General features: G+C 41.9%; 60 protein-coding genes (1 of these 60 running past the window's edge). 45 read left to right on the top strand and 15 right to left on the bottom strand.

Going from position 1 to position 57,671, the window contains the following annotated elements; genetic code table 11:
- Together cydD and JOD03_RS10470 are read right to left on the bottom strand one after the other, a co-directional pair.
- Positions 1-1,236, bottom strand: partial view of a thiol reductant ABC exporter subunit CydD gene (cydD, locus tag JOD03_RS10475; RefSeq protein ID WP_239584949.1) — the 5' portion only. It extends 471 nt beyond the left edge of the window; only the first 1,236 of its 1,707 coding nucleotides appear in the window; its start codon is at positions 1,234-1,236; its stop codon lies beyond the left edge, outside the window.
- A gap of 118 nt (positions 1,237-1,354) precedes the next feature.
- Positions 1,355-1,660: a nucleoside triphosphate pyrophosphohydrolase gene (locus tag JOD03_RS10470; RefSeq protein ID WP_204590886.1), complete on the bottom strand. Its 306-nt coding sequence runs from the start codon at positions 1,658-1,660 to the stop codon at positions 1,355-1,357.
- Between the two features lie 117 nt (positions 1,661-1,777).
- Between JOD03_RS10470 and JOD03_RS10465 the strand changes: the two genes are divergently transcribed.
- The 3 genes from JOD03_RS10465 to JOD03_RS10455 all read left to right on the top strand — a co-directional run bounded on the left by JOD03_RS10465 (position 1,778) and on the right by JOD03_RS10455 (position 4,007).
- Positions 1,778-2,161 carry an SET domain-containing protein gene (locus JOD03_RS10465; protein WP_204590884.1) on the top strand — a complete coding sequence of 128 codons (384 nt, stop codon included), beginning with the start codon at positions 1,778-1,780 and terminating at the stop codon, positions 2,159-2,161.
- Between the two features lie 117 nt (positions 2,162-2,278).
- Entirely contained in the window at positions 2,279-3,055 is a 777-nt protein-coding gene (locus JOD03_RS10460; RefSeq protein ID WP_204590882.1) for a sulfite exporter TauE/SafE family protein, read from the top strand.
- An 85-nt stretch (positions 3,056-3,140) separates the two neighbouring features.
- On the top strand, positions 3,141-4,007 hold the full coding sequence (locus tag JOD03_RS10455) for an aldo/keto reductase (RefSeq protein ID WP_204590909.1): 867 nt from the start codon (positions 3,141-3,143) through the stop codon (positions 4,005-4,007).
- A 40-nt stretch (positions 4,008-4,047) separates the two neighbouring features.
- On the opposite strand, the gene JOD03_RS10450 is transcribed toward JOD03_RS10455, so the two are convergent.
- Both JOD03_RS10450 and JOD03_RS10445 read right to left on the bottom strand, forming a co-directional pair.
- The gene (locus tag JOD03_RS10450) at positions 4,048-6,174 is read right to left on the bottom strand and encodes a sensor domain-containing diguanylate cyclase (RefSeq protein WP_204590880.1); all 2,127 of its coding nucleotides are present in this window, start codon (positions 6,172-6,174) and stop codon (positions 4,048-4,050) included.
- A 91-nt stretch (positions 6,175-6,265) separates the two neighbouring features.
- Entirely contained in the window at positions 6,266-6,811 is a 546-nt protein-coding gene (locus JOD03_RS10445; protein WP_204590878.1) for a hypothetical protein, read from the bottom strand.
- Between the two features lie 60 nt (positions 6,812-6,871).
- Here JOD03_RS10445 and JOD03_RS10440 point away from each other — a divergent pair, with 60 nt between their 5' ends.
- From JOD03_RS10440 to JOD03_RS10430, 3 genes are all read left to right on the top strand, one after another.
- Positions 6,872-7,825 (top strand): phosphatidate cytidylyltransferase, encoded by a 954-nt coding sequence (locus tag JOD03_RS10440; protein WP_204590876.1) that lies wholly within the window; start codon positions 6,872-6,874, stop codon positions 7,823-7,825.
- A gap of 78 nt (positions 7,826-7,903) precedes the next feature.
- A complete protein-coding gene (locus tag JOD03_RS10435) occupies positions 7,904-8,488 on the top strand; it encodes a hypothetical protein (RefSeq protein ID WP_204590874.1) in 585 nt (194 codons plus the stop codon).
- Positions 8,489-8,644: 156 nt separating this feature from the next.
- A complete protein-coding gene (locus JOD03_RS10430; protein WP_338032465.1) occupies positions 8,645-9,169 on the top strand; it encodes an NUDIX hydrolase in 525 nt (174 codons plus the stop codon).
- Between the two features lie 22 nt (positions 9,170-9,191).
- Here JOD03_RS10430 and JOD03_RS10425 read toward each other — a convergent pair whose 3' ends face one another.
- Complete coding sequence (locus JOD03_RS10425) at positions 9,192-9,428, bottom strand: hypothetical protein (RefSeq protein ID WP_204590872.1); 237 nt, start codon at positions 9,426-9,428, stop codon at positions 9,192-9,194.
- Positions 9,429-9,550: 122 nt separating this feature from the next.
- Between JOD03_RS10425 and JOD03_RS10420 the strand changes: the two genes are divergently transcribed.
- Together JOD03_RS10420 and rpmG are read left to right on the top strand one after the other, a co-directional pair.
- Positions 9,551-10,672 carry a GTP-binding protein gene (locus tag JOD03_RS10420; RefSeq protein ID WP_204590870.1) on the top strand — a complete coding sequence of 374 codons (1,122 nt, stop codon included), beginning with the start codon at positions 9,551-9,553 and terminating at the stop codon, positions 10,670-10,672.
- A 12-nt stretch (positions 10,673-10,684) separates the two neighbouring features.
- Positions 10,685-10,834 carry a 50S ribosomal protein L33 gene (rpmG, locus tag JOD03_RS10415; RefSeq protein ID WP_066461706.1) on the top strand — a complete coding sequence of 50 codons (150 nt, stop codon included), beginning with the start codon at positions 10,685-10,687 and terminating at the stop codon, positions 10,832-10,834.
- A 33-nt stretch (positions 10,835-10,867) separates the two neighbouring features.
- On the opposite strand, the gene JOD03_RS10410 is transcribed toward rpmG, so the two are convergent.
- Positions 10,868-11,674: an undecaprenyl-diphosphate phosphatase gene (locus JOD03_RS10410; protein ID WP_204590868.1), complete on the bottom strand. Its 807-nt coding sequence runs from the start codon at positions 11,672-11,674 to the stop codon at positions 10,868-10,870.
- Between the two features lie 17 nt (positions 11,675-11,691).
- Positions 11,692-12,276: a hypothetical protein gene (locus JOD03_RS10405; RefSeq protein WP_204590866.1), complete on the bottom strand. Its 585-nt coding sequence runs from the start codon at positions 12,274-12,276 to the stop codon at positions 11,692-11,694.
- Between the two features lie 261 nt (positions 12,277-12,537).
- On the opposite strand from JOD03_RS10405, the gene JOD03_RS10400 reads away from it, so the two are divergent.
- The 28 genes from JOD03_RS10400 (at position 12,538) to JOD03_RS10265 (ending at position 40,964) form a co-directional block, all read left to right on the top strand.
- On the top strand, positions 12,538-13,008 hold the full coding sequence (locus tag JOD03_RS10400; RefSeq protein WP_239584948.1) for a copper resistance CopC family protein: 471 nt from the start codon (positions 12,538-12,540) through the stop codon (positions 13,006-13,008).
- On the top strand, positions 13,008-14,093 hold the full coding sequence (locus tag JOD03_RS10395; protein WP_204590864.1) for a copper resistance D family protein: 1,086 nt from the start codon (positions 13,008-13,010) through the stop codon (positions 14,091-14,093). The genes JOD03_RS10400 and JOD03_RS10395 overlap by 1 nt, the downstream gene beginning before the upstream one ends.
- A 106-nt stretch (positions 14,094-14,199) precedes the next feature.
- Positions 14,200-15,138, top strand: a complete 939-nt coding sequence (mdh, locus tag JOD03_RS10390) for a malate dehydrogenase (protein ID WP_204590862.1) — start codon at positions 14,200-14,202, stop codon at positions 15,136-15,138.
- A 264-nt stretch (positions 15,139-15,402) separates the two neighbouring features.
- Positions 15,403-15,996, top strand: coding sequence for a TetR/AcrR family transcriptional regulator (locus tag JOD03_RS10385; protein WP_204590860.1), 594 nt, complete (start codon positions 15,403-15,405; stop codon positions 15,994-15,996).
- 24 nt (positions 15,997-16,020) lie between these two features.
- Entirely contained in the window at positions 16,021-17,550 is a 1,530-nt protein-coding gene (locus tag JOD03_RS10380) for a class I adenylate-forming enzyme family protein (RefSeq protein WP_204590858.1), read from the top strand.
- Positions 17,551-17,618: 68 nt separating this feature from the next.
- Positions 17,619-18,779, top strand: coding sequence for an acyl-CoA dehydrogenase family protein (locus JOD03_RS10375; RefSeq protein ID WP_239584947.1), 1,161 nt, complete (start codon positions 17,619-17,621; stop codon positions 18,777-18,779).
- A gap of 11 nt (positions 18,780-18,790) precedes the next feature.
- Positions 18,791-19,771, top strand: a complete 981-nt coding sequence (locus tag JOD03_RS10370) for an NADPH:quinone oxidoreductase family protein (protein ID WP_204590854.1) — start codon at positions 18,791-18,793, stop codon at positions 19,769-19,771.
- Positions 19,772-19,789: 18 nt separating this feature from the next.
- Entirely contained in the window at positions 19,790-20,914 is a 1,125-nt protein-coding gene (locus tag JOD03_RS10365; protein WP_204590852.1) for a type 2 periplasmic-binding domain-containing protein, read from the top strand.
- A 69-nt stretch (positions 20,915-20,983) separates the two neighbouring features.
- Positions 20,984-22,309: a TRAP transporter large permease gene (locus JOD03_RS10360; RefSeq protein WP_204590850.1), complete on the top strand. Its 1,326-nt coding sequence runs from the start codon at positions 20,984-20,986 to the stop codon at positions 22,307-22,309.
- A 16-nt stretch (positions 22,310-22,325) separates the two neighbouring features.
- Positions 22,326-22,889 (top strand): TRAP transporter small permease, encoded by a 564-nt coding sequence (locus JOD03_RS10355; RefSeq protein WP_204590848.1) that lies wholly within the window; start codon positions 22,326-22,328, stop codon positions 22,887-22,889.
- A 5-nt stretch (positions 22,890-22,894) separates the two neighbouring features.
- Entirely contained in the window at positions 22,895-23,632 is a 738-nt protein-coding gene (locus JOD03_RS10350; RefSeq protein ID WP_204590846.1) for a 2-phosphosulfolactate phosphatase, read from the top strand.
- 5 nt (positions 23,633-23,637) lie between these two features.
- A complete protein-coding gene (locus tag JOD03_RS10345) occupies positions 23,638-24,666 on the top strand; it encodes a phosphotransferase family protein (RefSeq protein WP_204590844.1) in 1,029 nt (342 codons plus the stop codon).
- Between the two features lie 390 nt (positions 24,667-25,056).
- Complete coding sequence (locus JOD03_RS10340; RefSeq protein ID WP_204590842.1) at positions 25,057-25,398, top strand: MaoC/PaaZ C-terminal domain-containing protein; 342 nt, start codon at positions 25,057-25,059, stop codon at positions 25,396-25,398.
- A gap of 12 nt (positions 25,399-25,410) precedes the next feature.
- On the top strand, positions 25,411-26,331 hold the full coding sequence (locus JOD03_RS10335) for an NAD(P)H-dependent flavin oxidoreductase (protein WP_204590841.1): 921 nt from the start codon (positions 25,411-25,413) through the stop codon (positions 26,329-26,331).
- A complete protein-coding gene (locus JOD03_RS10330; protein WP_204590839.1) occupies positions 26,303-27,133 on the top strand; it encodes an enoyl-CoA hydratase-related protein in 831 nt (276 codons plus the stop codon). The genes JOD03_RS10335 and JOD03_RS10330 overlap by 29 nt, the downstream gene beginning before the upstream one ends.
- A complete protein-coding gene (locus tag JOD03_RS10325) occupies positions 27,126-27,893 on the top strand; it encodes an enoyl-CoA hydratase/isomerase family protein (protein WP_204590837.1) in 768 nt (255 codons plus the stop codon). The genes JOD03_RS10330 and JOD03_RS10325 overlap by 8 nt, the downstream gene beginning before the upstream one ends.
- 5 nt (positions 27,894-27,898) lie before the next feature.
- The gene (locus tag JOD03_RS10320; protein WP_204590835.1) at positions 27,899-28,741 is read left to right on the top strand and encodes a 3-hydroxyacyl-CoA dehydrogenase family protein; all 843 of its coding nucleotides are present in this window, start codon (positions 27,899-27,901) and stop codon (positions 28,739-28,741) included.
- A gap of 95 nt (positions 28,742-28,836) precedes the next feature.
- Positions 28,837-30,018 (top strand): acetyl-CoA C-acetyltransferase, encoded by a 1,182-nt coding sequence (locus tag JOD03_RS10315; RefSeq protein ID WP_204590833.1) that lies wholly within the window; start codon positions 28,837-28,839, stop codon positions 30,016-30,018.
- 98 nt (positions 30,019-30,116) lie between these two features.
- Complete coding sequence (locus tag JOD03_RS10310; protein WP_204590831.1) at positions 30,117-30,554, top strand: MarR family winged helix-turn-helix transcriptional regulator; 438 nt, start codon at positions 30,117-30,119, stop codon at positions 30,552-30,554.
- A gap of 2 nt (positions 30,555-30,556) precedes the next feature.
- Positions 30,557-31,174 (top strand): dienelactone hydrolase family protein, encoded by a 618-nt coding sequence (locus JOD03_RS10305; RefSeq protein ID WP_204590829.1) that lies wholly within the window; start codon positions 30,557-30,559, stop codon positions 31,172-31,174.
- A 62-nt stretch (positions 31,175-31,236) separates the two neighbouring features.
- Complete coding sequence (locus JOD03_RS10300; RefSeq protein ID WP_204590827.1) at positions 31,237-31,872, top strand: nitroreductase family protein; 636 nt, start codon at positions 31,237-31,239, stop codon at positions 31,870-31,872.
- A 171-nt stretch (positions 31,873-32,043) separates the two neighbouring features.
- Positions 32,044-33,162, top strand: a complete 1,119-nt coding sequence (locus JOD03_RS10295) for a sugar ABC transporter substrate-binding protein (RefSeq protein WP_204590825.1) — start codon at positions 32,044-32,046, stop codon at positions 33,160-33,162.
- 73 nt (positions 33,163-33,235) lie between these two features.
- Positions 33,236-34,756: an ATP-binding cassette domain-containing protein gene (locus tag JOD03_RS10290; RefSeq protein WP_204590823.1), complete on the top strand. Its 1,521-nt coding sequence runs from the start codon at positions 33,236-33,238 to the stop codon at positions 34,754-34,756.
- 11 nt (positions 34,757-34,767) lie between these two features.
- The gene (locus JOD03_RS10285; protein ID WP_204590822.1) at positions 34,768-35,943 is read left to right on the top strand and encodes a sugar ABC transporter permease; all 1,176 of its coding nucleotides are present in this window, start codon (positions 34,768-34,770) and stop codon (positions 35,941-35,943) included.
- Positions 35,944-36,017: 74 nt separating this feature from the next.
- A complete protein-coding gene (locus JOD03_RS10280) occupies positions 36,018-36,989 on the top strand; it encodes a sugar ABC transporter substrate-binding protein (RefSeq protein WP_204590819.1) in 972 nt (323 codons plus the stop codon).
- Entirely contained in the window at positions 36,986-38,419 is a 1,434-nt protein-coding gene (locus tag JOD03_RS10275) for a sensor histidine kinase (protein ID WP_204590817.1), read from the top strand. The genes JOD03_RS10280 and JOD03_RS10275 overlap by 4 nt, the downstream gene beginning before the upstream one ends.
- Positions 38,416-39,918: a response regulator gene (locus JOD03_RS10270; protein ID WP_204590815.1), complete on the top strand. Its 1,503-nt coding sequence runs from the start codon at positions 38,416-38,418 to the stop codon at positions 39,916-39,918. Before JOD03_RS10275 ends, JOD03_RS10270 begins: the two co-directional genes overlap by 4 nt.
- An 11-nt stretch (positions 39,919-39,929) precedes the next feature.
- Positions 39,930-40,964, top strand: a complete 1,035-nt coding sequence (locus JOD03_RS10265) for a sugar ABC transporter substrate-binding protein (RefSeq protein ID WP_239584941.1) — start codon at positions 39,930-39,932, stop codon at positions 40,962-40,964.
- 28 nt (positions 40,965-40,992) lie between these two features.
- Here the strand turns inward: JOD03_RS10265 and JOD03_RS10260 are convergent, their stop codons facing one another.
- The 4 genes from JOD03_RS10260 to JOD03_RS10245 all read right to left on the bottom strand — a co-directional run bounded on the left by JOD03_RS10260 (position 40,993) and on the right by JOD03_RS10245 (position 44,446).
- Positions 40,993-42,132 carry a zinc-dependent alcohol dehydrogenase gene (locus tag JOD03_RS10260; protein WP_204590811.1) on the bottom strand — a complete coding sequence of 380 codons (1,140 nt, stop codon included), beginning with the start codon at positions 42,130-42,132 and terminating at the stop codon, positions 40,993-40,995.
- A gap of 230 nt (positions 42,133-42,362) precedes the next feature.
- On the bottom strand, positions 42,363-43,478 hold the full coding sequence (locus tag JOD03_RS10255; protein WP_204590809.1) for a hypothetical protein: 1,116 nt from the start codon (positions 43,476-43,478) through the stop codon (positions 42,363-42,365).
- Complete coding sequence (locus tag JOD03_RS10250; protein ID WP_204590807.1) at positions 43,453-43,986, bottom strand: sigma-70 family RNA polymerase sigma factor; 534 nt, start codon at positions 43,984-43,986, stop codon at positions 43,453-43,455. The genes JOD03_RS10255 and JOD03_RS10250 overlap by 26 nt, the downstream gene beginning before the upstream one ends.
- Before the next feature lie 88 nt (positions 43,987-44,074).
- On the bottom strand, positions 44,075-44,446 hold the full coding sequence (locus JOD03_RS10245) for a hypothetical protein (RefSeq protein WP_204590805.1): 372 nt from the start codon (positions 44,444-44,446) through the stop codon (positions 44,075-44,077).
- A 281-nt stretch (positions 44,447-44,727) separates the two neighbouring features.
- Here JOD03_RS10245 and JOD03_RS10240 point away from each other — a divergent pair, with 281 nt between their 5' ends.
- On the top strand, positions 44,728-45,732 hold the full coding sequence (locus tag JOD03_RS10240) for a sodium:calcium antiporter (protein ID WP_204590803.1): 1,005 nt from the start codon (positions 44,728-44,730) through the stop codon (positions 45,730-45,732).
- Between the two features lie 43 nt (positions 45,733-45,775).
- Here the strand turns inward: JOD03_RS10240 and JOD03_RS10235 are convergent, their stop codons facing one another.
- Positions 45,776-46,324, bottom strand: a complete 549-nt coding sequence (locus JOD03_RS10235; RefSeq protein ID WP_204590801.1) for an ECF transporter S component — start codon at positions 46,322-46,324, stop codon at positions 45,776-45,778.
- Between the two features lie 109 nt (positions 46,325-46,433).
- Here JOD03_RS10235 and JOD03_RS10230 point away from each other — a divergent pair, with 109 nt between their 5' ends.
- The gene (locus JOD03_RS10230) at positions 46,434-48,137 is read left to right on the top strand and encodes an ABC transporter ATP-binding protein (RefSeq protein WP_204590799.1); all 1,704 of its coding nucleotides are present in this window, start codon (positions 46,434-46,436) and stop codon (positions 48,135-48,137) included.
- Between the two features lie 12 nt (positions 48,138-48,149).
- Here the strand turns inward: JOD03_RS10230 and JOD03_RS10225 are convergent, their stop codons facing one another.
- Positions 48,150-48,992, bottom strand: coding sequence for a TetR family transcriptional regulator (locus JOD03_RS10225; protein WP_204590796.1), 843 nt, complete (start codon positions 48,990-48,992; stop codon positions 48,150-48,152).
- A 100-nt stretch (positions 48,993-49,092) separates the two neighbouring features.
- Between JOD03_RS10225 and JOD03_RS10220 the strand changes: the two genes are divergently transcribed.
- From JOD03_RS10220 to JOD03_RS10200, 5 genes are all read left to right on the top strand, one after another.
- Entirely contained in the window at positions 49,093-52,188 is a 3,096-nt protein-coding gene (locus JOD03_RS10220; protein ID WP_204590794.1) for an efflux RND transporter permease subunit, read from the top strand.
- A gap of 86 nt (positions 52,189-52,274) precedes the next feature.
- The gene (locus JOD03_RS10215) at positions 52,275-52,463 is read left to right on the top strand and encodes a hypothetical protein (protein ID WP_204590792.1); all 189 of its coding nucleotides are present in this window, start codon (positions 52,275-52,277) and stop codon (positions 52,461-52,463) included.
- 103 nt (positions 52,464-52,566) lie between these two features.
- Positions 52,567-53,415 carry a VOC family protein gene (locus tag JOD03_RS10210; protein ID WP_204590790.1) on the top strand — a complete coding sequence of 283 codons (849 nt, stop codon included), beginning with the start codon at positions 52,567-52,569 and terminating at the stop codon, positions 53,413-53,415.
- A gap of 96 nt (positions 53,416-53,511) precedes the next feature.
- On the top strand, positions 53,512-54,177 hold the full coding sequence (locus tag JOD03_RS10205) for an HAD family hydrolase (protein ID WP_204590788.1): 666 nt from the start codon (positions 53,512-53,514) through the stop codon (positions 54,175-54,177).
- A 52-nt stretch (positions 54,178-54,229) separates the two neighbouring features.
- On the top strand, positions 54,230-55,330 hold the full coding sequence (locus tag JOD03_RS10200; protein WP_204590786.1) for an MBL fold metallo-hydrolase: 1,101 nt from the start codon (positions 54,230-54,232) through the stop codon (positions 55,328-55,330).
- Between the two features lie 23 nt (positions 55,331-55,353).
- Here the strand turns inward: JOD03_RS10200 and JOD03_RS10195 are convergent, their stop codons facing one another.
- Positions 55,354-55,797: a GyrI-like domain-containing protein gene (locus JOD03_RS10195; RefSeq protein ID WP_204590784.1), complete on the bottom strand. Its 444-nt coding sequence runs from the start codon at positions 55,795-55,797 to the stop codon at positions 55,354-55,356.
- A 46-nt stretch (positions 55,798-55,843) separates the two neighbouring features.
- On the opposite strand from JOD03_RS10195, the gene JOD03_RS10190 reads away from it, so the two are divergent.
- The gene (locus JOD03_RS10190) at positions 55,844-56,035 is read left to right on the top strand and encodes a hypothetical protein (RefSeq protein WP_204590782.1); all 192 of its coding nucleotides are present in this window, start codon (positions 55,844-55,846) and stop codon (positions 56,033-56,035) included.
- Here JOD03_RS10190 and JOD03_RS10185 read toward each other — a convergent pair.
- Positions 56,030-56,641: a TetR/AcrR family transcriptional regulator gene (locus tag JOD03_RS10185; protein WP_204590780.1), complete on the bottom strand. Its 612-nt coding sequence runs from the start codon at positions 56,639-56,641 to the stop codon at positions 56,030-56,032. The two genes, JOD03_RS10190 and JOD03_RS10185, sit on opposite strands and share 6 nt — an antisense overlap.
- 171 nt (positions 56,642-56,812) lie before the next feature.
- Here JOD03_RS10185 and JOD03_RS10180 point away from each other — a divergent pair, with 171 nt between their 5' ends.
- On the top strand, positions 56,813-57,538 hold the full coding sequence (locus JOD03_RS10180; protein ID WP_204590778.1) for an SDR family NAD(P)-dependent oxidoreductase: 726 nt from the start codon (positions 56,813-56,815) through the stop codon (positions 57,536-57,538).
- Positions 57,539-57,671 lie beyond the last annotated feature (133 nt).

The raw sequence follows: 57,671 nt of genomic DNA, 5'->3' as shown, positions 1-57,671 counted from the left end.
TTGAGAGATATACGTTGTCTGATCCCACCAACTGGACTCATCGACTGTATTGCGTTCCTTTCCGTTTACCACTATTGTTCCAGTAAATGGATCATAAAGTCCGGCTAAAACGCCAAGGAGTGTCGTTTTCCCTTGTCCTGAAGGGCCTATAATAACGAGCCGTTCATTCGGTAGTGCTTCAAGTGCATCAATTTGTAAGGTAAATTCACCACCATATGAGTAAGTAGCCTTGTTTAAATCTAAACGAATTGGAGAGCGGAGAGGTGATGAGCCCCACTTCACAGATTTCTCTTTAGCATCCAATTCTTCTTTTAATTTTTCGGCAGCCGCTAAACTCCCACGACCTGTATGGAATGCGGCCCCAAGCTCTTTCAAGGAGTTGTAGTACTCAGGCGCAATTGCTAATACAAAAAATGCTGGAGCAAATGCGAGCGTTTCAAACACGAGCATCTGGAAGCCGATCTCTAGAGCTAGCAATCCAATTCCCAATGTGATGATCAGTTCAATAAAGAACGAGGAAGCAAAAGCGATTTTCAGAATCGACAACGTCGTTTTTTGAAAGCCCGCATTGGTTTCTTTTAGAACAGTAGCCTGTTCTTTGCCGCGTCCGAAAAGCTTTAAGGTTTGAAGTCCTTGCAAGATGTCTAAAAACTTCCCAGAAAAGAATGAGAGCTCTGCCAATTGGCGGTCGGATTTTTGTTGTGTCTTTAAACCAACTAAAATATACGAAATCGGTATAAATGGAGCGGTGATCAACATGATCCATCCGCTGTTAGGATTCACTATAAATACACTAATTAAAATTGCCAAAGGAACAATCGTTGTTTTAATCACTTGCGGAACATATTCTCTGAAGTAGGGATCAAGCTGATCCACGTAATCGATTAATGTCGTTAATTTTTCTCCAGTTTGATTGCGTCCTTTTTCAGATACTGGTTGTTTTGTCCATTTCGATAATAAGTCGTTACGTATCGATTTTCGGACAGTTAATGATAAGTGTAGGCCTAAACGAGCATTGCTGTAGTTTACTACTGAACGAATGAGCAATGCCCCAACTAGAATGACAAGAAAAAAACTAATTTCTTCAAAAGAGACGTCCTGTACAAATACACCATCGACTACTTGCACGATAGCATAGCTTTGTACGATAATAGCTGCGGCTAAAACGCCTGTAAGAAGAAATAGAATGATTAGTACCGTTCGATATTGGAAGGCCCACGCTTGGAGCGCTTTCATTGGCTTCACCTCTTACTCCTTATTATACGGATTCTTCGCTGTCTATACACTTCTCAGGGCTTAGAAATGGACTAGGATTTGAAGGAACTGTGACAACGAGAAAGCCCCGTTTCCAAAGTTAGGAATCGAGGCTTGTGTTAGGTATAGCTTGTCCTTGATCAAAAGCACCTTGTTCTGTTTTTTTACGTCTGCGTACCATTTCAAGTTCTTCAAATGTCATATTATGAGCGGGAAGTAGTGCGTGGACAAGCTCAACTAAATCAACAAGTTCTTGAACAGCCTTCCGGTCTGTCTCAGCTTTTTGGTAATTTTCTGCTGTAGCAAGAAGGCGTTGTTGCAAAGCAACTCGATAAGCTGTTCCTTTTAACCTTTCAGGCTTTTCCATCTTCAGTTCTGGACATTTGTCTCGTACTAATTTCATCATTGGCATTCGCTCCTCAAAAAGAAAGTACTTTTCTATACCCGATTTTTTAAGATTTAGACTCAATTGAACGAACGTGGTACAGTAGGGAAGACAAATCTAGGAAAAGCAGGTACTTGTATGATTGAAATTAAATGGTCTCCATTAGGCGAAGGTGAAATGAACAGAGGCGTGTTTGCAAAACAAACGATCACAAAGGGTACATTGTTCCATCAAGCCCCGGTCTTAGCCTATCCGAATGAAGAACATCAGTATATTGAAAAAACGCATCTTGCAGACTATGCATTTGAATATGGGATTGGCCGTTCTGCGATCTTGCTTGGATACGGGATGCTGTTTAATCATTCGTATACACCAAATGCGACGTATGAAATCAATTTTGACAACCAAACGTTTGATTTTTATGCGTATACGGATATTGCTGAAGGAGAAGAGATTCTCATCAATTACAATGGCGATGTCGATGATCAAGACGAACTTTGGTTTAATAAAGAAGAGAAGTAATACTCCTAGCTGTCCTTTCAAAAGGGCAGCTTTTTTTAGTAAAATGCATAGGTTGACATTTTGTCGCATACACTTTAATATACCTATAGGGGTATTTAAAGGGGAGAAGGAATAGAGATGAGTATCGAATTTGTCGTTGTCATCTTTTTAATCGGGTTCATCGGTTCATTTATTTCAGGAATGGTCGGCATCGGAGGCTCGATTATCAAGTATCCTATGCTTCTCTATATTCCACCGATGCTAGGATTCGCAGCGTTTTCAGCGCATGAAGTATCTGGAATCAGTGCCATCCAAGTATTTTTTGCAACAATTGCAGGTGTCTGGGCGTACCGTAAGAGTGGGTATCTCAATAAAACACTGATTACGTATATGGGTGGAGCTATTTTAATTGGTAGTTTTATTGGAGGATACGGTTCTACGTTAATTTCAGAAGGCGCAATCAACATCGTATATGCGGTACTTGCGACTTTGGCTGTCATCATGATGTTCTTACCGAAGAAAAACTTAGATGATCGTCCAGTCGAAGAAATTGTCTTTTCGAAATGGTTGGCTGCAGGGCTTGCTTTTATAGTAGGGATTGCAGCAGGAATTGTGGGAGCAGCTGGAGCATTTATTTTAGTTCCGATCATGCTTGTCGTCTTAAAAATTCCAACGCGAATGACAATTGCAACATCCTTAGCAATCACATTTATTTCATCCATTGGTTCTACCATCGGAAAAATTGCAACTGATCAGATCCTCTATGGACCTGCAGCGGTCATGATTGTGGCAAGTGTTCTCGCAGCACCACTCGGGGCGAAAATTGGTCAAAAAATGAATACGAAATACCTCCAATGGATTCTAGCAGGGCTAATTTTAGCGACAGCTATAAAAATTTGGTTGGATATTTTGTAAGAGTACGCTATTCTTTTCCTAATAAGAAAAGAGTAGCGTCTTTTCGTATGAAGGAGGAATTGCAGTGAAGGATAATCCATTTGTAATGGGCTGTATGCGCATCAACGAGTTGACGGATCAGGAACTGACAGAATGGGTACAACATGCACTTGAGTTAGGAATTCATACATTTGATCACGCCGATATTTATGCCCGCGGGGAATGTGAAACACGATTCGGAAACGTCATCAAAAACGAACCATCGTTGCGTGACAAGATGGTGCTACAAACAAAAGCTTCTATTCGAGCGGGATATTATGATAGTTCTAAAGAACACCTCTTATCATCAGTAGATGCAAGTCTTTCACGTCTTCAGACAGATTACATCGACGTCTTCATGCTACATAGACCTGATGCATTGATGGAGCTTGATGAGATTGCCGATGTATTTGATACGCTTGCAGGTTCTGGAAAAGTTCGTTCATTCGGTGTAAGTAATTTCAACCGCTATCAACTAGAATGGTTGCAAGCAGCGACACATCAGCCAATTGAAATCAATCAATTACAGTTTAGTCCTGTACACTCTTCATTGTTGACTACAGGAATTCAAGCCAACACGGAATTTTCAGGAGCCATAGATCGAGATGGGGGTGTATTAACCTATTGCCAACAACAATCCATTCGCATTCAGGCCTGGTCACCGTTCCAGTTTGGTTTCTTTGAAGGGGTATATCTGGATCACCCACGTTTCCCTGAACTCAATAAAGTGTTAGAAGAACTTGCTACACATTACGGTGTAACAAAATCAGCGATTATAGCAGCTTGGATTCTCCGCCATCCTGCCAATATGCAGGTCGTTGCAGGCTCAACAAAAGTGAACCGTATCAAAGAAATCGTTGCCGGAGCAGAAATCACACTGTCGCGAAAAGATTGGTATACAATCTACCAAGCAGCAGGGAACCGTCTGCCATAAACAAAAAGTGCTTTCCTAGAAAAACTAGGGAAGCACTTTTCTATTCACTGCCATAGGCCACGACTTGATTTCGTCCTGCTTCTTTCCCAATATAAAGTGCTTTGTCTGCACGTTCAATGAGTTCATCTACATGCCAATCTTTTGAAGAATACGTAGCAATACCAATCGTTGCTGTAATATGAATCGAAATCGTATTGAAACGTATCTCGAGTTCTTCAATGGATTGACGTAAACGCTCTCCAATCGTTCGTGCATCCTGCAAATCTGTGTTTGGCAAGAGCATTAAAAACTCTTCGCCACCCCAACGAGCTGTAACGTCCGATTGCCGGGTGAAGGACTGAAAGTGCCGACTGAGTGCTTGGAGAACGTAATCACCGCAGCTATGACCGTATGAATCGTTTACTTCTTTGAAGTGATCTAAATCAATGACTAAGATAGAGAACGACTTATTGGATTTATGGTACGTCTCCATGGACTGCGTAAGTAACTGTTTCATGTGGCGCATATTGTACAAGTTTGTTAAAGGATCTGTCTTTGCCAGATGTTCCAATTTACGAGTTTGAAGTTGCAATTCTTCTGACTTCAGCATATTACTCATTGCAATGGATAGATACAAAGCCAGTAAACGCAGCATTTCAATCTGACGTTCACTAAAGGCATCTTGCTCATAACTCTGCACTGTCATAGAGCCAATCGTCTCATCATTCATGCTGAGCGGTAAGAAATGGATAGAACGCGGATTTTTATCCGGAAATCCAGATTCTCGAGGTGTATAGTCTTCGTCTACGACAGCTTTTCTAATATGAATTTCTTGGTTTTCCCGAATGCAGCGCACTGACAGACTGGAGGTGTCTTGAATGCTTTTATTGCTAAGGGAAAGGAGTGTACCCTGTTCAACAAATGCACGGTACTCGACTTCTTGGGTTTCTTTATTGTATAGACATAAACCGAAGATATCTGCATCCATCAAGCGATTTAAATCAAGATAAACTGAATACATCGCTTCTGCGTCTTCTTGATTCGCGATGATACGGCGACCAATCTCACTGACAGTCTTCAAATCTTGGTAGGAGTCTTCTAGTACTTGCGCTCGAATTGAAGCTTCTTCCGACTCACGCTTCAATTGCAATCGCTCGATCTCCGCTTCCCGTTGCATGCGTTCTACTTGAGCTTCTGTCATATAACGAGAGAGTTGATCTTTTACTTCTTTTGTTTTAATTTGTTCAGTCACTTCGTTATAACGCAGTAGATATTGGTAAGCTCTTTTATACTCTTCTGATGCATAATAGACATCCGACATCTTTTGTAAGATTTCTTGAGTTAATAAGACTGCTTCTAAGGATTCGGCGATTTCTAATGCTTCTTTATAATTTTCTAATGCATGTGTGTAGTGACCTTGATCTGAATAGAGACCACCCATATCAATCAGAATTGTAGCTACTGCATACTTTGCATCTTGCTCTTGATACATTTTTAAAGCGAGTGCAAACGATTCATAAGCTTCTTCCCAATGCCTTTTATGTTTCGAGATCAATCCAAAGATACTATGACAATGTGCCAATGAATTGCGATCTTCTACTTTCGTTTGAAGTATTGTAAAGGCTTGTTTATTGAATTCTTCTGCTTCATCTATTTCCCCAAACTGTAGATGAAGATCTGCCACGTTCGATAGCAATAAAGGGACAATATCATGCTTTTGCTCTTGCGCCACAGCTAGTGCTTCTAAGAGCTGATTGTGTGCTTGTTTAAACTCCCCAAGTTCATAATAAATAAACCCAAGGTTGTTTAAATAGTGTGGGTCAATTGGCAAATCATATTTCTTGATTAGATATAAACCTTCTTCAAATGCATCCCCTGAACGCTTCAGGTCACCTAAGCTAGAGTATACATATCCAATTACTCGTTTTGCGTTGACGATCCATTCAATAGATTGATAGTGTTCAACGACTTGCAGGGTTTGATTGACGAGACTTAATGCCTCTGCGTTTTTCCCTTCATGGGCATGACAAAAAGCAAGCGTGATTTCAGCTTGTGCATATAGAAGTGCATTTTCTTTTTTAGTAGTAGTATTTAGAATATTTTGGCTGATGCGTGCAGCTTTTTTTGCGTCAGAGTGCACAGTGGACCAAGCGCTTTGAATCTGTGTATAGGAATCGATAGCTTCCATTGGGTCACATCCATATAAGTTCAATTATTTAGAATAGTATACCATTTCGGTAATTAGGAAACCATACATTGGAAATTAATTTGTTCGTCAACTAGCTCTTTTTTTGTGCTACATATTCTTGTAGTAATCCCTCATAGACTAAGTATGACGATAAAATTGTTCGAAAATCATTTGGTTCAACTAATGAAGGGAGCTTGGGCCAAAAGCGAATTCCAGCACGATGTAGAATTTCAGCAACAAATTGTGAACAAAAATAAGACCCTTTTGGTTCGAACGGAGCTTTTACTGCAACGCCAAAGACACCTAATAAATTATAAATCGTCTTTTTATTGTTTTTCTGAAATAATGCTATCATCCGCTCAATCTTTTGATATTGACGTGGGCTTACTTGGATTTCATAAAGCGCACATGTTGTATTAGGATACTTTTTATAGGTGCCGTTAAGGACATCTTCTTGGACAAAACCTGCTTGAAAAGGGTTGTTGGGTTTTTTGCGCCCAAAGCTATATAATTGAGTCAGTTCTTTATCGAGAGAGAGAGAAGAATGATTATAGGGAGCTTTCGTGTACGTTTTGATAGTCTTTGTAAAAACAGTACCTGTATCGGTTAATAAGATGTAGACAAATCGTTCATTCAAAGGGGATCCTCTCCTTCTGTTTGATACCAGGGGTGTGGGCAAATGTTGGTGGAGTATTTTATGAATTCGACATTTTATGTCGTCTATGTAGTATTTCTAGTGTTGATTGCAGTAAGTCTTCTTGTATCAGTTATAACATATTTTCAAAAGAGGAAAAATAAGGGCGCAAATAAATATGAAGAATTAGTGATCCGCACAAAGCTCTGGTGGGGGATGGCAACAATTTTTGGACTATCATTTTTAGTTCATCCGAATGTTTCATTGTTGTCACTAATGGTGCTATGCTTTTTAGCATTACGCGAATACTTTTCAATGCTCGAGACACGCAAGCATGACCGTAGACTTTTTATCTGGGCATACCTTGCAATCCCTATCAACTTTTACTGGATTTATATTGGATGGTACGGCATGTTTATTGTTTTTATTCCAATCTATGTATTCTTATTTCTGCCACTCGCTCGTCTATTTCAAAAAAGCAGTGCAGGATTTTTAAAATCTGTCAGTATGACACAGTGGGGGCTAATGCTTTTAGTATTTGGTTTAAGTCATTTAGCGTTGTTTGCAAAAATGCCAGAAATCACGCGTCATGATGTTGGAATTGCTACACAATACGGGGCTTTAATGGTTTTGTTCTTGATTCCGTTGACGCAGGCCAATGATGTGATTCAGTATATGGTTTCAAAAAAATGGGGCAAACGAAAAGTATTGCCAGTGGCTAATCCGGATTTGACGTGGGAGGGTGTTATGGCTGGGATACTCGGAACAACTTTGCTCGCGGTAGTGATAGCGCCATGGATTACTCCGATGTCTGTTCCATTTAGTGTTTTCGCTGGATTTTTGATTGGTGCGACAGGCTTCTTTGGAACGGCTGTCATGTCAGCGCTCAAACGAAACTTCTTTTTACGGGAGACAGTAGATGGACAAGTGATTGAAAGTAAGACGATTAATAAAGTGGATAGCTTAACATATACAGCACCCGTGTTTTTTCATTTGGTCTACTGGGCTATTTTTTAAAGCACCCTGCAGGGCGGATTTATTTATGGTAGACTGGTATTATCGAAATTGTCAGAAACTATATGGGAGTGTTCGAACATGTCAATGGAGTTACTAACGAAGCAGACAGCTGGCGTGATCAATGCGGTTACAAAGCAACCGAAATGGGAGAAAGAGACACTCCAACAAGGAATTCAAAAGATTCTTGTGGAGAAGCGCGCGAAAGTAGAGTCAGATGAAGTATATCTTGAGTCTTTGCTGCAAAACGTTGCGTTTTATATCAATCATACAAATGGGATGAACAACTTTTTCTTTCAAAGTATTGATAAAGAGACGTTTTATTCACCGGATAGCTTTAAAGTGTATTTAGGGAATCTCCGGACGATGGTGAAAGATCCGGAAGAGCTTCAAAAGATGATGGAGAAGCAGCGGGACTTCGTTTTAAAAGGTGAGACTGTAGAAGAACGGGCGCGTCACGCAGAGCTTGCGTATATGACGACGAAGATTGTGAATGACTTGCTGCTCGATTTCTTAACGACATTCTACCATCCAAACAATCGAGAACCTATGAAACCGTTCATGGAATATAGTGCGAAAGTGGTTGTCGAGACAGTCTTTAAATTCTGTAACACCTATGCATCTTTGCAAATCAATGAGTTGCCTGGTAAAGAGAAGTTAAACTAAATGAACAAAATCCTCTTCTGCATCGTCATAGCGGGAGAGGATTTTTTTTAGGGGGGGTTTAGAATGGGGGAGATGATCCGCACATTCACTAATGAGTATAGGTATATACAAGATAAAGAACGAGAGGAAGTGCACTGAGACGGCGATTGGCATGAAGTGTTTCATTGCTGGGTTCTCGAGAAGCGGCAAGGGGAGTGGTGGATTTATCTTCAACTTCGTAGTTTGCTGAAAAAAGATTATCCGGGCGATTTGGATATTACCGCAGCGGGACATATTGGAGCCCATGAAACTGCGGAAGAGGGTATCCGTGAGATGGATGAGGAGCTCGGTATACATGTGAACTATGGGGAGTTGATTTCGCTTGGAGTGATTCCTTATTGCATTCATACGAAAGATATTCATGATGCAGAGTTCGCGCATGTGTTTTTATATAAGCATTCCGGAACGATTGAAGATTTTGAGATTCAGCGTGAAGAGCTGGATGGATTGTATGCGACTCCACTCCATGATTTTTTAGAATTAATCGTTGGAAGTGTTGTTTCAATAACAGTTAAGGGATATAAGTTTGTCGGTGACACTCGAATAGATGAGGTCCGTTCAATTATGTTAAATGATTTAGGTACGTTGCCGAAAGATTACTTAAATCCGTTGAAGGAACTAATTGAAAAGCATATCAAGTAAGAGCCTCAAACCGGCTCTTTTTTTAGTCTCCCCATTTAAATGGCGTATAGCGCTTTTTGATTTTCTCGAGGTCGTGCATATTGTCTAGCCATTCTTCCATATAGCCACAACTCATGCAAAGATAGCGCCCAACTGGAGATGCTGTCAAAGCCCCTATTCCTGTATAAATATTATTCCCAATTTCATTGAGTTCAAGAATACCATGGACATGAAGAACTTCGTCATGGTTACATTTTGGACAAACTCCTGTATTTTTCATGATCAACACTCCTTTAAGTCATTTACGGAAAGCACATGTAAAAGTTTCGCTTGCACTAAGACAAGGAATAAAGTATTCTATAAAACGTAATGATTACGATTTGATAAGTGAGGGGCTTTACTATGAGAAAAATTCCTGTGACAGTATTAAGCGGTTATCTCGGAGCTGGAAAAACAACACTACTCAATCATATTCTCGCCAATCGAGCAGGACTGAAAGTAGCGGTTATTGTGAATGACATGAGCGAAGTCAATATAGATGCTGAACTTGTAAAACAAGGTGGCTTTCGTCATACAGAAGAGAAACTCGTAGAAATGCAAAATGGTTGTATTTGCTGTACACTGCGTGAAGATCTAATTCTAGAAGTACAAAAGCTCGTTGAAACAGGAGACATCGATTACCTGGTTATCGAATCTTCAGGAATCAGTGAGCCTATTCCAGTTGCACAAACATTTACTTATATCGATGAAACTGTTGGCATCGATTTAGGACAGATTAGCCGCTTAGATACAATGGTGACAGTTGTTGACGCAAATCGTTTCTGGCACGATTTCACTTCAGGCGAAACACTTCTTGACCGTAAAGAAGCCGTTGGAGAAGATGATGAGCGCGAAGTGGCGGATTTATTGATTGATCAGATTGAATTTGCGAACGTCATTTTAATTAATAAAGTCGATATGTTGAAAGAAGAAAATGTCGCGGAGTTAAAAGGTGTTATTCGTAAACTAAATCCTGGGGCAAAGATTTACGAGACAGATCATTCGAAAATTCCATTAGATTATGTACTAGACACAGGCTTATTTGATTTTGAAGAAGCAAGCCAAGGTGCTGGTTGGATCAAAGAGCTAAACGAAGAGCATATTCCAGAAACGGAAGAGTACGGGATTTCATCGTTTGTGTTTAGAGCTGAACGCCCTTTTCACCCCGAACGCTTAATGGATTGGTTGATGGAATGGCCAGTGGAAGTTGTTCGTGCAAAAGGATTTTTATGGATTGCGACTCGACCAAAAGATGCCATTTTACTTTCACAGGCTGGGCCAGCCATGACAATTGAAAAAATTGGACATTGGGAAGAAGACACAGATGCGTATTTAACAGAGCTTGTCTTAATCGGGATCAAGATGGAGCAAGAGACAATTCGTCAAGATCTTACTAGCTGTTTGTTGACCGAAGAAGAACTAAAACAAGACTGGTCGTCATTTAACGACACTCTGCCAGGTGCAGAAACGATTATTCAAAACTAGGAGGAAATAAAAATGCGAGTTAATATTACATTGGCATGTACTGAAACAGGAGACCGCAATTACATCACAACGAAAAATAAGCGTAACAATCCGGAGCGTATTGAATTGAAAAAATATTGCCCACGTTTGAAGCGTGTGACACTGCACCGTGAAACAAAATAAGAAGCGAGGACTTTTGTCCTCGCTTCTTTTTTGTTAACCAAAAATCAAGAATCCAAACCCTACAACTAAACAGTAGATGGTGAAATAAATCAGGTTTCCACGCGCCATGATATTCATGAACCACTTTAAAGCAAAGTAAGAGAAACCGAATGAGAATAGGAAAGCAAGTAAGTAAGGTAGCCACATATCACCAAGCGCAAGGTCCGGAATTTTTACTAGGATGAGACCTAAACTAATTGGGATAAACAATAAGAACGAGAAGCGAAGAGCGGTCTCTTGCTTCATCCCAAGACCCATTGCTGCAACGATGGTAGCACCAGAACGACTCACACCTGGGATTAAAGCGATCGCTTGTGCAAACCCTATAATAACTGCATCTTTCCAAGTCAAATCCCCATCATTTTTGCGCCCCTTCAAATTCCGAATAAAGAATAGAGCGATACCTGTAGCGATTAAAGCAACAGCTACAGTTTTTGACGATCTAAAAACGGAGGCGATGGTATCTTCGAACAACAGTCCAATCACTCCTGCAGGGATTGTGGCAATAATTAAGTAGAGCACAAACTGAAAATCTTTTTTTGTTTCTTCTGTTTTAACACGTACATAACTTAATGAGTTTGTAACTAAACGTATAAGATCTTTTCGGTAAATCGCGAGAACAGCAAGAAGTGATGCAAAGTTCATTAAAATCTCAAACGTAAAATCGTCTACACTCATGTTTAACCCAAATAATTCTTGAGCAATGACAAGGTGTCCACTAGACGAGACAGGGATGGGTTCAGTAAACCCCTGTAGGGAACCTAAAAATATGTACTTTAGTAAAATGATTAACTCTTCCATAGCCAACTCCTTAACTGTTAAAGCCCATCCTCTATCACAGGAATCGAATAATCACCAATGATTCTCTGTATAGCGCGAGAAGTCCGCCCATCTTCTGCACTGAATGGGATTGTAATTTCTTTATCTGGACTTACAAATGTAATAGATGTTACTCGGGTGGGATTTGGTTCATAATGACGCGTAATTTGAGAAACTTCAACCAACTCTATACGTTCAGAACTAAACTCCCCAAAATTTTGAGTTTCTATATAAGTTTCTTGAACAGATGAATAACTGAATAGCGAAAACAAGGCAATCGGTACACTGAGGAAGGCCAAAATCAAATGCACCCATTTTAGACGATAAGGCTTTCTCTTTTTATCTGCATAAACGATAGTCGCATACGCGCCTAGTGCAACAATTCCCAGCCAAGCAAAAGCAGCAGCCAACCCTTTAAAAGCTTCATCATGACGAATAACCGATAATGTATCATCCTTGAAAAATAGTAAATCTTGCATAAACAAAATAATAGGTATAGGTATAAACAAAGAGAAGATAAGCAACAAAATTCCGGAACTTAATAAAATAGGTTCACTATTCACCGGTTGTTTTTTTCGCTTCATTAGCTCTACACCCCTTTACAATGATGACAGAATTTCAAGTGCATGTCTAAAGGAAGTTGATCCATTTAAAAAGTTTTAGCGTTAGCCTCATAGAGTTCATTCATATTTCACAAACGTTTCGTATACTTAAACCGAATGTAAAGGAGGCCTTTCTATGAAAAAAATACTTCTATCAGTCACATTTTTAATTACTTTATTTTTTCAACAACTGCATTTGCACACACTGAACTTAGTACGACAAATCCAGAAGACGGGTCGGAACTGACAGAAACAATTGATACAGTTACACTGACTTACTCTGGCCAAATTGAAGAAGGTAGTGTGTTTGAGGTAATCACTGAATCAGGTGAAGAAATAAGCGTAACAGGATTTACGATTGAAGACGGCGTTCTAACTGGTCAATTGGAACAACCTCTTGAAAATGGCATGTACACAGTCAATTGGAATTCAATAAGTGAAGACGGACATCCTTTAAACGGGACATTTACCTTTAGTATTAATGCATCAGTAGAAGAGGTAGCTACTGAGGAAGAGGTAGCAACAGAAGAGGAAGAACCAGTTGCAGCGGAACAAGAAGAAACCGATGAGACATCCCAAGCGACAGAAGTGGCTTCTACAACAGCGACAGCTCAAGAAGAAAGCACTTCTCCATTCATCTGGATAATTGCCGCACTTGCGGTCGTGCTAGTAGCGGTTAGCATCCTCACTATTACTAGAACAAAGAGAGCGTAATGGAACTCCTCGTTATGGCAGGGCAGCTGGTACTGTCGCTTGGACTGGCTGTACTTGTTGGAAGCTTTTTATTGCTGGCGGTACCTGTAACGAAACGACCCGCTTTGCGAGTGTCTCCAATTGTCATATTGATCAGTACACTGGCTGTGGTGATTGGTGCGTTTATTCCGATACTTCAAATTACATTTGCACTGATGCCGCGGTTGTCATTTACGGAAGCATTTGAGATGGTCGTGCTATCGTATCGCACAGGTCTCGCATGGGATTTCACACTCTTAGGTGGCGTGCTGCTAATTGTTTTGTATGCGCTATTTCAGCACCGAAACGAGTGGTTCTTTCAAGCGGCGTATCTTGCACTCACCGTGTTTATGATTGGCACCATCGCCTGGGCAAGTCATGCCAGCTCCATTGCACCAGTGAGAGGCTTTGTGGGTGATTTTCTCCATCTGCTTGCCGCTGCTATCTGGGTCGGCGTGGTTCTCGTTATTGCCTGGTTCGCCACGACGACAACCAATTGGCTGAACTGGCTAAAATGGTTTTCCCCGGTAGCCTTCATTTGTTTTATCACGATGGGAGTCAGCGGGTTTTTATTGATGGACCTAACCGTACCCAATTATGTGACTGGACTAAGCACGTCGTACGGACAAGGTCTGTTCATCAAACAGTTGCTTATGATTCCTTTGATTGCGTATATTGTGATCAATAGTTTCTTTATGAAACGCTGGTTGATCACACGTAAACTGAATCCGATTCCGTGGGTTCGTGCAGAATCCGTCATTTTGTTTGCCATTTTCATGGTGACCGCCTTCTTCAGTCATCAGGCACCCCCAAGTTCAATGGTCACGGAGGGCAATCTTTCTGCGCTATCTCTGTTATTCCTTGAGGGTTCATTGATCACAGGAGAGGCGCTGAGCTTTGAACTAGGGCTTCCTGTATTGTTCTTCGGCGGCCTTGCGTTTATCTTCGGCGGGCTGGTCGTGACGGCGTTTATCAAACGAGCACCCATCGCAGCAGGCGGTTTGTTCGGAGTAGCCTCTGTGGCCTGTGCCTATATTGGCATGATGTCAGGTATCATCGTCAGCTAACGACTCACCCTTTGGGTGGGTCGTTTTGCGTTCGCGAAAACACAGCAAAAGGTCTACAATAAGTAGGAAGACGTAGTTTCTCATTACAAACAGAGGAGGCGTTACAATGGCTTTTCAACGTACCAAAATAGCCGTGATCGGAGCAGGATTTACTGGAGCAACCACCGCATTTATGCTGGCGCAGAAAGAACTAGGGGATGTCGTGTTGGTCGATATTCCAGAGCAAGAGAACCCGACAAAGGGCAAGGCGCTAGATATGTTGGAGACGGGTCCTGTACAAAAATTTAGCACGCATATTACGGGCGCGTCCGATTACGAATCGATTCGAGATGCAGATCTTGTCATCATCACTGCAGGCATTGCGCGAAAACCGGGCATGAGTCGAGATGACCTCGTGGCGACGAATGCATCCATCATGCGTTCAGTTTCTGAAAACATTAAGACGTATGCACCGAACAGTTATGTGTTGATCTTAAGTAATCCAGTGGATGCCATGACGTATGTTTGTTACCAAACCACAGGCTTCCCCAAAAATCGAGTGATTGGCCAATCAGGTGTATTAGATACTGCCCGGTTCTCAACGTTTGTCGCACAAGAACTAAACATTTCTGCCAAAGACATCACAGGATTTGTGTTAGGTGGCCATGGGGATGACATGGTTCCATTGACGCGTTATTCGAATGCCGGTGGAATTCCACTGAGTGACTTGATTGCACCTGATCGCATGGAAGCTATCGTCGAACGGACGAGAAAAGGTGGCGGTGAGATCGTCTCCTTGCTCGGTAACGGGAGTGCCTATTATGCACCAGCGGCTTCTTTAGTAGAAATGGCAGAGGCTATTTTGAAAGATGAGAAGAGAGTATTGCCAGCCATTGCTTATTTGGAAGGTGAATACGGCTATTCGGATATTTATCTCGGCGTTCCAACGATTTTAGGTGGCGACGGTATTGAGAAAATCATTGAGCTCGAGCTGACAGATGCAGAAAAAGAAGCCCTTGATCGTTCTGCTGAGTCAGTTAAGAACGTCCTTAATTTATGTAAATAACTTTTAACAGACTGGCTACTATAGCTAGTCTTTTTTATTTGTTCAATTATTAAACAAAAGTCAGTCATTGGTACTGCTCAGCTAATTGCTATTTGATATATAATTTATAATTCAGTTTAAAATTTGAACTTTGTTCAAAAAAATTCTTTACTTCGAAGTTAAGGCGATTTATACTTTACTTAATTATCAGAAAATTGAACGAAGTTAAAATTTTTAGTTTAATTTGAAAGCCCTTACATTTTAAAGCAAGGAAGTGGATGTACTTTGAAACTAGCTGAGAAAAAACAACAAAAGAAAAAAGAAGAAATCATCTTATCCGCTGTAAAAATTATGAACAGAAACGGCTCTAAGAAAACAACTATGGAGCAAATTGCTGCGGAATTACTAATGACCAAAGGCTCTCTTTATTATTACTTTAAAAATAAAGAAGATTTAATTTATCAGTGCCATGAGATGGTTTTAAGTAGAGCTATCGAAGATATTGCACAAATTTATCAAGATGAAAGGTCCTGTGAGGACCGGTTAAAGAGAATGATTCATAAACATATCGATTATGCCATTTACGAAAAAGAAACATTCAATATGATTGTTAGGCCTGATCAAACGTTTGCTTCTAAACAACTAAAACCGATCGTAGATAAACGTTCCATGTATTCCTCTTATTTTGATGCAGTGATTAAAGAAGGCATCGCCTCAAAAGAATTTGAATCCATCGATTATCGCATGGTTCGTATGATGATTTTAGGAGCAATGAACTGGATTCAACAGTGGTACAAAGCAAATGGAAGTAAATCTGTAGAGGAAATTCAAGAGATTTATTCTACGTATTTGTTAAAGCTTGTAAAATCAAACAATTAATCTTAAGGGTTCAGGGGTGAAACTATGATGCTAGAGTCCATAACATTGTTCGATCGAGAAAACATACAGGTATTTCAAAATCGTCCGCATTCCATTGGTGCATTTATTCACCAATCGGTTGAAGTAAATCCATCTAAACTAGCAGTAGTAAGTGAGGAGGAAAGCTTAACTTATAAGGAATTAGAGGATCGAGCACGTCGTATAGCCATAACGTTAACAACAAAATACGGTGTTCAAAAGGGAGATCGCTTGGCGATTCTGATGGGGAATGGTATAGATTTTCCTACTCTGGTATACGCCTCAGCACTAATGGGCAGCATCCTTGTCCCAGTCAATATAAAACTCGCTTCAGAAGAAATTGCCTATATTCTCTCGCATTCTGAAAGCAAGCTTCTGGTGTATCATGCTGACCTGACAAACATTGCTGAGGCGATGGACATGATTGAAAAAGTAGCATTCCAAAACATATCTTCAGAGGGAATCGAACATGAGAAGCTCTCTTTTCCTGAAATGGAAGAAACAGATCCTGCATACATTCTCTATACCTCTGGTACCACAGGAAGACCTAAAGGCGCTGTGTTATCGCATGTTAATGTAATTCATAGCGTGATGAATTATAAAACCATCTTTGGAACGAATAAAGATTACACAACGTTAATAGCTGTTCCGATGTTCCATGTTACAGGGCTTGTGGGACAACTACTACACCAATTGTATAACGGAGCAACAATCTACTCGATGAAAAAGTATCAAAACGAAACGTATATTCAACTCGTTCTTCAACATCAAATCAACTTCTTGTTTAATGTGCCAACCATTTTTGTCATGATGTCTACCACAGATATGTTCAAAGAAAATGATTTCTCCTTTGTGAAAAAGGTAGCGTATGGGGGATCGCCTATCTATCAACAAACGTTTCAGCTTTTGAAACGAGCTTTTCCAAACGCCGAACTTCATAATGCCTATGGGTCTACTGAAACCACATCTCCTGCGACTTTAATGCCACGACAGTATGGCATTGATAAAGTACGATCTGCTGGTCAACCTGTGCATGGAGCTGAAGTCAAAGTGATTGATGAAAATGGGACCACCTTAAAAGTCGGTCAAACTGGGGAGATTTGTATTAGGGGGGCCATGGTGATTAAAGGCTACTGGAAGAACGAGGAGGCCAACCTAGCTGGTTTTTCCGATGGATACTGGCTATCGGGAGATATCGGTATGCTAGACGAAGAAAATTTCATTTATATTCTGGACCGAAAAAAAGACATGATCAATCGTGGGGGTGAAAAGATATTTTCGATTGAAGTGGAAGATGTACTAAAAAGTCACCCCGACATTTTGGAGGCAGCTGTAGTTGGGGAACCGGACGAAATTTATGGAGAGATTGTTAAAGCCTATATTGTGTCAAATACCCTTTCATCCGAATCTACAGAAAGTATTCGAGCCTATTGTTTAACAAAGTTAGCCAAGTATAAAGTGCCAAGTAAAATCATGATCATTAAAGAATTGCCAAGAAATGCATCAGGTAAGATTTTAAAAAAATCATTGAAATAGGGGGAATACACGTGCTAAAAGAACTGTCACCGAAAGCACAAGAGTTACATACAAAATTAATTCGCTTTATGGATGAATATGTTTATAAAAATGAAAGCGTTTACGAAGAGCAATTAAATCAAGCGGAAACGCGCTGGTCTGTTCCACCTATTATGGAGAAGCTAAAAGAAAAGGCAAAAGAGCAAGGGTTGTGGAATTTATTCATTGATGATGAAATACATGGTCAAGGTTTATCCAATTATGAATACGCTCACCTTTGTGAGGTGATGGGGCGCTCATTGATTGCTCCAGAGATATTTAATTGCAACGCTCCGGACACGGGCAATATGGAAGTGTTCATTAAATATGGAACAGAAGAACAAAAAGAAAAGTGGTTAAAGCCACTCCTCTCCGGCGAAATACGTTCTTGTTTTTCCATGACAGAAGTGGATGTGGCTTCTTCAGACGCAACAAACATTCAAGCCTCCATTGTACGTGACGGAGACGACTATTTAATTAATGCGAAGAAGTGGTGGACGTCTGGAGCCTTAGATCCAAGATGCAAAATTGCCATCGTAATGGGAAAAACAAATCCGGATGAAGAGACCTATAAACAGCAATCGATGATTCTTGTCCCATTTGATACAGAGGGTGTAGAAGTCGTACGTCATTTACCTGTCTTTGGGTATGATCATGCGCCTCATGGACATGCAGAAGTGCACTATAATAACGTACGAGTTCCTGCCTCTAATCTACTCTTAGGAGAAGGAAGAGGGTTTGAAATTGCACAAGGTCGTTTGGGGCCAGGAAGAATTCACCACTGTATGCGGGCAATAGGAGCCGCAGAACGCGCGTTGGAACTAATGATTGAACGGGCGAACTCAAGAGAAGTGTTCGGTAGTAAAATCGTCGATAAAGACGTCATCCGTGAACTGATTGCTGAAAGTCGCATTGAAATTGATCAGGCACGACTTCTCACTTTATCTGCCGCCCATAAGATTGATATGTCAGGTGCAAAAAGTGCTCGAAAAGAGATTGCCATGATCAAAATTGCTGCCCCTCGCATGAGTTTAAATGTGATTGACCGTGCTATTCAAGTTTTTGGTGGTGGTGGTGTAAGTGATGATTTCCCATTGGCGGCACATTGGGCAAACGCACGGACATTGCGAATTGTGGATGGACCTGATCAAGTTCACCTGCGAGACATTGGTAAGTTAGAAGTTCGTGAGCAGGTGACTACACATTCCTAAGGAGTGATTGGATGAAAGCATGGCAAATTGTGCAACATGGTGACCCTAAAGATGCGCTACGATTAGCTACATTAGAAAGGCCGAAGCTCGAAAGAGGGCAGATTCGAGTGAAAGTGAATGCGGCAGCACTGAATTTTTTTGATATCCTTCAATGCCAAGGAACCTATCAAGAAAAACATACCTTCCCATTTACGCCTGGCGCTGAGATTGCAGGTCAAATTATTGAAGTCACGGAAGCTAGTGAACTATCCATAGGAACATTTGTGATAGCTACTCCATTGCTTCCGAACGGGGGGTTGTCAGAAGAGATTGTGGTCCACGAGACAGAAGTCTTTACTATACCCGATGATTTTGATTTACAAAAAGCAGCCGCTATGTTTATTACGTATCAAACCGCGTATTATGCATTACATCACTTAGGGAATATTGAGCCAAATGACGTTCTCTTGGTGCATGCCGGATCTGGAGGAGTTGGGTCGGCAGCCATTCAACTGGGGAAGGCGGCTGGTGCCACGGTGATTGCGACGGCCGGAACAGACGAGAAAACTCAAGTGTGTACGCAGTTAGGTGCCGATTATTCTATTAACTATCAAACGACTAATTTTGCCGAAGAAGTAAATAAAATTACACAAGGGAAAGGAGCGGATATCATTTTTGATCCTGTAGGCGGATCAACCTTTGACCTTTCAAGAAAATGTATCGCATTTGAAGGAAAAATACTGCTGATCGGTTTTGCTGGAGGGAAAATTTCAGATGCTCCGACGAATCATGTATTGATTAAGAACTATTCTCTTGTAGGGGTGCATTGGGGATATATGCGAAAGAAAACTCCCGACAGAGTAGGAGAAATTCACAATCAGTTAATTCAATTGGTTAAAGAAAAAAAAATAAATCCTCTCATTTATCGTAGCTATTCATTTGACGAAGTGGTTCAAGCATTAGATGAGTTAGGTGACAGAAAAACGTATGGGAAGTTAATTATAACTATCTAAACAAAGGGGAGAAAACGTATGAAATGGACAGGTGGGAAATTTCTAGCAGTAACAGCAATGGCAGGTATCCTTTTGGCAGCGTGTGGAGACGGAGAAACAACGTCAGGAACAACGGGCGGATCAGATTCAGCTGAAACAATCACATTGCGTGCAGCGACAGGCCTAAGCCCGCAACATGCATGGTGGGAAGGCGGTATGGTTCCTTGGATGGAGAGAGTTGAAGAGCTTACGGACGGTCAGGTAGAGTTTGAAACATTCACATCAGGTGAATTGGTGGCTGTACCAGATGAAGCAGAAGCAGTTGAAAATGGAACAGTGGATGTAGCATTGATCCTGCCTATTTATCAACCTGATCAATTCCCTATGGCGGAAATCACGATGCTTCCATTAAATCATTCAGACACCATGATTGCTTCTAATGCATGGAAAGCGTTACTTGAAAGTGATCAAGAATTACAAGACGGTCAAACGTTTAGTGAATTGCAGTTTAGTCAATTTAAGATTTTTCCTATTTCTACAACTCAAGAGTATTCTATTTCAACAACTGGGAAAGAATTCAATAGTGTAAATGATGTCATCGGAACGTCTCTTCGTACACCTTCCCGAATCCATGAAATGTACGCGGCCGAAGCGCAATTAAATAGTGTAACAATGCCGGCCGTAGAAATGTATGATGCGTTGAGCCGTGGTACGTTCGATGGAAGCTTCTATAGTATTGCTGACTGGACAGGCTATGGTTTCCAAGATCTCTTCAAATACACGGTAACAGGTATTAACTTTGGTCACTTCAATTCATTCATTGGCATGAACAAGGAGAAGTTTGAGTCCCTTCCAGCAAATGTTCAAGAGGCTATGGAACAAGCCACTGAAGAATATTTCGAAGGCTCTGGTCAAATTTGGCTGGATCGATCAGAGGCGGTTATCACAATGAATGAAGAAGCTGGCGGTCAATTCGTAGACTTCAGTACGTTACCACAAGATGTTCAGGATCACTTCAATCAAGGGGTGGAAAATACATGGACAAACTATGCACAACTTTTAGAAGACAATGGTCTACCGGGAACAGAACTAATTAAGCTTTGGAGAGACTTACTCGTGGAGAACGGTGGAGAAGTTCCTGAAAGTGTTATGAACCTAGAATAATCTCAAAAGGCGATAATTCAGGTTATCGCCTTTTAATAACTGTTTTGTCAGCAGGAGGGGTGTTGAATAATGGATAGCTATCTAGTGGTAGGGATTATTTTAGTTCTGATGATTGTTTTTCTATTGATGGGAATGTATATTCATGCGGTTTTGTTCGCCTGTGGTATTTTTGGTCTTATCATGCTTGAAGGATTTAGTATATTACCAGGGTTGCTTGGCAATGAACCGTTTAATCGAGTGGCTAGTTATACGCTGACAACCATTCCTTTATTTGTTCTGATGGCGCAATTCATCTTACATTCGGGGCTAGTCCAAGATGTGTTTTATATTGTGCACAAAGTATCTAAAGGAAAAAGTAGTTTGTTAGGAATACTTACTTTGATTATTGGAGGAATGTTAGGAGCAGTATCTGGATCGGGTACAGCCACGGCAGCTTCATTAGGGCAAGTTGCGATTCCTGAACTGAGAAAACATGGGTATAGTGCCCCTCTAGCAGGAGCTATTGCAGCCTCTGGAGGGTCATTGTCCGGTATTATTCCTCCGAGTATTATTCTGATTCTTTATGGAGTAGCAACAGAGACACCTGTAGGGGATTTATTTATTGGTGCCTTCATCCCGGGAATTCTGGTTATGGTGATGTTTATTATAGCAATGCTTTTCTACTTTAATTTAGAGAGAAAAAAAATGCCCGTAACTGAATCGTCGGCTGTAGCAGATGTGGAAGAAGAAATGAAAATTCCACTCTTCCGCGTCATTACGGCTTTAGTTATTGGATTACTGATTGTTGTATTGATTTTTGGAGGTATTTACTCAGGGTTATTCACGCCAACTGAAGCAGGAGCTGTCGGTGCCACAGCCGGCTTATTGACCGCGCTAGTTCTTGGAAAAGTCAATTTCTCATTCTTTAAAAACTCGTTGACGGAGACCATCAAATTAACTGCGATGGTACTACTGATTATGATTGGTGCACAAATCTTTGGACGCTTTGTTTCCCTATCGCTCTTACCTAGAAAGTTAATTAACTTGCTGGAGCCTATTATGGATAACCCTGCTCTAGTGTTGATTCTCATCTCTATTATTTTATTTGTCATGTTCATGTTCATTGAGGGCGCAGCCGTCATCTTAATGACCATTCCTGTATTTTTACCTATTATCACAGCTCTTCAAGTCGATGTCTTGTGGTTCGGTGTATTTATCTCCGTCATTTGTACAATCGGACTGATTACACCACCCGTTGGGATCAGTGTCTATGCCGTTTCTGGTGTCAGTGGAATCAGCTCAGGTGCCATCTTTAAAATCGCGATGGGCTTTGCTATTTTCGCAATGATTGTTGTCTGTGGATTATTAATACTATTTCCTGAATTGGTCAGCTGGTTGCCCAGCTTGAGCAATTAGAGAGGAGCTGAACGGAATGACTACATTTTATAAGTTATATGCGTATTTCGGTTGGATCAAGAAGATAGGTCTGGTCATTAGTGCGATTACAGTCGTGTTCATGATGTTTTTTATCACCTACGATGTCATTGTTCGAAATATCTTTTCTAGCTCCATACGAGGCGGATTCGAAATTATTCAAAACTATATGATGCCCCTTATCGTGTTCCCAGGTTTGGCTTATGTATACGGTACAGGCATGCTTCCTAAGATGGAGCTATTACTGGATAAAATGTCTGGTAGGATGAGGAAAGGTGTAGTGCTCACTCTCATCTTCATTGAAATTGTGGTACTTATTTTTGTCGTCTATTTCAGCTGGGTATATGCCATGGCGGGACTAGAGCGACAAACAGCATTTCCGGCTGCGGGTACACTGTATCCTTTATATCCGTTGTTCTTTATCATTCCTATTGCTTTCTTTTTAATGATTATTGAAAACCTCTTTATTCTTGTTAAAAACGTAAAGGAGAAGACAGCGACTTTTGTGGTGGACTATCAGCCATCAGAGGAGGAACAAATTATCAATCAAGCTGTTAAATGACGCTTATGACTAAAATACATGTACTCCCTATGAAGGAACTGATTCAACCAGAGCTGTTAGTTAATGCAGATGTGGTCGTATATGATGTATTGTTGGCCACGTCTTCTATCCTCTTTTTATTGAATAAGAACTATCGTCCGATCATCGCAGTAGAGAATGCTCAAGAAGCAATGCGTTTAAAAGAGCAAAAGTATAGAGAGGCACTTCTCATTGGAGAAGAAAACGGCGATCCTATTGAGAGTTTCATGTATCCAGATCCAGAGATATTTGATTCTGTTTCGTCTAGTCAGATGAGTATCTTCTGTACAACAAACGGGACGAGAGCGATTCAGGCGGCCAAACATGCAAAAAATTTATGGGTAGGTTCGATTAGTAACAATAATGTGTTGGCATCTCATTTGAAAACAGAAGGCGCAAAGTCGATAGTTCTGATTGCAGCTGGAAATGTGGGGCGTATGTCTTTAGAAGATATGTTAGGAGCAGGACATTTTATTGACCACTATAAGCAATTGGGAACTGTTGAGTTAACAGATAGTGCAAGGATAGCGTTTGGGCTTTATCAACAAACAAAGGATGAAGAAGGGTGGACATTATTTAACTCTGAGACACATCGGTTACTTACAGATAAAGGATTCAAGGGAGCCACCCGCTATGTTTTAGATCATATTAATCAACTAGATATAGTGGCGAAATATGACAAATCGATTGGGACAATAGATATTGTGTCAAGAAAAGTGAGGTGATTGCGATGAAATCAAGCGAATTCATTCATTGGGATGCGTTAGAATCAATACTTAAAAACGAATTGAATCTTTCTGAGGGACATCTGATACACAAGAAATTTTCTGAAGGATATAGCAATATGACTTTTCTCTTAACACTAGACAAATGGGAAGGCGTTATGAGAAGACCTCCTGGTGGCGAACTTCCACCTAGAGCACACGATATGCACAGAGAGTTTCAATTGCTTGAAAAACTGAGCAAGGTGTATCCACTGGCCCCAACCCCATTACTCTACCTTGATGACAAAGAGATTATGGATAAACACTTTTATATCATGGAGAAAAAGAATGGTGTCGTCATTGATGAGAATTATCCAACTGAATGGGGCTCTTCTACCGAGGTTGGACCTATTTTATCGAGAGCTATAGTAGATGCCTTGATAGATTTACAAAAAGTAGATTATAAACAAGCAGGGCTTGCTAATTTCGGGAAGCCCGAAGGATTCATGGAACGCCAAGTAAGCGGCTGGATTCGAAGATATAGTCATGCAAAAACAAAAGAGATTTCATCGGTAACGGAAATTGAAGGATGGTTGACTCAAAACGTACCTAAACACAGTGATATCACGATTGTTCATAATGATTTTAAATTAAATAACCTTGTGTTTGATGATGGGAATCCATCCCACGTTACCGGAGTACTAGATTGGGAATTAGCCACCATCGGAGATCCGTTAAGTGATGTAGGATCTTCATTAGCTTATTGGGGAAGTAAGGATGATCCGAATATTGGTATTCACGTTTTGTCTAGTCAACAAGGATTTTACAGTCGACGCGAAATGGCAGAGTACTATGCGAAGGGCACTGGAAAAGATTTGAGTAACATAAACTTCTATCTAGCATTTGGGTTTTATAAGCTAGGCGTCATCTTGCAACAAATTTATGCGAGGTGGGAGAATGGTTCTCTTGAAGATCAACGTTTTTCCACTCTAGATGAAGCAGTCGAGAACTTGATGAACTTAGCTATAGAAGCTAAAGAAGGCAGACTAGTTTGAGATGAGTGAGGATATATACACGTACCTTCCACAAAAACTATCAAAGGAAGAGGTCGCAATCTTTTCAAGGGCCGTCCAATGGAATAATCAGCAAACCTCGTCGCCTATACTAGTAAGTCGTTTATTCTATAGCGGATCTGATAACTTATATGATTTTTTTGACTCACTTGGATTAAGCGACCGTCAGATTTTACACATTTCTCAAGCGTATACGTACCATTGTGAACTAATCCCTGGGCCGTCAATGATCATTCAGTCTACTGTACAAAATGTGGAGTGGAAAGAAAAATGGATAAAGCTCAACGTGTCTTCAAGGGTTTTAGCACAGGATGAGAAACTTCTGATTGAAGGAAATGCTACTTATTTTTGTGAAAAGAGAGAGGGAGATGAATGGAAAAACGGGAAATTACATTCACTCTGACAAGAAAGATGATTCAGGACTATGCTTTAGCAAGCGGTGATCAAAATCCGATTCATACAGATGATGCGGTTGCAATAGCCCAAGGATTACCTTCTTCGATTAGTCATGGCATGTTAGTTATGGGGATTTGCGCAAGTAAAATTATTGAATTTGGGTGGGTCCCCAAACTAACAACGTACGAAATGAGTTTTCTCTCGTATGTTCTCCCTGAGGAAGAGCTCGTTCTTACTACCTCGTTTAAAAATGGTCAAGGGATGGGGATGGTATCCTCACGAAGTGGCCGACGTAAAGCCGAATTCACATTTACATAAGGAGGATGTTCGATGAAGTTACCTATCATTATGGCACCCATGTTCCTCGTCTCTACACCACAAATGGTCATTGAAGCATGTAAAAGAGGAATCATTGGGTCCTTTCCTCTTCTAAATGCACGTACATTGGAAAGCTGTGAGGAATGGTTGAGTGAAATAAAAGAAAATGTTTCTTCAGATCAAACTTGGGCAGTCAATTATATTGCCCATAAAACAAACAAGCGATTTGAAGAAGATTTAGGGCTCATTGAAAAGTATCAGCCACCTGTTGTGATTGTTTCTCTTGGGTATCCTGGAAAAGTCGTAGAAACCGTTCATCGCTATGGAGGTCTCGTCTATGCAGATGTAGCAAATGTAAAACATGCGCGGAAATCTGCAGAAGCAGGTGTAGATGGTTTAATTCTCGTGTGTGCAGGAGCGGGAGGACATGGAGGAACTTTACATCCTTTTGCCTTTTTCCATGCCGTCAAAGAGTTTTGGAATAAAACGATTATCTTATCGGGGGCTATTTCAGAAGGAGAAGACATTTTATCCGCCCAAACTCTTGGAGCAGATTATGTTTACATGGGGACCCGATTCATTGCAACGACAGAAAGTGCGGCTTTTCCAGAATACAAAGACATGCTTCTAACATCCACTACAGAGGATATTCTCTATTCAAATTCGTTTAGTGGTGTCTATGCCAATTACTTAATACCTAGTTTGCAGAGAAATAATATCGATCCAGCTCTTTTGAAACACAATGAAAAAATGGACCTCGATCATATGATCGATGCTAAGGCCTGGCGAGACATTTGGTCCGCAGGTCAAGGTGTGACAATGGTTGAGAAAGTACAGACAGTAGCAGAAGTGATTGAAGAACTCGAATTAGAATATCTTCAAGCGGTTGAAAGGATGAGATCCTGTGTACCAGACTTTATTAGTAAGCAATGAAGATGGCATTCTGACGGTTAAGCTCCATCGGCCCGACACGATGAATGCCTTCTCAGAAACAATGATGGCGGAATTGATTGATGTTTACCAAAAAGCAAATAAGAATCCCAAAGTTAAAGTCATCATTGTCACAGGAGAAGGGAAAGCATTTTGTGCGGGGATGGATTTAAGTGGGAATGATCAGGTGTTCACATCAGATGAGTCTGTAGAAGATTTTAGAGATACGGGTGGAAGAGTTAGTTTAGAAGTATACAAATTATCGAAGCCAATCATTGCAGCCATTAATGGTGCTGCAGTAGGGATAGGAATCACCATGACATTACCAATGGATATTCGCATCGTTTCACCGAAAGCAAAAATAGGATTTATTTTCGGTCAAAGAGGAATCGGTCCGGAAGCAGCAAGTGGTTATTTTCTACCGAAGTTGGTCGGTCATGCGAAAGCATTGGAATGGCTTTACACAGGTCGGATTTTCCGTGCACAGGAGGAAGAACAAAGTGGTTTGTTTCACTACATGACAGAGGAGCCTTATGCAAAAGCAGAGGAACTTGCTAAGGAAATGATTCAAAACACGTCACCAATATCTCGAGCATTTAGTCGTCAATTAATATATTCCATGTTGAATAGTTCCCATCCGCAGTCCTCTCACTTGATCGAATCACGTTTCTTGCATTGGATAGCTGATAAAGAAGATGTGAAAGAAGGTATTCAAGCGTTTAAAGAAAAAAGAAGGCCTTTCTTTCCTATGGCAGCGGATCAATTACCAGATTTCTTTCATGTAGGGAGAGATAAAAATGATTGAATTTCAACAAGAAGGGCCTATTGGGATATTAACTATCAATCACCCACCCATGAATACATTAAATGTAGAGGTGTTCACCAGTCTAGCGAAGCATGTGGCTTGTTTAAAAGATTTCCCCGAGTTAAGGGTATTAATTATTACTGGCGCAGGAGAGCGTGCATTTGTTGCAGGTGCAGAGATCCGAGAATTCTTAGAGGTGGACGAGAAAAGTGCTTATCAACTATTAGAAGATGGCAATGAAGTCTTTAATCAAATTGAAAATTTACCTATCCCGGTTATTGCAGCTATTAACGGTTTTGCCTTAGGGGGAGGCCTTGAGCTCGCTCTCGCTTGTGACATTCGTGTGATGTCAGAGTCGGCGAAGGTAGGCATGCCTGAAACGAAACTTGGCGTGTTTCCTGGCTATGGTGGGACACAACGTCTAGCGCAATTAGCAGGAGTGGGCAGAGCGAAAGAATTAATCTATACGGGACGGCTATTACGAGCTGAAGAAGCAGTTACGTATCAAATTGTAGAGTATATTGCCCCGGCTGAAAAGGTTCTGGACAAGGCGTTAGAACTTGCACGAATGATTGCCGAAAACGCACCACTGGCGATTGCATCTGCTAAGAAAACCTTACAGTCAGGGCAGCATTTGTCCTTAGAGAAACGTATCCAACAAGACATTTCGTATTGTGCCCCCCTATTTCGTACAGAAGATTTACAAAATGGAGCACGCTCATTTTTAAAGAAAGAAAAAGTACAATTTATAGGGAGGTAACCAACATGAAAATCGGCGTACTAGGCGCAGGCACAATGGGACATGGCATCGCGCAAGCCTTTGCGATGTCAGGATACGAAGTGAAATTATTTGATATCGAACAAACCAGCTTAGATAAAGCAAAGAAAAGTATTCACAAGAGTGTATCAAAAATCCATGAAAAACAAGGGAAAGAAATACAGGCGACGGAAGAAGTAGTACAACGCATCGACTACGTCACGGAAATAGAAAAATTGGCAGAGAGCGATTTGATTATCGAGGCGATTGTGGAGCAGATGGAAATCAAAAAAACGGTATTCAAACAGCTAGGAGACATCTGTAAAGAATCTACCATTCTCGCATCGAACACATCAGGACTCAGTGTGACAGAATTGGGGGCAGCCAGTGAACGTCCGAAGCAAGTGGTAGGCATGCATTTTTTCAACCCTGTGCCTCTGATGAAGCTTGTCGAAGTGGTAAAAGCGGAAGAAACGTCAGAAGAGACGCTTCAATCGGTGAAGGACGTGATTACATCTCTTGGGAAAGAGGCAATCACGGTTCTCGACTCACCACTATTTGTCGTCAACCGGATTCTGGTACCCATGTTGAATGAAGCCATGATTGTCTACGGAGAAGGTCTGGCATCAAAAGAAGACATTGACCGAGGCATGATGCTCGGAACGAATCAACCGATTGGACCATTAGCTTTAGCTGACTTGATTGGTCTAGATACACTTCAATTTGTGTGTGAAACCCTCTTTACGGAGACGGGAGATTCCAAATATCGAGTGCCACTCATATTGAAGAAGAAAGTGAGAGCAGGTCACTACGGAAGAAAGTCAGGACGAGGCTTTTATTCATATGAATAAAGGTTCGTCTGTTGTCGTGTTCTTTTCACTAGAAAATCGATATACTTAAAAAGTAATTGAATCGTATATAGGATGAGCAAAGGGGATGTTTCAACATGAAAGAAGTGTACATATTGGATGGCGCACGTACAGCCTTTACGGCGTTCGGGGGATCGTTTTCAACGATTCAAGCGGATGAGCTTGGAAAAGTCACAGCAGAAGAGGCGATGAAACGGTCAGGCGTCACGCCAGAACAAATTGATCACGTGGTTTACGGCAACGTCATTCACTCGCACACCAATGCAGCATATCTTGCACGTCACATTGGACTAAAAGCAGGCGTCCCGAAAGAAGTTCCAGCACTGACACTCAATCGCCTGTGTGGCTCGGGAACACAAGCTGTCGTTTCCTCGGCACAGATGATTCAACTTGGAGAAGCAGAAATTGTGCTGGCAGGGGGAGCAGAAAACATGTCGATGGCACCTTATGCGAATTTTAGCAGCCGCTTCCATCAAGCCAAACTCGGTCCGATGAAGTTTGAAGACATGCTGTTATCGACGTTGACCGATGATTACACTGGAAATGGCATGGGGATGACGGCAGAAAAACTGTCCGAGATGTACGACATTTCACGTGACGAACAAGATGCGTTTTCAGCACTGAGCCATGAGCGTGCTGCAGCTGCCCGTGAATCAGGTCGCTTCGGCAAAGAGATTGTGCCATTTGAAATGGCAACCCGTAAAGGGACGCTAGTGGTGGATAAAGACGAACACATCAAGCCAGAGACAACGGCCGAGACACTTGGAAAGCTGCGTCCTTCCTTCAAGAAAGATGGAACAGTTACAGCAGGAAATGCAAGTGGCATCAACGACGGAGCCGCGAGTCTGGTGATCGCAAGCAAAAATGCAGTGGATCGCCACGGATTAAAACCGATGGCGCGCATCGTATCTTGGGGGATTTCCGGAGTGGATCCTGAAATTATGGGAATTGGTCCTGTACCAGCTATCAAACAAGCACTCGACCGTGCAGGCATGTCACTTGAACAAATCGATTTGTTTGAAGTGAACGAAGCCTTTGCTGCACAGTATCTGGCTGTAGAAAAAGAGTTAGGTCTAGACCGAGAAAAAACGAATGTCAACGGTGGGGCCATCGCACTTGGACACCCTGTGGGAACAAGTGGGGCACGCATTGTGCTTAGCCTTGCGTATGAATTAAAAGAGCGCGGGCTGAGATACGGTGTGGCGAGTTTATGTATTGGTGGAGGACAAGGAATTGCAATGATTATTGAGCACGTATAAAGAAAAGAGCTTGGGCATCCGTTCAAGCTCTTTTTTTGACGCTACATTTGAAAACTGCTACAATTATCTTGAAATCAAGATAAAGGAGGCGTATTGCATTGGACACGAAACAAGTTGGTTTAGCAATTGAAGCACTCGTTCGAACGTCTGGCGCCTTTCATCAACGCATTAAAGAAGATGCAACAAAGCATGGTCTTCATGCCACAGAATTTTCAGTGATGGAACTGTTATATCACCAAGGAAGACAGCCAGTTCAGAAAGTAGCGAAGCATGTCTTGATCACAAGTGGCAGTACAACCTATGTATTAGACAAACTAGTGAAGAAAGAATTTATCACACGCACTGTATGTTCAGACGATCGAAGGGTAATTTATATAGAACTAAGTAATAAAGGCCAAGCTCTTATGGAAACAGCTTTTCCTGAACATTTAGAACGAATGAAAGCCTACTTTAGTGGACTTGATGAAGAAGAGTTCAAGCAATGGTTAGAAATTACACGAAAACTGGGCAAAGCCGCCCGTAAAGGAGAGAGATAGACGTGAAACATGTATTTAAAAAAGGAACAAACGCAACAGCACCTACACTACTAATGCTCCACGGGACAGGAGGCAATGAACATGACTTGCTGTCAATTGCATCGATGATTGACGAAGAAGCAAATGTATTGAGTGTCCGCGGGAATGTTTTAGAAAACGGGGTGCCGCGTTTTTTCAAACGGTTAGCTATGGGTGTGTTGGACCAAGAAGATTTAGCCCTTCGCACGAAAGAGCTGCATGACTATATAAAAGAAGCGTCAGAAGAGTACGGTTTTGACCGCGAAAATGTCGTGGCTGTAGGCTACTCGAATGGAGCCAACATCGCTGCAAACTTAGTGATGACAGAGAAAAATAGTTTAGCAGGTGCAATCCTCTATCATCCAATGATTCCGAACCAAGACGCAAAAATTCCCGAGTTAACTGGTTTACCTGTATTCATTGGCGCAGGGGTCAATGATCAGATGGTACCGTATACGGAATCAGAAGGATTAAAAGCCATGTTACTCGAACACGGGGCAGAAGTGGACATGCATGTGGAACCATATGGTCATCAGTTAACAGGTAGTGAAGTAGAAGCTTCGAAGATTTGGTATAACCGGAACTTCAAGCAGACAAATTGACGACTACCCCTGAAACGCGATAGACTAATTTCCATTCAAAGACTAAAAGTGAGGGACCAATTATGACAACTACGACAAAACCGACGTATGAACAAGTAGTAAAAGAGCGTCGTTCTATTCGTGTATATGATCCAGAAGTGAAAATTTCAAAGCAAGAAATGCATGAACTATTGGAAGAAGCAACATTGGCACCTTCCTCTCTAAACTTGCAGCCTTGGCGCTTTCTTGTCATTGAGAGTGAAGAAGGAAAAGAGACGTTGAAAGGATTGGCGAAATTCAACCAACGTCAAGTTGAAACATCTGCAGCTGTCATTGCTGTTTTCGTCGATATGCAAAGCGTAGAAACAACTCAGGAAATTTATGATTTAGCTGTAGAAAAAGGCGTTATGCCAGCAGACGTTCGTGACCGACAAGTTCCGGCTATTCAAGGGATGTTGAAGGACATTCCAAAAGAGCGCCTGAAAACAATGAACTTCCTAGATGCAGGCCTAGCAGCAATGCAAATCATGTTATCTGCGCAAGCGCGCGGGTATGCGACAAATCCAATCGGTGGATTTGATAAAGACCATATCGCAGAAGCATATGGCCTAGATAAAGAACGCTTCGAAGCGGTCATGCTGATTTCAATTGGGAAGGCAGCTGAAGTAGGCTATCAATCCGTACGCCTACCAATCGACGATTTAGCAAAATGGGTATAGAAATAGGAGAGTCTGACACATGAGTGTCAGGCTCTTTTTTTAATTTTCAGACACTCTTCTTAAAAAAATACAGAAGAGTATAAAAGATTACCCGTGATAGCGCTTACATAAGAACTCTTCGCTTTCTATACTGAAGTAGAAATCATTTCAGGTAAGGGAGAGGGTTAAGAAATGAACAAGAAATCTGTATGGAAATGGGCTAGTTTATTAGCAGCTTCTATGATTTTTGTCGCGGGGTGTAATTCAACAGGAGGAGAATCAGGAGGAAGTGGCGGTGTAGACGTAGGGATCGTTCTACCCACTAAAGATGAGCCACGCTGGGTGCAAGATGAGCAGCGCTTTAAAGATGCATTAGCAGATTCGGATTACTCAACTGAAATCCTATTCAGCCAAGGATCTTCTGCAAAAGAAAAAGAAAATGTCGATGCACTTTTAAACAAAGGAATTGACGTATTGATTATTACGCCACATGACGGTGCAGCAGCAGGAGCGGCTGTGGAAGCAGCGAAACAAGAAGGCGTCACAGTCATCTCGTATGACCGTTTAATCACAGACACAGACGCAGTAGATTACTACGTAACATTCGACAGTTTAGCTGTTGGTGCTGCACAAGCCCAATACTTAGTCGATAATGCCGATGGATCAGGTGTACCGCTTTACCTGTATGCAGGTGCAGCTTCTGATAACAACGCATTCCTATTCTTCCAAGGTGCTTGGGAAGTGTTACAACCGAAAATTGCAGACGGCACATTTGTCATCGCAAACTCTTCAGAAGCAGAAGCATTGAGCGATAAAGCAGACCTTTCTCGTGATGAGCTTGGTAAGATCATTGGCCAAATCACTACAAACTGGGATGCAAACGAAGCAAAGAACAAAGCGCAAACGCATTTAACAGCTGCATCGGATGAGCAAAAAGGCGACGTTGCGATCTTAGCTCCGAATGATGGAACAGCTCGTGCAATTGCAGACGTATTTGGTTCGGATTCAGCAATCACTTCATACTTCGTCACTGGACAAGATGCTGAGAAAGCATCGATTCAATATATCATTGATGGTCAGCAGTCGATGACAGTATTCAAAGATGTTCGTACGCTTGTGCAAGACGCTATGGGCATGGCTGTTGACATTTTAGATGGGAATGACCCTGAAACAACGGGCTCTTACGATAACGGAGCAGTAGAAGTAAAAGCGAAACAAACAGATGTTATCGTAGTGGATCAAGAAAACGTGAAAGCAGAATTGATTGACTCAGAGTATTACGAGGCAAGTGAATTCACTGGATTAGAGTAATCCCTAGGACGCGTCTCATGCTTCGGCGTGAGACGTGTTTACTTACAAAGCAAGTCGCAAGGAGGCGCGCAAAGTGGCAGAGTACATTTTAGAGATGCGGAACATATCAAAAGAATTCCCAGGAGTGAAGGCGTTGACAGACGTCAACTTTCAAGTGGAAAAAGGGGAGATTCACTGTCTAATCGGCGAGAACGGGGCAGGGAAATCCACGCTGATGAAGGTTCTGAGTGGCGTCTACCCGCACGGCACATACTCGGGCGACATTGTATATGAAGGGAATGTTCAACAATTTAAAGAAATCAGCGACAGCGTTACAGCAGGGATTGGCATCATTTATCAAGAACTTGCTTTATTCCCTGACTTGACTGTCTATGAAAATATTTATGCAGGCAATGAAGTACGAAAAGGTCCTGTCATTGATTGGAACAAGACAATTGTGCAGTCAACTGAACTTCTTCGAAAAGTAAAGCTTCGTGTCACACCGGAGACATTGATCAAGGAATTAGGTGTTGGAAAACAACAGCTTGTGGAAATTGCAAAAGCCTTGAGTAAAGATGTAAAGTTGTTGATTTTAGATGAACCAACAGCTGCGCTTAATGAAGATGACAGTGAGAATCTATTAAATCTTCTCAAAGAACTGAAAGAACAAGGCATCACGTGTATTATGATTTCTCATAAATTAAAAGAAGTCATCTCGATTGCCGATAAAGCGACAGTGCTGCGAGACGGAAAAACGATTTGTACGCTGGACTCAAGAAAAGGAGAGATTACCGAACGACTTATCATTCAAAATATGGTCGGACGAGAAATCGAAGACATCTATCCAAAACGACCTGACCATGTCATTGGTGAATCTGTTCTCTCGCTTGAGAACTGGTCGGCTTACGATTCACAACTTGGTCGCCAAGTCGTAAAAGAAGCGAATTTACATCTAAACAAAGGTGAAATCATTGGGATTGCAGGCTTGATGGGATCAGGACGCACAGAGCTTGCCTTAAGTATTTTTGGAAATCCTAAAAAGTACAAGCTGACTGGTGAGATGAAACTATTTGGTGAGACCAAGCGATTGAAACATACAAGTGAAGCAATCAAAGAACGAATTGCCTACGTAACAGAGGATCGCAAAGGAGATGGCTTGTTTTTATTGCAAGATATTAAAAGCAATATCTCTGCTGCACACTTAAAGGGGATTGCGCCTAAAGGTGTGCTGAATGTGAATGAGGAAGTAAAGGTCGGGACGCGTTATAAAGATTCCCTTTATATCAAAGCGAATTCGCTCGAGCAAATCGTCGGCAAACTCAGTGGAGGCAATCAACAAAAGGTTTCTCTGGGCAAGTGGTTGTTTACTGGACCTAAGATCTTGATTTTGGACGAACCGACACGTGGAATTGATGTCGGGGCAAAATTTGAAATTTACACGATTATGAATCAACTGATTAGTGAAGGGTTGAGTATCATCATGATTTCTTCTGAATTAGGTGAGGTGCTCGGTATGAGCGACCGTGTCTACGTGATGGCGGAAGGACAAATCAAAGGAGAGCTTTCCCGCGAACAGGCAACACAAGAAACGATTATGGAACTAGCGACACAATAGGGGGACCGGCTATGAATTTAGTAACGGAAGCAAAAACAATTATTAAAGAAAACATCCGGGATTACGGGATGTATATTGCCTTACTTGTAATTTTATTGACGTTTACGATTATGACGAACGGTCTATTTCTATCGTCTCGAAACATTAGCAATATGCTTGACTCAGCTGGCTATATTGCCGTTTTGGCTGTCGGGATGACACTCGTAATTGTCATTCGTCACATTGACTTGTCTGTTGGGTTTGTGGCCGGTTTCTTAGGAGCTGTCGCTGCTATTTTCTTAACTCAAATGGGCGTGTCTGTCTGGATTACGATTCCAGTCGTACTCCTACTTGGAATTTTAATTGGCTTGTTTAATGGTGTACTTGTGGCAAAGATTGGGATTCCTGCGTTTGTAGCAACACTTGCTGCGATGTTAATTTTCCGTGGGGCATTGTTACAAGTAACGGAACGGACAGGAACAATCATTGTGCGAGATGATACGTTCAACGCTCTTGGAAACGGGTTTATCCCCTCTCTTGTACAAATCGGCGGCTTACATCTTTTAACCTTGTTAGTAGGTGTTGTTGGTATCCTATTTTACATTTACAGTGAATTCTCCGGACGCAAGGATAAACAAAAATACGGATTCGACGTTATGTCGATGCCTATGTTTACAATTAAACTATTATTAGTATCCGCGATTATTGGCTATGTAACATGGATCTTAGCAGGATACAACGGTCTTTCTTGGACTGTCGTCATCATGCTCGTCGTCGTTGTGATTTATCACTTCCTGACAACAAAAACGGTTCTTGGACGTCACATTTACGCAGTTGGAAGTAATCCAGAAGCTGCGCACTTGAGCGGGATTAATGTTCAAAAGATCACACTATTTGTATTCGGTTCAATGGGGATGCTGGCTGCCGTTTCCGGGATACTCTATACGGCGCGTCTGCAGTCTGCGACTACGACTGCGGGAACGTTGTTTGAGCTAGATGCTATCGCTGCTGCTTATGTCGGCGGAGTTTCATCAGCCGGTGGGGTAGGAAAAGTGACAGGAGCTATCATTGGGGCTGTTGTTATGGCGTCCTTATCTAGCGGAATGAACTTATTGGGTGTAGGCGTTTCCTATCAGTACATGATTCGCGGTGGTGTACTAGCAGCTGCAGTGATCTTTGATGTCATGACTCGTAGACAGCGCGCATAATCAAAAGCACCCTCTTCGGGTGCTTTTTGAATTGAAATGACAGTGGTAAGATGGGAAGAAAAGGAGTCGGAGTCATGCGGAAAAAAGTAACGGTAGTACTCAGTTTGTTGATTGCTTTTTTCGCAGTCTTCACCGCCATTTCAGTATGGCGTGTCATACAAGCCGCTCCAAACTTCCCGGAACCAGTAACAGGTACAATTGATCAACTACGTATTGTCTTGATTACTGAAAATCAAACTACAGACTTTTGGAAGCAGGTTGAACGGGGCGCCTTGGAAGAAGCGGAGAGACAAGGGGTCCTCGTGGAAGCATGGGCAGGTTTTGGTACGGAGGATCAAGACTTCAATGGCAATTTGGAGACCGCCATCTATTCCAAAGTCGATGGCATCTTAGTGCAAGGGCAAGATACAGAAGCGTTTAAAGAGCTGACGAAAATTAAAGCTGCTTTCTACGGAGTCCCGATTATTACAATTGGAGAAGATGTACCTGCAGAAGACAGTCTTCGAAAAACCTATGTAGGGTCAAATCAAAAAGAGGCTGGGGGATTGCTTGCAGAGCGTGTGGCAGAAAAGCTCGATTACGAAGGAGAAGTCATTATTGTAGGTGATGAAGAGCCGAGCTACATGCAGCGCCAGCGATTAGAAGGAGTCGAGGAGTCGTTACAAGAATTCTCACAAATTACACCGATTTATCAAGGTATGGGGGATACAAGAGAAGAGATTATGCAAGCGACGATGGAGCGGATGAATCAGTCTCCGGCAGCAACGGCTTGGATCTTACTTGATTCAGACGTTGCGTATTTTGTGACACAAGAAATATCAAGACGCACGCAAGTCGCTCCCTATCTCATTTATTCCTTTGATGAAGCGCCTGAAGCACGAACCCTTCTTCAAGCAAAAGTGATGGATGGTGTCATTCGCCAGCGTCCTAGAGAGATGGGCGAAACAGGTCTACGCTTACTCGTAGAATGGATTCGCGGAGAGACCGTTCCCCTTGATTCAGAAGGGTATGAGACGCCGATTTTCATAGAGGAGGCGGGCTCATGACGATTCAAAACAAGATATGGGGACTGGTCTCTCTGGCTGTACTGATTATGGGCGGGATTTGGATTGCCTTAATGTATTCAAACCAACAATCACAAGAACAGTATAGTTCTATACTGAGCCGATACTTGCAAATGAATGAAGTGACCACCGCTAGTCAATCACTAGTTACAGAATTAAACGAATATATTCGTTTTCCAGTCCCTGCCCAAGAAGAGAAATTAGCACGCGAGGAACAACAGTTGCGTGAGATTCAAGAACAGGTCAGGCAGTTTCGAACAGAAGACAATCAGCTCGATATGACGAACTATTTGTTGATGATGGATAGCTTAATTGAAGCTTCTAACCGAACACTCAGTTTTGTGAAGCAATCTGAAGCAGATGCTGTCACGCAGGAATTCAATGAAGCCAATCGCATCGCAGCTGCACTTGAGAGCAGGACGCTTTATATTTTGGATCAGGAATTGCGTACGTACAATCAAATTTATCGTGACTTGATCCAACAATCGAAAGAACTTGAAAGGCTAGGCCTTTGGTTACTTGGACTGATTACAGCGATTGTACTGTTAGTGGCATACCGATTTTCACTCTCAATCACAAAGCCCGTTCATGAACTTACGCGTGCTGCCAATGAAGTGGCGAAGGGAAATTTCACCACACCCATCCACAGCTCATCCAATGATGAAATTGCTTTTCTCGCCAAAACATTTGATACGATGCGTGAAAATATCAATGAATTATTTCAGGATACCCAGGAAAAAGCTCGACTTGAAAATGAGTTGCAAGAAAATCAACTGTTGCTGAAAGAGAGTCAGTTGAAGAGTCTTCAGAGCCAAATTAATCCGCATTTCCTATTTAATACACTAAACACATTATCGAAAAAAGCTTACTTAGACGGAGCAGAAGAAACAAGTGATTTACTCGTCAGTGTGGCAGGATTGCTCCGCTATAGCCTGAAGAAAGTCGACCAATCCGTCACGTTGAAAGAAGAGGTTACTGTCATTGATCAATACATTGCGATACAGACAGCACGCTTTGCTGATCGATTAACGTTTCACAAAGAAATTGATCCCACATGCATGCAAGTACAGTTGCCAAGTTTAACACTTCAGCCAATCGTTGAAAATGCAATGATTCATGGAATTGAACGACTAGTAGATGGCGGAACGATTGTGTTGCGCGTTTTCAAGCAGCATGATGCGGTAATTGCTGAAGTAAAGGACGATGGTCCAGGTATTTCAGAGATAGATATTGAACATTTGTTGCACCAAGAAGTGCGGCAAGAAACCGGCCACTCTACGAGTATCGGGTTTCAAAATGTCCGAAAACGATTACAGCTCTTTTATGGCACGCAGGATGTAATGACGATTGAAAGTTCGCCTGCAACTGGGACTACCGTACGAATTCGAATTCCACTGGAGGTGACACCATGAAATTACTAATGGTTGACGATGAACCAATCGAACGAGAAGGTATGCGCCGAATTCTTTCCACTGCATTTCCTGATTTAGAGATCTATGATGCACGCAATGGCTATGAGGCGATTGAGAGTGTAAAACAACATCGACCGGACATCGTCTTGATGGATATTATGATGCCAGGTATTAATGGAATTGAGGCTCTTCAAACCATTCAAGAAATTCATCCTACTATTCGTGGCGTTATGGTAACAGCGTTCGATACATTTGATTATGCACGACAAGCCTTACGTTTAGGCGTAAAGGAGTATTTATTAAAGCCGAGTCAACGTAGTGAAATCATTGCTACAGTTGAAACGGTTATCGAGCAATGTAAAGAAGAGTCCCGGAAGCAGAAAGCAAGTATGCATGCAGAACGTTTAGCAGAGACAGAACTTGTCACGCAACTTGTATTCCATCACATGCATGACGTACAGTTGGACGTTTTAATGGAATCTGTGGGTATTCAATCGCAACCTGCTTTTGTACTCGTGGTGTATCTACCAGAACCGACGGAAGCGTTATATAGCTTAATTAAAGAACGTGTCCATGAAACTGAGCATGCTTTAGTCGGAGCCCTTTATGGCAAGCAATTGCCACTAGTAGTTTTCCGTAACTCTACTGTGTCATACCGCTCACAAGCAATGCCTTTTGCTCAAGGACTCATTGCTTTACTTCGTGACAAAGCGGATGTATTTGTTGGGGTGGGGGAACAAGTAGAAGACCTGGCAGACATAGCGGTTTCCTATCAACAGGCAGTCATTGCACTCGCTTCCCATACACAGTCTGTGCGTTTTCGCTTCTATGAAGAGAACTTGAACCAATTTGAAGGGACAGATACAACGACGGTTCGTCAGAAAGAGAAGCAGTTTTTTGACGCATTGGATCAAGGAGATTGGCAGGAGATTGAACGGCTTTTTAATGAGTTTATAGATGAACAAGAACATCAGAACCAACCCCTCGTCTATTCACAACAACGTGTACTCGAGTTAGTGTGGGTCATCCAGCGGGCATTAGAGAATCTCGGAATGGTGACACCCACTGCCTATTTATCTTTTCAATCCCAAAACTATCGTCAATTACGAGCAGAAGTGCAAGGTTTACTCGAACAGATTTCGGCCCATTATGAGCAGCATTTAAATAAAGCGGAGTCCAATAAGGTCCAACAAGTCAAACGCTATATCGAGGAACATTCACATGAAGAGATTTCATTGGATGCGCTTGCAGCGTTAGTAGACTTCACACCAATGTATTTAAGTAAATTGTTTAAAGATAAACTAGGCGTCAATTATATTGACTATTTAACGACATGTCGTATTGAGCATGCAAAACAATTGCTGAAAAACCCTGAGCTTAGTTTGAAAGAAATCAGTTACGAGGTTGGTTATCACGAGCCGAACTATTTCAGTAAGGTGTTTAAAAAAGTATGCGGCAAGACACCATCAGATTATCGAAAGCAGCTAATAAGTCGATGAGATGGCGATGGATGCAAAGATGGACAGTCCTTGTTTTTGTCTTGGTATTTCTTTTCGCATGTGAACAACAAGTAGAGCAACAGCCGTCGCCAAGGCCTGAGCCTATAGCGATAGAAGACATTCGAATTGGTTTTTCAATGGATACACTTGTTGAAGACCGATGGATCAAGGACCGCGATTTATTTAAAGAGGCAGTAGAAGCGTTAGGTGCAGAAGTGGTAATCGAAGCTGCAAACGGCGATGATGTATTGCAAGTAGCGCAAGCAGAGACATTGATTCAAAGCGGCATCGATGTTCTTGTCATTGTTCCCCATAACGCGGAAGCTACAGCGGCAATTGTCCATAAAGCGCATCAGGCGGGAATCAAAGTCATTTCTTATGATCGACTCGTCAAAAATGCAGATATTGATTTGTATGTTTCGTTTGATAATGAGCGAGTTGGAGAATTGCAGGCAGAGGCCATGTTGCAAGCGGTACCCCAAGGGAATTATGTGTTTATCGGTGGAGCCGCTACAGACAACAACGCGCACTTATTAAAACGAGGTGCTTTTCGTGTGTTACAACCTGCGATTGATGCGGGAGACGTACGAGTGATTTATGATCAGTGGACGGAAGACTGGACGCCAGTAAATGCCCGTGACAACATGCGCGAAGCTCTTGAAATCAATGCTCATCAAGTAGATGCTGTGATTGCCTCGAATGATGCGACAGGCGGAGGCGTGCAAGAAGCATTGGCTATCTATGGACTCAACGGAAAGGTGCCGATAGCCGGTCAAGATGCAGATCTTGCAGGGATACGTAGAATTGTAGCAGGGGAGCAGCTGATGACGGTGTATAAACCTATCCGCCATTTATCGCAGACGGCTGCACAACTAGCCGTCATGCTTGCAAGAGGGGAAGAGGTTGAGATCAGTAGTTATGTAAACAACGGCAAAAAAGAGGTGCCATCCGTATTGATTGAACCAATTGCTGTCATGCGCGATACGATTGATTCTACAGTAATTCAGGATGGGTATCATAGTTATGACGACGTTTATGGAAATTAAAAAAGAGCGCGATGAGCGCTCTTTTTTGTTAAGGCTTTAAGACGAATTTGATACTGTCGTCTTGATGGTCATGAAAAAGTTCATAGGCTTCTGCTGCCTTGTCTAGGCTCATACGATGCGTAATGATTTCAGTCGGATCAAATTCTCCGTCCTCTATTTTTTTATATAGCATCGGCATCAAATGTACTACGGGTGCTTGCCCCATTTTCAATTCAACGTTGCGCTCAAAGATATTGCCGAGTGGGAAATTGTTATAGCTTGAGCCATACACACCTGTTAATTGAATGGTTCCAAATTTACGTACAGCATCAAGACCGATGTCAAGAGCGCTTAATGTACCGCCTTGCAGTTTAAGTTTTTGTTGCGCTTTATCGGCAAGAGACATCTTACCGTCCATTCCGACACAATCGATGACAATATCTACGCCTCCATTTGTAATTTCTCGAATATGTTTCCCCATGTGATTAAAATCCTCGAAATTATAGGCTTCCACTTTATTCATCTGGATAGCTTTTTGGAGGCGATATGGAACGTGGTCTACTGCAATAACACGTTTTGCACCTTGCATCCACGCAAATTTTTGTGCCATTAGTCCAACTGGACCGCAGCCTAATACAGCAACAGTGTCTCCTTTCTTCATTCCTGAATTTTTAACACTCCACCAAGCAGTAGGGAGCACGTCTGATAGAAAAAGGAGGGCCTCGTCTTCTAATTCACTAGATTCTGGAATTTTGAATGGGAGATAATTACCAAATGGCACTCGCAAATACTCCGCTTGTCCCCCCGCCCAGTCTCCATAACGTTCCGTAAATCCAAAATACCCTCCCGAGTCTACGGCAGGATTGTCATTCGCATTGTCACATTGACTTTCCATCTCGTGCTGACAGTAAAAACAATCACCACAAGCTACATTGAAGGGAATGACAACGCGGTCTCCTTTTTTTACAGATGTTACATCAGGACCTACTTCTTCAACAATTCCCATTGGTTCGTGTCCGATGACGTACCCTTTACGTGCTGGCACAGCACCGCGATAGATATGAAGGTCTGAACCACAAATGGCAGTAGTCGTAATTCTAACAACGATATCATCTGACTTCTCAAGCTTTGCATCGGCAACTTCTTTAACTTGTACATCTTTTGAACCTTGAAACGTCACAGCTTTCATGCATGATCAACTTCCTTTCAAATTGGGTTTGCATTTTTATTCCCGAAAGGTTTGCATATAATCTGCGACTAAAGTATCGATTAACGGAATTTGGAAAGTATGTGCAGAGTTTTTTCTATGTGTTTTTCTGTAATGGGAGACAGCAAGTTTTTCAATTTTGCAGATTGCGAAGAGAACTATTTTGCGGTCATGGAGACGAACTAAAACCACGGCGATTGCGCCGAGGTTTTTTATGGTTTGATTAAATGAATGGTTGGGCCACCATCAAAATAATTTTCTTCTACCATCTGAAGCGTACCGTCTGGAGCAAACTGCGGCGTAACAAGACGCCCTTTTACTTTCGGAAAGTCGCTGAATGGAACTGCTTTGTTGTTTTCGATTGTAAAGAGTTCTACGTCATCGGTATCTTCCCCCCAACGATCTACGACACTGAGTGCTAGATAGTTCCCATGAATCGCTGAATAACTGTATTCTGGCGTTTCAATCATTTGAAAAGCACCTGATTGGATGTCCATATACCCAAGCTCAAGACGTCCATTCTCTGTGGCAAAATCGAAGTACACCCGATCTTCTACCACGTACATGTTATATAAAGAAGTGTACGGGAGATTCGATTGCTGCTGAATCAACTTGCCGGTTAATGTATCATACACAAATAGAGTAGAACTACCTTCAAAGCTGTTTAAAATTGCAGCTCTATGATTTTGGTAGGCGCCTCTTGTAGTCCTTTTATCATTTGTATGAAGTAGTTTGGGGATTTGTGTAGTTAAATCCATAACATAATGACTATGATCATTCGTATAGAAGTTGGCATAAAACAATGTATCATCCTCTAAGGTTAGTTCTATAGGATTGATAGAAGGGATGACCGTTAGTTCTTTGCTCTTCCGGTTTAGTATATTCAGTGTGTAGTCTTCATTGTCGAAATCTCCCCAAACGAGCCATTTTTCATTCGCTACATAAGAATACTGAGCACCTGGATCCGCAAAACTTGCGATTTTCTCTGTTAACCTTTCACCGATTGCATAGCTATAGGCACCATCTTCTTTCGCGAAAATGAGTTCATGTGTCTCTGGAACATAAACCGACCAATGCAGGGCACTTTGGTACGTGTCCGGTACGATGACTTCTTCATGAGAAGTGAATGGTGATGCCGTCGAGTTAGTAAAACTCGTAAACAACGCATACCCAATCACTCCAATGAAAAGTAAAGCGGCTAAAGGTAAGAACTTCAAAGTTGCGGGCGTTTTCTTTTTCCGAACGCGCTCTCGTACAAGTTGCTGCTCACGTTCACTGAACGAGATGTCTTTCGGCAATGTTTCATTTAGAAGTTGTTTCAGATCCATTCCACTCCACCTCCAATTCATTCCGTAGTAGTTCGCGACCTCTTGCAAGCCTAGTTTTCACTGTGTTTGGAGAACATCCTAAAACTTCTGCTGTTTCGTTAACCGAGAGTTCGGCGTAGTAATGGAGCCATAGAGACTCTCTGTAATGAAGCGGCATTGATTCCAGTACAGTATGCAATTCCGATGTTTTTTCTTTCTCGAGGAACGTCTCTTCATTGCTTGCACGCTTGCCAAAAATTTTGAGTTTATCACTGAACTTCACTTTTTGTGCATGCCAACTTTTTAAGTAATTCAAGCTTTCATTGACGGCAATTCGGTACAAGTACGTTTTTAGAGAAGCGCGCCCTTCAAAACGCTCCATCCCTATATAAAATTTAAGAAATGTGTCTTGCGTGAGATCTTCAGCTTTTTGCAAATCTCGAACGTAGGAATAGATGACGCGTTTTATCATGTCACCATGCTCCTGCATAGTTTCGTTCAACCTGTCGTTCTTTTGGTCTTCTGTCACATCATCGCATCCTTTCCTACTCGTTAGACAACGCACGTCTCTCCATGGTTTCATACGCAGCAAAAAAAGAAAAGCCCCAAAGGAAAAGTTATCCTTTCGGGACCTGCACAAGTGTATAATTTTTTGTCCATTTTTGTGTCGTTAGGACAATCTCTGCACCTGAATTAGTAAAAAACAATCCACTTCCGTCCAGTTCACGCAACTCCCAGCCATGCGAAGCCATAAATTCTTCGATGCGCTGATTCGCTAAATCCGTCCGTTTTTCTTTTACCGCATACCATAACGAATTGGCTTCTTCCGTTAAATAAACCAGAGGTGCATTAGACGCGGAAATCCGTTGTGCCACTTCAGGAGGAGTTAATGATGAAAATGGTAATGGCGGATGCGCGAGCCGTTCATAAAGTCCAAATAGACCGATGGAGACCATAAGCATCCCTATGACAATCACAATCTTTTTCATGGTAGTCCCACCTTTCCCTTCCGAACTAGACGGAAAGAACCCGAAAAAAGTTTCACAAAGGATTAAGAATAGACAACAGCGGGTAGAGATTGTATACTGTTTTTATAAATAGGGGAGTAGTGGCAAGCGACGCATTCGTCATTTCGGTAAAATGTACCCGGATCGTCCCGCTCAATTTGAGCGCACAAGACCTTTTTATGATGCAGACTGAGTAAGTTCAGATGTTTTCATAAAAAGGTCTTTTTTTGTGACTACTTTCCAACATAGAAGGAGTGAATGCAATGGTCTATATCTTATTTATTCTTGTGGCGGGTATTACCCTTTACGCGGCTATGAAGCTATCAACGTTCGCAGACGTCTTAAGTACCAAAACATCTATGGGAGGCATGTTAGTAGGAACAATCTTACTTGCAGGTGCGACTTCATTACCCGAAGTAACTACCAGTCTTTCAGCAGTGCTAATCGGAAATCCCGACATCGCAGTAGGAAATGTCCTTGGCTCAAATTTATTTAATTTATGTGTGTTAGCTTTGTTTGATTTATATTTCCGTAAGAAGAAATTATATGAACAAATCGATAGCACACATCTTTACTCAGCTGTATTAGCAATTATTCTTACCGCATTGGCGCTTTCAGGATTAGTCTATAGGCAAACTCCTGCAGTCTTTGGAGTCGGCATCGACATGATTGGAATTCTAGTAATTTATATCGCGGGTTTAATTTACATGAACAAAAAATCTTCTTCAATGAAACCAGTAGTGGAACCTACAACGGAGAAGAAGTCTAAGAAAAAGCCTGGGAATCCTCATTCAGATATTTCGTTAAAGAAAGCCATCATTGGCTTTGCAATTTCAGCCCTTGTCATCATGGGTGCAGGTACAGCCCTATCCATCCTAGGTGATCAGATTGCTGTTTTAACAGGTCTTGGTTCAAGTTTCGTCGGAAGTTTCTTAATCGCTGGAACGACTTCCTTACCGGAAGTTGTTTCAGTCTATGTAGCGCTCCGGTTACGTAATGTAAACTTAGCATTCGGTTCAATATTAGGTAGTAACATCTTCAACATGTTAATTCTTGTTATGTCTGATTTCGTTTACCGAGATGGTTCTATCTTAAATGCTGCAGCAGAAAGTCATATCATAACAGGAATCAGCATCACATTCTTGTCTCTACTAGTTATTTACGGAATTCGCCGTAAGCCAACTACGAGCCTAGCAATGTACTTAATTCCATCTGTACTTACTGTTATCGTCTATTTCGTAACAACGTACCTATTATTCATCTCGTAATAAACAAAAACACGGCCATTCAGTGAAGTGGCCGTGTTTTTTGTTATTTAAAATATGGTAATTTCTTTAAAGCAATGACTACTGGAATGGCAATTAATAAACCAACTGCATTCTGAATCAGGTTCCCTGGAATAGAAGCTAACGGAATCACAAAGCTTGAGAACATGATAGCTTCTCCAATGTAGTAAACGACTAGCATGAACGGTATTGAAATGACAGCAGCCGCAATATTCCAGCCGATGCTAGTGCCATTTCGATTTTTCGACCAAGCCACTTTCCCGACTACATACCCTTGGATACCACGTGCAACGATTGTGATAGGTGCCCACAGTAACCAGCCACCCATGATATCAAACAGCCCCATACCGAGTGCACCTGCTGCTGCTCCTTTTTTCGGACCAAACAACATCGCAGAAATAAACAACATCGCAGTGCCTAAATGAACTAATCCACCGTTTGCAGCAAAGAACGGAATACGAATATTCAATAACATAGTGGATACAAATACTAATGCGACGAGCATTGATGTTAGAATTAAATCAAACGTCTTGCCACGAGCAATCGGTCGAGACAGCGATTGAGGGTTTTGCATACAAATTCCTTCTTTCTTCAAATTGAGTTAGTCCTACTTTACCAGGGAACTGAACCCTCAAAAAGTATCAGTTCTAAATAAAATATAGTGGTCAGAAAGAGGATGCACAATGAAAATGAAATCGTTAGTGGATGGAATGAGATGGCCGAAGTGGATGATTGCCTTCGCATTTCTCTTTAGTTTAGTGGAAACAGGCTTTGGTCTTGTCATTCCTTTACTTACTATGAACTTCATCGATAGTTTCACAGAAGGAGGAATTAGTCCACTTCTACTAGGTGGCGTTGCGCTATTATTAATTGTTCAAGCCGTCTTATCTGGAATCGCATTTTATTTGATGCGGAAGATTGGAGAATATGTAGTAGCTTACATTCGCAATCGTGTCTGGCGTCATGTCCTTGGCCTTCCTGTCGGTTTTTTTGATAATGAAGAATCTGGAGAATTGATGAGCCGTATTTTACAAGACACGAGTGTAATCAAATCGCTTATTACCGATCATTTGATTACATTCTTCACGAGCATTTTGACGGTCATCGGAGCTGTCGGTATTTTGCTTTGGATCGACTGGAGAATGACATTGATTCTTTTAGTCTCAGTTCCAGTCACACTCGCTGTCATGTTTCCGATCGGACGTGTTATGTCAAAGGTGGCGAAGTCGACACAAGATGAAGTCGCAACGTTTAGTGCGCAGCTAGGTCGTGTTCTTCAAAACATCCGTCTCGTCAAATACAGCCAGTCTGAAGCCAGGGAGCGGATTCACGGAGAACAACAAGTGGACCGGATTTATAAGTTTTATTTAAAAGAGGCAAAACTCGTATCGATTCTTTCTCCCGTTATGACCCTTATTATGACCCTCGTGTTAATTGTTGTATTTGGGTATGGAGGAGCTCAAGTCGCTTCTGGAGCTTTATCTGCAGGGGCCTTGGTCGCGATTATATTTTACTTGATTCAAATCATTGTGCCCTTCACTCAAATGGCGAGCTTTTTCACAGCGTATCAAAAGACGGTAGGTGCAACAGAACGCATTCAAGATATTTTAGAGCGGGCACAGGAAAATGCGGAGGGGAAATCGCTTCCTTCTACAGAGCAAGATGTCGTTCTCCACGATGTGACGTTTGCTTACGGAGAGAAAGTGATTCTCGAAGATATTTCCTTAAGTATTCCAAGAGGAAAAGTCACAGCGTTTGTTGGCGAAAGCGGTGGAGGAAAAACGACGATGTTTTCGATGCTCCAGCGCTTTTATGAACCGAAACACGGAGGTATTAACTACGGGGACACAGATATTCGAGAGATTAAACTGGCAGAATGGCGGGGTCTCTTTGGGTACGTCTCTCAAGAAAGTCCTTTGATGAACGGAACGATTCGAGACAATATCCTATATGGTGTGGAACAAGTGCCTACGGATACAGCTATAGAACAAGCTCTACGCCAAGCCAATGCGTGGGAGTTTATAATGAAACTTGAGCAAGGACTTGAGACGCCAGTAGGTGAAGGCGGGATCAAACTTTCAGGTGGACAACGTCAAAGAATTGCAATTGCTCGAGCCGTACTGCGCAACCCGCGTATATTACTACTAGACGAAGCAACTTCAAGTCTTGATACGGAATCGGAACGACTTGTACAAGAGGCGCTTCAAACTGTCATGCGTGGACGAACGACGCTGGTCATCGCGCACCGCTTGTCGACTGTACAGCACGCAGATCAACTTGTCATTTTGCGAGACAAGCAGATACAAGGTGTCGGTACGCATCATCACCTTGTAGAAACCAATACCTATTACCAAGAACTCGTAAAAAATGCGCAGCTTCTTACGTAAAAAAGACGCCGATTAGGCGTCTTTTTTGTGTGTATAGTGCTTCACCAAGTAAGCAAGCCATTTGGTCGGCGTGTAGGTCATGAAGTTTGCAGCAAGACCCTGAAGTAGCGCTTGGCGTGGAGATTCTTGGCCAAGTTCATCTACTAAAATTGCAAAGGATTCTTGGATGAGTGCTGGGTGCTCATCAGAAAGAAGTTCGCTCACTACAGCTTTGAGATGAGCAGGTGTAGTTGCTAGTTTATCGGTTTGAACCGGAATACGCATCATCTCTTCCGTGATATAACACGTTGTAGAGTGTTTCGCTAAAATGTCCGTCTTTTCCACTAAACTAGCTAGAATCTGTTTCGTGTCATGAGGATAGGGATGAAACAAAATTAGTTGTGAATAAATACGCACAAGTCCTTTGACCGCTACTAATAAGTCCGCAGACTGGTCAGTTGTGTGCGTTGGATATAGTTCATGAAACAGAGAGAGCAAGGATCGGTCGATGAGTGTATCGTACACAATTAAATCCGATAAGATGTCTTCATTGATCGAATGCATTTGCTCTTGCGCATACATTTTCGCAAAATCTGCATGTTTCACAAGTAAATCCAGGTGCGCTGCGAAGTAATTATGAAGTTTTTCTGATGCTGGAAGTAGTGATGTGACTACTTGGTCAATATCGGCAACAAATTGCTGCATGAATGTATCGATAATCTCTTTTATAAGCTCTTCTTTTGAAGAAAAGGCTAGATAAAACGCGCCTTTTGAAATTCCAGTAGAACGAGTGATGTGTTGGATTGAGGTTGCTTCGATACCTTGTTTGGCAAATAGCTGAATCGAGGTTTCGAGAATCTGTTGTTTTTTTGACACATTTTATGCCTCATTTCGAATGCGATAGATTGACTGTTGACCAATCGGTCATTAGTATAAAGTAGTGATTGAAATTCGTCAAAAAGAAAGGGAGTTCGTTGTGCAAGGTTTCGTACGTTTCGTCTTAAAAAATAAATTTGCGGTGTGGTTACTTACCCTAATTGTAACCTTTGCAGGAATCTATTCAACTACACAAATGAAAATGGAGTCGATTCCGGATATTTCAATTCCTTACTTGATAGTAGCAGGAGTCTATCCAGGCGCTACTGCAGAACAAGTAATGGATGAAGTCTCCATTCCATTAGAGCAAGCTGTTGAAAGTTTAGAAGATGTCAAAGCTGTATTTTCAAATTCATCTGCGAATGTATCCCAAGTACAGATTGAATATGAATACGGGGTCGATATGGACCAGAAAAAGCGAGAGCTTGAATCTGCTCTGGATGGTGTCACATTACCAGAAGAGGTAGAAACACCTTCCATTCTATCAATTAGTTTAAACATGTTCCCAGTCGTTGCTCTTTCTGTGAGTAGTGAATCGGAATCGATTGTTGAATTAACAGAGCGCGTTGAAAACTCTATTTTGCCAGAGATTGAAAAAATCGATGGTGTGGCGTCTGCTACAGTCAATGGACAACATATAGAAGAGATTCATTTGACGTATGATCAAGCAGCACTTGAACAATATGGAGTGACAGAAGACGACGTCAAACAAATGTTAGACGCGAGTAACTTAGCGGTTTCTTTAGGTTTGTATGAGTTTGAAGAAGGGGAAGAGGCTGTCTATATTGACGGTGCCCTCACAACTCTTGCAGAGCTGCAAGAACTACTCATTCCGGTTACGCCTTCAGAAACGAACCCAGCACCTTTTGTAGAGCTTTCTGAACTAGCGACGATCGAACTTGTCGGTCAAGTCGAGTCGATTGCTCGCACAAATGGGGAAGATGCGATTGCCATTCAAGTGGTGAAAGGGCAAGAAGCCAATACGGTCACAGTCGTCAATGCTGTGAAAGAATTGATGACCGAATTTGAAAGTGAAGTAGATGGTCTTGTCATTGATATTACACTGGATCAGGGAGAGCCGATTGAAGAATCTGTATTTGCCATGATTGAAAAAGCATTAATCGGTGGATTGATTGCTGTTGCGATTATTTTAATCTTCTTACGCGACTTCCGCTCCACATTGATTGCGATTGTCTCCATTCCAGTTTCAATTTTTGTAGCATTACTCTTATTAAACTGGTTAGATATCACGTTGAATATTATGACACTCGGAGCGATTACGGTTTCAATCGGTCGAGTCATCGATGACTCCATAGTCGTTGTAGAAAATATTTACCGACGCATGCATTTGAAAGAAGAGAAGTTGTCGGGTAGAAAGCTCATTCAATCCGCAACAATTGAGATGTTCAAGCCGATCTTGTCTTCCACACTTGTTACGATTGCGGTATTTGCACCACTCGTGTTTGTCGGAGGTATGGTAGGTGAGTTGTTCTTACCGTTTGCACTAACCATGTCCTTTGCACTTCTTGCATCTCTTGCTGTAGCGATTTCTATTGTTCCAGCGATGTCGCACAGTTTATTCCGTAAAAAGTTATACGGAGAGAAGACTGCTTCTTCCCATCAAGAAGTCGGGAAATTAGCATTGTGGTTTAAAGGTATACTTGAAAAAGCATTGAATCATAAATGGATCACTTCCATCATTGCAGTTGCACTTCTTGTTGGATCACTTGCTCTGACACCGTTGATCGGCTTCTCGTTCTTAGGCTCTCAAACGGAGAAAATGATGTATGTGACGTACTCACCAGCTGCGGGAGAATTGCAGGATGAGACGGTTGCGAACATTGAAGAAGTTGAACAAGAGTTGCTGACACGTGATGAAATTGATGTCGTTCAACTCTCTATTACGGATGCCTCTTCTGCTGATATGGCGGCCATGATGGCGGGAGGAAGTGACGGAGCGCTTCTTTACTTAATCTTTGACGATGCAATCTCAGTAGAAGAGTTTGAAGAGTATCGAAATGACATTACGACGTACTTATCGGAACTCGATCAGTCGGGCGAATGGAGCGAACAAGACTTTATGGGTGGCGGTATGATGTCATCGAATGAAGTCGCGTATACGTTGTATAGTGAAGATTTAGATGATTTACTAACGTCTGTAGAAGAAGTTGAACAAGCCATGACGGAAGTAGATGGGTTAGAAGAAGTCACTTCAGATGCTGAAAATCCATATGTGGAAAATGTTTTACGTATTGAACAGCAGAATGTTTTACAATACGGATTAACATCAGGGCAAATTCTAATGGCCTTATCATCGACTGGTCAGGATGAAGTCATTACAACCATTCGTACAGATGATGGCGATTTGGATGTTGTTGTACAGCGTGAAGAAGCAGCAATTGCTGAGACATTTGAAGAATTACTTGAAACACCGATTCCGACTGCTATGGGTACGACAATGACAATCGGAGAACTGGTAGAAGTAGAAGAAGGGACGACACAAAATACGTTGAGTCGTTCGGAAGGGGAATATTACGCTTCCGTATCAGGTACGATTGCTGGTAATGACGTATCGGGCCCAAGTGCTGATGCGCAAGAAGCCATTGACGCGCTTGACTTGCCGATGGGTGTGAAAGTCGAGACAGGTGGTGTCACTGCTGACATCAACGAAACGTTTACGCAGCTTGGAATTGCGATGGCAGCAGCGATTGCGATTGTCTACTTTATTCTAGTCGTGACGTTCGGTGGTGGACTCGCACCATTTGCGATTCTGTTCTCCCTTCCGTTTGCAGTAATCGGATCCTTTACCGGGCTCTTTATTGCAGGGCAAACCATCTCTGTTTCTGTTATGATGGGTCTTCTAATGCTAATCGGTATTGTTGTCACGAATGCGATTGTACTAGTTGACCGTGTTATCCAGATGGAACGCGAAGGACTCTCTGTACGTGATGCTTTATTAGAAGCAGGAGCTACTCGTCTTCGTCCAATCTTGATGACGGCGATTGCGACAATCGGAGCAATGGTTCCAATGGCGTTGTCGAGCGGTGGAGGCGGTCTTGTATCGCAAGACTTAGCCATTACTGTAATTGGCGGGTTGTTCTCGTCTACCCTATTAACGCTAATTGTTGTTCCAGTTGTTTATGAAGTATTACGCAAATTCCAAAAAAATAAATCACTCGTAGATACAGAAGAGTGAAACTGGCCGACTTCCTTTTTAGGGAGTCGGTTTTTTTGAAACCATTTTGTTTATGAAACGTAAATCTGTTCAAGGAGGCGGTAGTGATGCAAGGAATAACGACGGTAGGATTTGGTCTGTTTGGTCTTTTTTATTTAGTATTTGTACTAGCCATCGTTGGTTTTGTAATTTGGTTCATGGTGCAACTCATTCAAACGCAGCGCGCAAAAGTACGCGTACTCGAAGAAATTTCAATGAAATTAGATCGACCGAAGTCCACGCGTGACAATTTTTAACCACTTCTTACTGGAGTGGTTTTTTTGATTAGTACAAGAAGTATTGACATTATTAAATTACTATTATGAACTAAGTTACAAATAGTAACTAAGGAGAATTTACATGAACTTTCATCAAAAACCTACCACTTTTGTAGCTAGTGTCGCAATCAATGTTACAGATTTAAAACGTTCCCTAGATTTTTATACTCAGGTCATCGGTTTCCAAATCGCAAGTCAAACCGAGTCAGACGCAACCTTAACAACGAATGGAAGAGACGTGCTCTTGACACTTGTTCAGCCAGAACGTGTCACTCCTAAACAGCCACGCACAACAGGTTTATATCACTTTGCTATCCTACTTCCGACACGCCAATCTTTAGCTAGCATCGTACCCCATCTAGTGAATCAAGGAGTACAGCTGGGTTCTTCTGATCACTTAGTCAGCGAAGCATTATACTTTGCCGACCCAGACGGAAATGGGATTGAAATCTACCGTGATCGCCTTCCAGAAGAGTGGACTTGGCAGGGTGACTCTGTTGAAATGACGGTAGACCCATTAAACTTTGAAGACCTATTAACAAAAGAAACTGTAGAAGAATGGACAGGTCTGCCATCAGATACTGTCATGGGGCATATTCATTTGCATGTAGATGACATTGGGCGCGCAGAAGCATTTTACACACAAGGTCTCGATTTTGAAGTGGTTACACGATATGGTCACCAAGCGCTCTTCATCTCAGACAATCGTTACCACCACCATATCGGTTTGAATGTCTGGAACGGTGTTGGTGCTCCGCAACCGGCGAAGCATTCAGCAGGCCTTGTTCACTATACACTCGATGTGCAAGATGCTGACAAACAACAGCAACTTGCAGAACGTTTACAAGCCTTTGGTGCGCGTGTTGACTGGAATGAGAATATCTTAATCACAGCAGACGCTGCAGGAAACGAAATTCATATCGTCTATTGATCCAGTGCGAAACCGATTTTGTCGGTTTCGTTTTTTCATTTCTCAGTAAATTCCTGTACACTAAAAGAAACAGCAATGGACTTGGAGGAACGATTTATGAAAGTGGCTTTGTTTGACTTTGACCGTACGATTTACAAATATGAAACTTACTCATTACTGATGCGGTTTCTTCAAAATCATGACGTGTATGGCAAGCGGTACAAGAAGTTTATGCGCCGGCTCATGCCCATTTATTTATTATATAAAATGAAAATGACTCCGGAAAAAACGATGCGCAAAAAAGCGATGGAAATTTATTTGAAAACGTTTGAAGGAGCTTCAGAAGCAGAATTACGAAGCTATTTTCGAGAAATGGCCGAGGAAATGTCAGGGGACTTTAATCAAGAAGTAATTGACCGCTTGAATTGGCACCATGAACAAGGGCACCGTGTGCTCGTCATATCAGGTGCATTTGATATTATGCTTGAGGAAGTTCTTCGAGATTTACCGATTGATGCCAAGTTAGGAACGGAAGTACCTCTGGCTAACGGAATGTTAACGAAAGTGACAGAGTTGTCGCATGTCCATGAGCGTCAAAAAATTGTGCGCATCGAAGACAACTTGAAAGAAGTCGACGTTGATTGGGAAGCGAGCTATGCATACGGCGACAGTATTTACGATATTGACGTACTTGGACTTGTTGGAAATCCAGTAGCCGTTCAACCGGATGCAGATTTGAAAGCCTATGCAAAAGAGCAGGGCTGGGAAATTATCACGGCATAGTTTAACTTTGTAGTAATTACGGGAATTCATGCTGTAGAAAGAGGTGAACGGTATGCAGATCAAAAAAAGATGGATTGCAGGTGCAGCAGTAGCAGCAGTTGCGGCTTATATAATAGCGAATCCGACATTTGGTAAGCGTGTCTCACGACAACAAAAGAGACAGTTTGAACAATTACCGCACTATAAAGATGGCAAGTTTCGCAATACCCCGCCGATTGTATCACCTGGCGGATTTGAAACGCTTCAAAGTCTAGCGAAAGATTACTTTGTAGGGAAAGCAGATTTACATCCTGCGAACCCACTACCGACCGTAAAGTTTGCGTGCCATGACAATGTGCAAACACCGCACGTCACTTGGTTAGGGCACTCATGCTTTTTAATTGAGTGGAAGAATAAAACGATTTTAGTAGATCCAATGCTTGGTAAAGTACCTCTCCCGTTCAAAGTAAAAGATATGCGATATCCAGTTGTAGAGGAGTTCGATATTGATTGTTTGGAGGACATTGATTACGTCATCTATTCGCATGACCATTACGATCATCTAGACTATGACACATTGCAGCACATTAAGGACCGCGTGCGAAAGTTTTTTGTACCACTAGGCCTTGGTGATCGTTTAGAAGGATGGGGAGTGCCGAAACACCGCATTTTTGAACTAGATTGGTGGGAATCTTTACAAGAAGAGGGTATCCGCTTTACAGCTGCCCCATCTCGTCATTTTTCCGGTCGTTTAGGTATCGACTACGGAGAAACGTTATGGTGCTCTTGGGTCTTTGAGTGGGAAGATACAAAGATTTTCTATAGTGGCGACAGTGGATACGGTAAACATTTTGAAGAAATCGGTCGCAGATATGGGCCGTTTGATCTTGTCATTATGGAAAGCGGACAATACGATGAGCGCTGGCCGGGTGTCCACATGCATCCTGATGAGAGTATGCAGGCATTTTTGGATGTAAAAGGGAAACATGTGTTACCGGTTCATTGGGCAGCTTTTACATTGGCATTCCACAAGTGGGATGACCCACCTGAACAAATGATGGAGCTCGGTAAACAACGAGGTGCTCATGTAGTGATTCCCAAAATCGGAGAGACACTAGATGTCGCAACGTTAGATGCGTATGAAACAAAAACTTGGTGGAGACCTGTTGTATAAAAATAGCCCCTTCTTAGAAGGGGTTATTTCGTCTTGATCGGTAAGTAGATTTCTACTTCCTCGCCTTTATCAGTAGGGAAGTACATTTCGATAATGTAGCCAGTCAAATCAAATTGTAGTTCATTTTCAAGCATCCAGTTAGAGAGTGTCACATGCAACTCACCGATTTCATCAATCGTCCCTTTAGCAAAAGCATAATCACGGGTGATTTCCATATACTCCATACCTGCTGGCGGGTGTGGCGGTTGTTCAGAAACAAGGATGCCTACGAAAAATGTGCCTTCTACTTGATCGACGGTAGATTGTGGTTCGAAAAGAGCAAGCTCTACATGGGATTGATAGTCGGTATCGTGTAATTTTTCTAAAAAAAGCCGTGCTTTTTCAGGTACAACTGTGGCATACTCTTGGAAGATTCCTTTGTGTTTGGTTACAAGAGAACGTACTGTCAGTGTTTTATGAGCTGGCATGCATGTAGCCTCCATTCAAATAAATACGTATAGTAAGGAGTTCAGTATGAAAAATCGTGTATTTGGAACTATTTATTTAGTATTCAGTATAGCATTGTTTATAGGCGTACAAAGATGGCCGTATTTGCAAGATATAGACCCAATCTATCACATACCGCTTTATTTCCCTGCACTAGTGTTAGCGGCCATTGGTTTATACCTCTATCGCATTTCTTTACCGAAAGAACCAAGTTCATAAATCTTGGTTCTTTTTTGTTTGTCCAAAAAATGTGTAAGAAGCAATGTGTGTTCGCGTTAAGTCAATCAAATCCTGAATGAATTCGTTCTCATCTTTCGCGTAGCCACTTTGAATCCACTCGCGAATAAGCCCGTAGAGTCCATTTGCCATATAGCGCTTAAAAATCTTCATATTTACTGGTTGATGATCGATGGTTTGAAAGCTAAATTGCTCATCATAAATCCGTTCGATTGTCTCTGGGAAGGCATGAAGCAAGCCGGGTAAAGTGTCGGGAACAAATAGCAAATCGAAAAATAATCGTTCTTTTCGGATATACGTTAGTAGGCTAAACGATTCGTGGCCCATTTCCTTAGTGTCTACCAATTGACCAGAATAATAGGAGGTACCAACTGCAACTTCTAGACCGGTCAGTTTCTCACGCAAAAGGGATTCGCTCAACTCGTATTTATCATGGTAATAGAGATAAAAAGTGGTACGGTTGTATTCGGTTTTCTCGACAAGTTCTTTAATAGTGACAGCATGGAATCCTCTTTCATGAACTAGTTCCATCAGAGCTAATTGAAAGTTTCTTTTCGTTCTGCGAGCTGCTGCGGAATCTTCTTTCATACCTCTCCTCCAATCGACACAAGATAAGGAAGTGTCGATATTCTCGACACATTACTTAAAGCTAGTGAGTGCTTTTGAAATCGCTTCCTATAGACTAAAAGCAAGAGCAGTATCTTTAGCATCCCACAATTGCTAAGTCGTCGCAACCACACATTAAAGGAGGAGTAACAAATGGCAAAACTAGAAGGAAAAGTAGCCGTAATTACTGGTGGAGCATCTGGAATTGGTGCCGCAACCGCAAAGTTATTTAGTGAACATGGAGCGAAGCTAGTGCTAGTTGATTTACAAGAAGATTTAGGTACCGCGTTTGTTAAAGAATTGCCGGATGCAATTTTCATCAAAGCGGATGTGACGAGTGAAAAAGAAGTGACAGCTGTATTTACAAAAGCAAAAGAAGCGTATGGAAAAGTAGACGTTGTCTTTAACAATGCAGGAATTGGTCGTGTTACACCGACGCACGACTTATCGTATGATGAGTGGAGAAAGACAGTGGCTGTCGATTTAGATGGCGTTTTCTTGGTTGCTCGTGAAGCAATTCGTGCATTTAAAGAGCAGGATGGAGGCGTCATTGTAAATACCGCTTCTATGTACGGTTGGGTCGGTTCACCGGGATCTGCTGCTTACAATGCTGCCAAAGGTGGGGTAGTGAACTTTACACGTTCTATTGGTCTTGAGTATGCTGCTGAAAACATTCGTGTGAACGCATTATGTCCTGGATTTATTGATACACCAATCATTCCGGAAGAAAGTAAAGCGGTTTTGAAAGATATGACACCGATGAAGCGTTTGGGTCAAGCTGACGAAATGGCGAAAGCAGTATTGTTCTTAGCATCTGACGATTCAAGCTTCATGACAGGTTCAAGTTTAGTAGTAGACGGCGGGTATACAGCTCAATAATTGACAAAAAGCAGGCCCTAGTGGACCTGCTTTTTTTGAAAGATAAGAAAGTATATAATTTTTGATGCCATGAGCCCAGTGTTCATGGTATTTTGATTTTATGGAGACAAATATTCTTAAGCAGATTTTCTTT

Origin of the sequence: Chryseomicrobium aureum, from assembly GCF_016909155.1 — a bacterium.
Taxonomy (GTDB): domain Bacteria; phylum Bacillota; class Bacilli; order Bacillales_A; family Planococcaceae; genus Chryseomicrobium; species Chryseomicrobium aureum.
Note: the sequence above shows the minus strand (reverse complement) of the source record. Positions and strands in the feature narration are given on the sequence as shown.

What these genes read in the sequence shown, in the direction of transcription:
- JOD03_RS10470 (WP_204590886.1), bottom strand. Translation starts at nt 1,660, where the DNA reads ATGATGAAATTAGTACGAGACAAATGTCCAGAACTGAAGATGGAAAAG.
- JOD03_RS10465 (WP_204590884.1), top strand. Translation starts at nt 1,778, where the DNA reads ATGATTGAAATTAAATGGTCTCCATTAGGCGAAGGTGAAATGAACAGA.
- JOD03_RS10460 (WP_204590882.1), top strand. Translation starts at nt 2,279, where the DNA reads ATGAGTATCGAATTTGTCGTTGTCATCTTTTTAATCGGGTTCATCGGT.
- JOD03_RS10455 (WP_204590909.1), top strand. Translation starts at nt 3,141, where the DNA reads ATGGGCTGTATGCGCATCAACGAGTTGACGGATCAGGAACTGACAGAA.
- JOD03_RS10450 (WP_204590880.1), bottom strand. Translation starts at nt 6,174, where the DNA reads ATGGAAGCTATCGATTCCTATACACAGATTCAAAGCGCTTGGTCCACT.
- JOD03_RS10440 (WP_204590876.1), top strand. Translation starts at nt 6,872, where the DNA reads ATGAATTCGACATTTTATGTCGTCTATGTAGTATTTCTAGTGTTGATT.
- JOD03_RS10435 (WP_204590874.1), top strand. Translation starts at nt 7,904, where the DNA reads ATGTCAATGGAGTTACTAACGAAGCAGACAGCTGGCGTGATCAATGCG.
- JOD03_RS10425 (WP_204590872.1), bottom strand. Translation starts at nt 9,428, where the DNA reads ATGAAAAATACAGGAGTTTGTCCAAAATGTAACCATGACGAAGTTCTT.
- JOD03_RS10420 (WP_204590870.1), top strand. Translation starts at nt 9,551, where the DNA reads ATGAGAAAAATTCCTGTGACAGTATTAAGCGGTTATCTCGGAGCTGGA.
- rpmG (WP_066461706.1), top strand. Translation starts at nt 10,685, where the DNA reads ATGCGAGTTAATATTACATTGGCATGTACTGAAACAGGAGACCGCAAT.
- JOD03_RS10410 (WP_204590868.1), bottom strand. Translation starts at nt 11,674, where the DNA reads ATGGAAGAGTTAATCATTTTACTAAAGTACATATTTTTAGGTTCCCTA.
- JOD03_RS10405 (WP_204590866.1), bottom strand. Translation starts at nt 12,276, where the DNA reads ATGAAGCGAAAAAAACAACCGGTGAATAGTGAACCTATTTTATTAAGT.
- JOD03_RS10395 (WP_204590864.1), top strand. Translation starts at nt 13,008, where the DNA reads ATGGAACTCCTCGTTATGGCAGGGCAGCTGGTACTGTCGCTTGGACTG.
- mdh (WP_204590862.1), top strand. Translation starts at nt 14,200, where the DNA reads ATGGCTTTTCAACGTACCAAAATAGCCGTGATCGGAGCAGGATTTACT.
- JOD03_RS10380 (WP_204590858.1), top strand. Translation starts at nt 16,021, where the DNA reads ATGATGCTAGAGTCCATAACATTGTTCGATCGAGAAAACATACAGGTA.
- JOD03_RS10375 (WP_239584947.1), top strand. Translation starts at nt 17,619, where the DNA reads ATGGATGAATATGTTTATAAAAATGAAAGCGTTTACGAAGAGCAATTA.
- JOD03_RS10370 (WP_204590854.1), top strand. Translation starts at nt 18,791, where the DNA reads ATGAAAGCATGGCAAATTGTGCAACATGGTGACCCTAAAGATGCGCTA.
- JOD03_RS10365 (WP_204590852.1), top strand. Translation starts at nt 19,790, where the DNA reads ATGAAATGGACAGGTGGGAAATTTCTAGCAGTAACAGCAATGGCAGGT.
- JOD03_RS10360 (WP_204590850.1), top strand. Translation starts at nt 20,984, where the DNA reads ATGGATAGCTATCTAGTGGTAGGGATTATTTTAGTTCTGATGATTGTT.
- JOD03_RS10355 (WP_204590848.1), top strand. Translation starts at nt 22,326, where the DNA reads ATGACTACATTTTATAAGTTATATGCGTATTTCGGTTGGATCAAGAAG.
- JOD03_RS10350 (WP_204590846.1), top strand. Translation starts at nt 22,895, where the DNA reads ATGACTAAAATACATGTACTCCCTATGAAGGAACTGATTCAACCAGAG.
- JOD03_RS10345 (WP_204590844.1), top strand. Translation starts at nt 23,638, where the DNA reads ATGAAATCAAGCGAATTCATTCATTGGGATGCGTTAGAATCAATACTT.
- JOD03_RS10340 (WP_204590842.1), top strand. Translation starts at nt 25,057, where the DNA reads ATGGAAAAACGGGAAATTACATTCACTCTGACAAGAAAGATGATTCAG.
- JOD03_RS10335 (WP_204590841.1), top strand. Translation starts at nt 25,411, where the DNA reads ATGAAGTTACCTATCATTATGGCACCCATGTTCCTCGTCTCTACACCA.
- JOD03_RS10325 (WP_204590837.1), top strand. Translation starts at nt 27,126, where the DNA reads ATGATTGAATTTCAACAAGAAGGGCCTATTGGGATATTAACTATCAAT.
- JOD03_RS10320 (WP_204590835.1), top strand. Translation starts at nt 27,899, where the DNA reads ATGAAAATCGGCGTACTAGGCGCAGGCACAATGGGACATGGCATCGCG.
- JOD03_RS10315 (WP_204590833.1), top strand. Translation starts at nt 28,837, where the DNA reads ATGAAAGAAGTGTACATATTGGATGGCGCACGTACAGCCTTTACGGCG.
- JOD03_RS10300 (WP_204590827.1), top strand. Translation starts at nt 31,237, where the DNA reads ATGACAACTACGACAAAACCGACGTATGAACAAGTAGTAAAAGAGCGT.
- JOD03_RS10295 (WP_204590825.1), top strand. Translation starts at nt 32,044, where the DNA reads ATGAACAAGAAATCTGTATGGAAATGGGCTAGTTTATTAGCAGCTTCT.
- JOD03_RS10285 (WP_204590822.1), top strand. Translation starts at nt 34,768, where the DNA reads ATGAATTTAGTAACGGAAGCAAAAACAATTATTAAAGAAAACATCCGG.
- JOD03_RS10280 (WP_204590819.1), top strand. Translation starts at nt 36,018, where the DNA reads ATGCGGAAAAAAGTAACGGTAGTACTCAGTTTGTTGATTGCTTTTTTC.
- JOD03_RS10275 (WP_204590817.1), top strand. Translation starts at nt 36,986, where the DNA reads ATGACGATTCAAAACAAGATATGGGGACTGGTCTCTCTGGCTGTACTG.
- JOD03_RS10270 (WP_204590815.1), top strand. Translation starts at nt 38,416, where the DNA reads ATGAAATTACTAATGGTTGACGATGAACCAATCGAACGAGAAGGTATG.
- JOD03_RS10265 (WP_239584941.1), top strand. Translation starts at nt 39,930, where the DNA reads ATGCAAAGATGGACAGTCCTTGTTTTTGTCTTGGTATTTCTTTTCGCA.
- JOD03_RS10260 (WP_204590811.1), bottom strand. Translation starts at nt 42,132, where the DNA reads ATGAAAGCTGTGACGTTTCAAGGTTCAAAAGATGTACAAGTTAAAGAA.
- JOD03_RS10255 (WP_204590809.1), bottom strand. Translation starts at nt 43,478, where the DNA reads ATGGATCTGAAACAACTTCTAAATGAAACATTGCCGAAAGACATCTCG.
- JOD03_RS10245 (WP_204590805.1), bottom strand. Translation starts at nt 44,446, where the DNA reads ATGAAAAAGATTGTGATTGTCATAGGGATGCTTATGGTCTCCATCGGT.
- JOD03_RS10240 (WP_204590803.1), top strand. Translation starts at nt 44,728, where the DNA reads ATGGTCTATATCTTATTTATTCTTGTGGCGGGTATTACCCTTTACGCG.
- JOD03_RS10235 (WP_204590801.1), bottom strand. Translation starts at nt 46,324, where the DNA reads ATGCAAAACCCTCAATCGCTGTCTCGACCGATTGCTCGTGGCAAGACG.
- JOD03_RS10230 (WP_204590799.1), top strand. Translation starts at nt 46,434, where the DNA reads ATGAAAATGAAATCGTTAGTGGATGGAATGAGATGGCCGAAGTGGATG.
- JOD03_RS10215 (WP_204590792.1), top strand. Translation starts at nt 52,275, where the DNA reads ATGCAAGGAATAACGACGGTAGGATTTGGTCTGTTTGGTCTTTTTTAT.
- JOD03_RS10210 (WP_204590790.1), top strand. Translation starts at nt 52,567, where the DNA reads ATGAACTTTCATCAAAAACCTACCACTTTTGTAGCTAGTGTCGCAATC.
- JOD03_RS10205 (WP_204590788.1), top strand. Translation starts at nt 53,512, where the DNA reads ATGAAAGTGGCTTTGTTTGACTTTGACCGTACGATTTACAAATATGAA.
- JOD03_RS10200 (WP_204590786.1), top strand. Translation starts at nt 54,230, where the DNA reads ATGCAGATCAAAAAAAGATGGATTGCAGGTGCAGCAGTAGCAGCAGTT.
- JOD03_RS10195 (WP_204590784.1), bottom strand. Translation starts at nt 55,797, where the DNA reads ATGCCAGCTCATAAAACACTGACAGTACGTTCTCTTGTAACCAAACAC.
- JOD03_RS10190 (WP_204590782.1), top strand. Translation starts at nt 55,844, where the DNA reads ATGAAAAATCGTGTATTTGGAACTATTTATTTAGTATTCAGTATAGCA.
- JOD03_RS10185 (WP_204590780.1), bottom strand. Translation starts at nt 56,641, where the DNA reads ATGAAAGAAGATTCCGCAGCAGCTCGCAGAACGAAAAGAAACTTTCAA.
- JOD03_RS10180 (WP_204590778.1), top strand. Translation starts at nt 56,813, where the DNA reads ATGGCAAAACTAGAAGGAAAAGTAGCCGTAATTACTGGTGGAGCATCT.